The organism is Zunongwangia pacifica (assembly GCF_023499215.1).
In the GTDB taxonomy this organism is placed as follows: Bacteria; Bacteroidota; Bacteroidia; order Flavobacteriales; family Flavobacteriaceae; genus Zunongwangia; species Zunongwangia pacifica.
On record NZ_JAKHSK010000021.1, the window covers coordinates 1 to 57,671 of the forward strand.

At 37.2% G+C, this 57,671-nt stretch carries 42 protein-coding genes and 1 tRNA gene (1 of these 43 running past the window's edge); 24 read left to right on the forward strand and 19 right to left on the reverse strand.

What is annotated here, in order from left to right; all coding sequences use genetic code 11:
* Positions 1-565: 565 nt before the first annotated feature.
* Both rimM and L1967_RS14145 read right to left on the reverse strand, forming a co-directional pair.
* Positions 566-1,093, reverse strand: a complete 528-nt coding sequence (gene rimM, locus L1967_RS14140) for a ribosome maturation factor RimM (protein WP_249602155.1) — start codon at positions 1,091-1,093, stop codon at positions 566-568.
* A 14-nt stretch (positions 1,094-1,107) separates the two neighbouring features.
* Entirely contained in the window at positions 1,108-1,638 is a 531-nt protein-coding gene (locus tag L1967_RS14145) for a 30S ribosomal protein S16 (RefSeq protein ID WP_249602156.1), read from the reverse strand.
* Positions 1,639-1,912: 274 nt separating this feature from the next.
* Between L1967_RS14145 and L1967_RS14150 the strand changes: the two genes are divergently transcribed.
* Entirely contained in the window at positions 1,913-2,362 is a 450-nt protein-coding gene (locus tag L1967_RS14150; RefSeq protein ID WP_249602157.1) for a ferritin-like domain-containing protein, read from the forward strand.
* A gap of 129 nt (positions 2,363-2,491) precedes the next feature.
* On the opposite strand, the gene L1967_RS14155 is transcribed toward L1967_RS14150, so the two are convergent.
* Both L1967_RS14155 and L1967_RS14160 read right to left on the reverse strand, forming a co-directional pair.
* Positions 2,492-3,250, reverse strand: coding sequence for a LytR/AlgR family response regulator transcription factor (locus tag L1967_RS14155; protein WP_249602158.1), 759 nt, complete (start codon positions 3,248-3,250; stop codon positions 2,492-2,494).
* Positions 3,240-5,114: a sensor histidine kinase gene (locus tag L1967_RS14160; RefSeq protein WP_249602159.1), complete on the reverse strand. Its 1,875-nt coding sequence runs from the start codon at positions 5,112-5,114 to the stop codon at positions 3,240-3,242. The genes L1967_RS14155 and L1967_RS14160 overlap by 11 nt, the downstream gene beginning before the upstream one ends.
* A gap of 227 nt (positions 5,115-5,341) precedes the next feature.
* Between L1967_RS14160 and dnaE the strand changes: the two genes are divergently transcribed.
* The 7 genes from dnaE (at position 5,342) to L1967_RS14195 (ending at position 14,575) form a co-directional block, all read left to right on the forward strand.
* The gene (gene dnaE, locus L1967_RS14165; RefSeq protein WP_249602160.1) at positions 5,342-9,730 is read left to right on the forward strand and encodes a DNA polymerase III subunit alpha; all 4,389 of its coding nucleotides are present in this window, start codon (positions 5,342-5,344) and stop codon (positions 9,728-9,730) included.
* Between the two features lie 216 nt (positions 9,731-9,946).
* Positions 9,947-10,264 carry a thioredoxin gene (trxA, locus tag L1967_RS14170; protein WP_013073791.1) on the forward strand — a complete coding sequence of 106 codons (318 nt, stop codon included), beginning with the start codon at positions 9,947-9,949 and terminating at the stop codon, positions 10,262-10,264.
* Positions 10,265-10,975: 711 nt separating this feature from the next.
* Positions 10,976-11,905 (forward strand): DUF58 domain-containing protein, encoded by a 930-nt coding sequence (locus L1967_RS14175; RefSeq protein WP_249602161.1) that lies wholly within the window; start codon positions 10,976-10,978, stop codon positions 11,903-11,905.
* A gap of 86 nt (positions 11,906-11,991) precedes the next feature.
* Positions 11,992-12,065, forward strand: a tRNA-Asp gene (locus L1967_RS14180).
* A gap of 313 nt (positions 12,066-12,378) precedes the next feature.
* Positions 12,379-12,843 (forward strand): hypothetical protein, encoded by a 465-nt coding sequence (locus L1967_RS14185; RefSeq protein ID WP_249602162.1) that lies wholly within the window; start codon positions 12,379-12,381, stop codon positions 12,841-12,843.
* Between the two features lie 157 nt (positions 12,844-13,000).
* On the forward strand, positions 13,001-13,750 hold the full coding sequence (locus tag L1967_RS14190; RefSeq protein ID WP_249602163.1) for a hypothetical protein: 750 nt from the start codon (positions 13,001-13,003) through the stop codon (positions 13,748-13,750).
* A 159-nt stretch (positions 13,751-13,909) separates the two neighbouring features.
* Entirely contained in the window at positions 13,910-14,575 is a 666-nt protein-coding gene (locus tag L1967_RS14195) for a hypothetical protein (RefSeq protein WP_249602164.1), read from the forward strand.
* 235 nt (positions 14,576-14,810) lie between these two features.
* Here the strand turns inward: L1967_RS14195 and L1967_RS14200 are convergent, their stop codons facing one another.
* From L1967_RS14200 to L1967_RS14220, 5 genes are all read right to left on the reverse strand, one after another.
* On the reverse strand, positions 14,811-15,668 hold the full coding sequence (locus L1967_RS14200; RefSeq protein WP_249602165.1) for a fumarylacetoacetate hydrolase family protein: 858 nt from the start codon (positions 15,666-15,668) through the stop codon (positions 14,811-14,813).
* A gap of 18 nt (positions 15,669-15,686) precedes the next feature.
* Positions 15,687-16,463, reverse strand: a complete 777-nt coding sequence (locus tag L1967_RS14205; protein ID WP_249602166.1) for an SDR family NAD(P)-dependent oxidoreductase — start codon at positions 16,461-16,463, stop codon at positions 15,687-15,689.
* Between the two features lie 4 nt (positions 16,464-16,467).
* A complete protein-coding gene (locus L1967_RS14210) occupies positions 16,468-17,787 on the reverse strand; it encodes an L-fuconate dehydratase (protein WP_249602167.1) in 1,320 nt (439 codons plus the stop codon).
* Positions 17,788-17,890: 103 nt separating this feature from the next.
* Complete coding sequence (locus L1967_RS14215) at positions 17,891-18,760, reverse strand: AraC family transcriptional regulator (RefSeq protein WP_249602168.1); 870 nt, start codon at positions 18,758-18,760, stop codon at positions 17,891-17,893.
* A 14-nt stretch (positions 18,761-18,774) separates the two neighbouring features.
* Positions 18,775-19,641, reverse strand: coding sequence for a helix-turn-helix domain-containing protein (locus L1967_RS14220; protein WP_249602169.1), 867 nt, complete (start codon positions 19,639-19,641; stop codon positions 18,775-18,777).
* 524 nt (positions 19,642-20,165) lie between these two features.
* Here L1967_RS14220 and L1967_RS14225 point away from each other — a divergent pair.
* From L1967_RS14225 to L1967_RS14250, 6 genes are read left to right on the forward strand one after another with little or no spacing between them, the layout of a single operon-like run.
* Positions 20,166-21,806 (forward strand): alpha-L-fucosidase, encoded by a 1,641-nt coding sequence (locus L1967_RS14225; protein WP_249602170.1) that lies wholly within the window; start codon positions 20,166-20,168, stop codon positions 21,804-21,806.
* A 16-nt stretch (positions 21,807-21,822) separates the two neighbouring features.
* Positions 21,823-22,839: a zinc-binding alcohol dehydrogenase family protein gene (locus tag L1967_RS14230; protein ID WP_249602171.1), complete on the forward strand. Its 1,017-nt coding sequence runs from the start codon at positions 21,823-21,825 to the stop codon at positions 22,837-22,839.
* Between the two features lie 9 nt (positions 22,840-22,848).
* Positions 22,849-23,676, forward strand: a complete 828-nt coding sequence (locus tag L1967_RS14235) for an amidohydrolase family protein (protein WP_249602172.1) — start codon at positions 22,849-22,851, stop codon at positions 23,674-23,676.
* Between the two features lie 3 nt (positions 23,677-23,679).
* Positions 23,680-24,477 (forward strand): SDR family oxidoreductase, encoded by a 798-nt coding sequence (locus L1967_RS14240; protein WP_249602173.1) that lies wholly within the window; start codon positions 23,680-23,682, stop codon positions 24,475-24,477.
* A 3-nt stretch (positions 24,478-24,480) separates the two neighbouring features.
* Positions 24,481-25,812: an L-fucose:H+ symporter permease gene (gene fucP / locus L1967_RS14245; RefSeq protein WP_249602174.1), complete on the forward strand. Its 1,332-nt coding sequence runs from the start codon at positions 24,481-24,483 to the stop codon at positions 25,810-25,812.
* The gene (locus L1967_RS14250) at positions 25,809-26,144 is read left to right on the forward strand and encodes an L-rhamnose mutarotase (RefSeq protein WP_249602175.1); all 336 of its coding nucleotides are present in this window, start codon (positions 25,809-25,811) and stop codon (positions 26,142-26,144) included. The genes fucP and L1967_RS14250 overlap by 4 nt, the downstream gene beginning before the upstream one ends.
* Before the next feature lie 52 nt (positions 26,145-26,196).
* Here the strand turns inward: L1967_RS14250 and L1967_RS14255 are convergent, their stop codons facing one another.
* The 3 genes from L1967_RS14255 to L1967_RS14265 form a co-directional block, all read right to left on the reverse strand.
* Positions 26,197-27,093 (reverse strand): pirin family protein, encoded by an 897-nt coding sequence (locus L1967_RS14255; protein WP_249602176.1) that lies wholly within the window; start codon positions 27,091-27,093, stop codon positions 26,197-26,199.
* Positions 27,094-27,329: 236 nt separating this feature from the next.
* Positions 27,330-27,989, reverse strand: a complete 660-nt coding sequence (locus L1967_RS14260) for a nitroreductase family protein (protein ID WP_249602177.1) — start codon at positions 27,987-27,989, stop codon at positions 27,330-27,332.
* A 166-nt stretch (positions 27,990-28,155) separates the two neighbouring features.
* Positions 28,156-29,277 (reverse strand): 5-methyltetrahydropteroyltriglutamate--homocysteine S-methyltransferase, encoded by a 1,122-nt coding sequence (locus L1967_RS14265; RefSeq protein ID WP_249602178.1) that lies wholly within the window; start codon positions 29,275-29,277, stop codon positions 28,156-28,158.
* A gap of 159 nt (positions 29,278-29,436) precedes the next feature.
* On the opposite strand from L1967_RS14265, the gene L1967_RS14270 reads away from it, so the two are divergent.
* Positions 29,437-29,901 carry an Lrp/AsnC family transcriptional regulator gene (locus L1967_RS14270; protein ID WP_249602179.1) on the forward strand — a complete coding sequence of 155 codons (465 nt, stop codon included), beginning with the start codon at positions 29,437-29,439 and terminating at the stop codon, positions 29,899-29,901.
* Positions 29,902-29,933: 32 nt separating this feature from the next.
* Here L1967_RS14270 and L1967_RS14275 read toward each other — a convergent pair whose 3' ends face one another.
* The 5 genes from L1967_RS14275 to L1967_RS14295 form a co-directional block, all read right to left on the reverse strand.
* Complete coding sequence (locus tag L1967_RS14275; RefSeq protein ID WP_249602180.1) at positions 29,934-30,764, reverse strand: DUF4249 family protein; 831 nt, start codon at positions 30,762-30,764, stop codon at positions 29,934-29,936.
* A 63-nt stretch (positions 30,765-30,827) separates the two neighbouring features.
* Positions 30,828-33,440, reverse strand: a complete 2,613-nt coding sequence (locus L1967_RS14280; protein ID WP_249602181.1) for a TonB-dependent receptor — start codon at positions 33,438-33,440, stop codon at positions 30,828-30,830.
* Positions 33,437-34,306, reverse strand: a complete 870-nt coding sequence (locus L1967_RS14285) for a FecR family protein (protein ID WP_249602182.1) — start codon at positions 34,304-34,306, stop codon at positions 33,437-33,439. The genes L1967_RS14280 and L1967_RS14285 overlap by 4 nt, the downstream gene beginning before the upstream one ends.
* A complete protein-coding gene (locus L1967_RS14290; RefSeq protein ID WP_249602183.1) occupies positions 34,306-34,524 on the reverse strand; it encodes a hypothetical protein in 219 nt (72 codons plus the stop codon). Before L1967_RS14290 ends, L1967_RS14285 begins: the two co-directional genes overlap by 1 nt.
* 41 nt (positions 34,525-34,565) lie before the next feature.
* Positions 34,566-35,093 (reverse strand): RNA polymerase sigma factor, encoded by a 528-nt coding sequence (locus L1967_RS14295; protein ID WP_249602184.1) that lies wholly within the window; start codon positions 35,091-35,093, stop codon positions 34,566-34,568.
* A 688-nt stretch (positions 35,094-35,781) separates the two neighbouring features.
* Here L1967_RS14295 and L1967_RS14300 point away from each other — a divergent pair.
* The 3 genes from L1967_RS14300 (at position 35,782) to L1967_RS14310 (ending at position 41,757) form a co-directional block, all read left to right on the forward strand.
* Positions 35,782-36,936, forward strand: a complete 1,155-nt coding sequence (locus L1967_RS14300; RefSeq protein WP_249602185.1) for an efflux RND transporter periplasmic adaptor subunit — start codon at positions 35,782-35,784, stop codon at positions 36,934-36,936.
* A gap of 33 nt (positions 36,937-36,969) precedes the next feature.
* On the forward strand, positions 36,970-40,137 hold the full coding sequence (locus tag L1967_RS14305; RefSeq protein ID WP_249602186.1) for an efflux RND transporter permease subunit: 3,168 nt from the start codon (positions 36,970-36,972) through the stop codon (positions 40,135-40,137).
* A 72-nt stretch (positions 40,138-40,209) separates the two neighbouring features.
* The gene (locus L1967_RS14310; protein WP_249602187.1) at positions 40,210-41,757 is read left to right on the forward strand and encodes a TolC family protein; all 1,548 of its coding nucleotides are present in this window, start codon (positions 40,210-40,212) and stop codon (positions 41,755-41,757) included.
* 32 nt (positions 41,758-41,789) lie between these two features.
* On the opposite strand, the gene L1967_RS14315 is transcribed toward L1967_RS14310, so the two are convergent.
* Positions 41,790-45,767: a hybrid sensor histidine kinase/response regulator transcription factor gene (locus L1967_RS14315; RefSeq protein WP_249602188.1), complete on the reverse strand. Its 3,978-nt coding sequence runs from the start codon at positions 45,765-45,767 to the stop codon at positions 41,790-41,792.
* A 537-nt stretch (positions 45,768-46,304) separates the two neighbouring features.
* Here L1967_RS14315 and L1967_RS14320 point away from each other — a divergent pair.
* The 4 genes from L1967_RS14320 to L1967_RS14335 all read left to right on the forward strand — a co-directional run bounded on the left by L1967_RS14320 (position 46,305) and on the right by L1967_RS14335 (position 52,244).
* On the forward strand, positions 46,305-47,303 hold the full coding sequence (locus L1967_RS14320) for a glycoside hydrolase family 43 protein (protein WP_249602189.1): 999 nt from the start codon (positions 46,305-46,307) through the stop codon (positions 47,301-47,303).
* A 34-nt stretch (positions 47,304-47,337) separates the two neighbouring features.
* Positions 47,338-48,399 carry a cellulase family glycosylhydrolase gene (locus L1967_RS14325; RefSeq protein ID WP_249602190.1) on the forward strand — a complete coding sequence of 354 codons (1,062 nt, stop codon included), beginning with the start codon at positions 47,338-47,340 and terminating at the stop codon, positions 48,397-48,399.
* Between the two features lie 181 nt (positions 48,400-48,580).
* Complete coding sequence (locus tag L1967_RS14330; protein ID WP_249602191.1) at positions 48,581-49,786, forward strand: aldose epimerase family protein; 1,206 nt, start codon at positions 48,581-48,583, stop codon at positions 49,784-49,786.
* Positions 49,787-49,805: 19 nt separating this feature from the next.
* Positions 49,806-52,244, forward strand: a complete 2,439-nt coding sequence (locus L1967_RS14335) for a glutaminase family protein (RefSeq protein WP_249602192.1) — start codon at positions 49,806-49,808, stop codon at positions 52,242-52,244.
* Positions 52,245-52,457: 213 nt separating this feature from the next.
* Here L1967_RS14335 and L1967_RS14340 read toward each other — a convergent pair whose 3' ends face one another.
* Positions 52,458-54,086 carry a dihydroxyacetone kinase subunit DhaK gene (locus tag L1967_RS14340; RefSeq protein ID WP_249602193.1) on the reverse strand — a complete coding sequence of 543 codons (1,629 nt, stop codon included), beginning with the start codon at positions 54,084-54,086 and terminating at the stop codon, positions 52,458-52,460.
* Between the two features lie 172 nt (positions 54,087-54,258).
* On the opposite strand from L1967_RS14340, the gene L1967_RS14345 reads away from it, so the two are divergent.
* Positions 54,259-54,561, forward strand: coding sequence for a DUF6660 family protein (locus L1967_RS14345; RefSeq protein ID WP_249602194.1), 303 nt, complete (start codon positions 54,259-54,261; stop codon positions 54,559-54,561).
* A 315-nt stretch (positions 54,562-54,876) separates the two neighbouring features.
* Positions 54,877-57,671 carry the 5' portion of a CusA/CzcA family heavy metal efflux RND transporter gene (locus L1967_RS14350; protein WP_249602195.1) on the forward strand. It continues 1,546 nt past the right edge of the window, so only the first 2,795 of its 4,341 coding nucleotides appear in the window; the start codon lies at positions 54,877-54,879; its stop codon lies beyond the right edge, outside the window.

The following is a 57,671-nucleotide window of genomic DNA, read 5'->3' on the forward strand; positions in this document are numbered from 1 at the left end:
CAAACAAGTAGATAGGAGAAACTGCTTTGAACTTATCAATCCTTCTTACAGGCTCCAGGGCCTAATGAACTGTCCAAGTTTCAAGCAGATAGGGAAAGTAACCAGCATCTCGAACAGCCTTGTAAGACCAATGACAAAGCACGGTTTTTTTGCTTTCCCTTCTTCTATTGAAATCTAATCATTATTTCTCTTAAATCTACATGCAACAAACATAGGATGACAAAGCCCGGTTTTATTGCTTTCCCTTCTTCTATTGAAATCTACCATTCACAAGCATGGGATGATAAAATCATGGTTTAAAATAAAAAAACAAGCGTCATTTCGACTGGAGCGTAGCGTAACGGAGAAATCTCAATTTTCAAAAACAATTAATAAAAGATCTCTTCACTTCGACTTCCTGCCGGCGTGCAGGATAGAGATGACAATTTATCCAATTTCAAAATTCAATACTCCTTATGTTTCTTGACTCCTGACTCCTGACTCCTGATTCTTGACTCTTAAATCTTAAATCTCTTTTCTCTAATCTATGTTCTAACATCTAGCAGCGTAGCGGTCTAACTTCTAACTAGCCTAAATACAATTCAATAAGACCTTCAGGAGTGGTAAGATGGATAGTTTTATTGGGCTTGTCGATGTTTTCGATAAATTCATCATTCATGGGAATAAGAATTTCTTTATCATCTTTTTTGATTTCGAACAACGCCTGGGCAGTGCTATCGTTTATCGAGGTGATTTCACCGATATCGCCATGTTTAGTGTCGATCACTTTAAAGCCAATAATTTCGTGGTAATAAAACTGGTCGTCGTCCAGTTCAGGTAATAAGGTAAGTGGAAGATAAAGTTCACATCCAATCATGTCTTCGGCATCATCTTCAGTATCGATATCTTCGATTTTAGCACGTAGCAAAGTGCTTTTGTGCAGGGAAGTTTTTTCAAAGAAAAATGGAACCAGATTGTTGTTATATTCAACAAAAACCGATTCCATCTCTGTGTACAATTCAGGTTCGTCTGTATCTAATTTGATAAGTACTTCCCCTTTAAAGCTAAATTTACTAACGATTTTACCTAAGTAGAAACATTCTTCTTTAGTCATCGTTAGGTAATTTATTAAGCTTCTTTTTCTTCTGTAGCTTCGCCTTCAGGAGCTTCTGACTCTTCAGTAGCTTCTTCTGCAGCAGCAGCCTCAGCGGCTTCTTTAGCAGCAGCTTCACGCTTAGCATTTACTTCTTTCTCGGCAGCTAAAGCTTTATCTCTAGCTTCTTGTTCTGCTTTAGAAAGGTTTTCTTTTTTGTCGTTAATCTTGCCTTCTTTTTCCTCTAGCCAAGCCTGGAATTTCTTCTCAGCTTCTTCTTCGGTTAAAGCGCCTTTTTTAACTCCAACGGCAAGGTGTTTCTTTAATAAAGCACCTTTGTAAGAAAGAATAGCACGAGCAGTATCTGTTGGCTGTGCACCATTCTGTAACCATTTTACTGCACCGTCTACATCTAGGTCGATAGTAGCAGGATTAGTGTTTGGATTGTAGATTCCTAATTTGTCTAAGAATTTACCATCTCTCTTTGCACGCGCATCTGCGGCTACGATCCAATAAAAAGGTTTTCCTTTTTTACCGTGTCTTTGTAATCTGATTTTTACAGGCATAAAAATTAATTTATGGGGTTCCCGACCCCTATTATTAATAAGGCTGCAAAGATACTACATTTTTCTAATTTACAAGAGGTTGCCTAAAAAATATTGTGAAGCCTATAAAATGGATGATTCATCTTCTGCTTACTAAAAAAATGATAATAAAAATCGATAAATTTTAACCTATAAGTTAAAAGCAGTTAATTACTGCTAAACCCTGTTAAATAGGTTGTTGTGGCCAAAAATGCATTGTAATTTTATCATGGTTATGAACGAAAAAGAAAATGTTATGAAATATTCAGAAGAGGTTGCAAAGAAGCTGAATGAGTTGTTGGAAAAAAACTATGATGCTGAAAAAGGATATAAATCTGCTGCAGAGCATGTGAAGAATGAAAAATTGAAGGCGTTTTTTTCTGAGCGGGCCAAAGAACGCTATGATTTTGGACATCAATTAAAAGCTGAAATTCGAAATTTTGGCGAAACTCCCGAAAAAGGGAGCAGTCTTGAGGCTGATGCTCACCGTACATGGATGAATTTAAAAACCGCGCTATCAGGAAATAAAGAAGAAGTTGTTTTAGAAGAAGCGGTGAGAGGAGAAGAAATTGCAGTTGAAGAATACGAGAAAATCATTAAGGATACCAGTATTCCCCCTTCAACTCAAAATGTTTTATTAAAGCAAAAAAATGCGATTGTTGATTCTTTAAATGAAGTGAAATCTTTAGAGCTTCAATACGACTAATTAGAAAATTGCCTGGAAAAAGAAAAATAGATTAAGATGCGGATAGATGTTTGATTGAAGTAGTAGTTTTAATGTTCGTATCACAAGCCTCACGGGAAAGGAAGTATTCCTATTACCGTGAGGTTTTTTTTATGCATTTATCCAGTCTTTAATTTCTTTTTGGTATGATCTGCCACTAATAAGTTTTGTTCGGTTTTTATCTTCCAGAATAAACGCAAACCGACTATTAAAATAGCTATGTATTTCTTTAATATAATCTGAGTTTATTAGTATGGCCCTGTGTATTCTGCGGAAATTTTCTGGCAGGTTTTCCACAAGTTGCTGTAAACTTTGTTCGCAAAGCTGTTCTTCCCCGTTTTTCAGGAAAACACTAACATATTTATCCTTTGCCTTAAAAAATAGGATGTCGTTAAGTTTGAGGAAAATAATCTTCTTTCCAGTTTTTATGCTAAGGCTGGTAACTTTTGGTTTCGCCTCTTTTTTATCGATGGCATCCAGGAAATCTAAAATTTCAGATCTACTAAAATGAGGGGTGAATTTGTCTAATTTCGATATCGCTTTTGCCAGTCGTTCTTCTTTAATTGGTTTCAGCAAATAATCAATGCTATTGGTTTCAAAAGCTTGCAACGCATATTCATCGTAAGCGGTACAAAAGATGATCAGGGGGATTCGTTGTAATTTCGAAAGCATTTCGAAACCGTTCATTCCCGGCATCTGGATGTCCAAAAAGATAAGATCAGGTTTTAAGTCATTAATTTTTTTCAGTCCATTTTCTCCATTCTTCGCAGAGCCAATAATCTCAACTTTATCGGTATGGTTTTGCAAAAGCTTAGTGAGCCTTAGTCTTGCCGGTTCCTCGTCTTCAATAATTAAAGTTCTAAAGCTCATATTGTTCTTTTTTTAGGGCGGTTTTATCAATAGTGATCCAAACTCTTTTTTCGGGTGTATTTTCCCAGTTTAGTGAGGCCTTTTCGCTATAAGTAAATTTTAAAATATCGAATACACTTTGTAAACCATAGCCAGAAATACTTCCATCCTTAAAATCGGGGCCATTATCAAAAACTGCAATTTCAATGAGATCCTCATTTTGTGAAATTTTAAGCATAATTTTTCCTGAAACATTTAGTTTCGAAATTCCATGTTTTATGGCATTTTCTAATAAAGGCTGAATGATATTTCGCGGAATAAAATAATGATATAGCGATTCATCTATTTCGATATTAAACAGAAGCTGATCCCCAAAGCGTATTTGCTCGATGTCCATATAGGCGATTGTCGCGTCTATTTCTTCTTTTATGGTGGAGAAGGCTTCGTTTTTTCTATTTAAGTTATGCCGAAAAAGATCGGATAACGACAGCGCCATTTTCTCGGTTTTATCAGCGTCAATATGGGCCAACCCAGCAATGGAATTTAATGCATTGTAAAGAAAATGCGGATTGATACGAGCGTGTAGCGATGCCACTTCGGCCTCAGCCTTTAAAGCTGCTAAATTACTTAATTGAAGATCTTTTTCTAAAATCAAGTTTTCGTTTTTTTCTATGAAATAAAGAAATATACTTCTTAAAATACAAATAAAAAATAATGCAGTATAAAGACCGATTTGGAGTGCTAATGATAAAAAAACCGAATTTTTAGTTACGATTAAAATGGCAGTAAGGATCAAAATAATGGCTGCGAAATTTAAAATTCGGATTAGTGCACGGTAAAAAATATTGCCGAATTTGGAAAGAATGTAATAGTCTAAAATAAAAAGAAATAAAGAAAAAAATCCGGAAAGAATACTAATGCCACCCATTTGGATCCAAAAAAATGCCCAATCTATTTTTTCTATTGATCCTGTATGAATAATTTGATTATGCGGCTCAATTCTTAAATAACTATATAAAGAAATTAAAGCTACAATTATGGACGAAAGGATAATACCTTGCAAAATATAGTTTATAATTTGATACTTACTTCTTATACTCTTGATAAAACGGTGAAGCAATAACACTATACCAATTACAAGAAAAAGAAATGCAATTATTTTTAAGATTTGTAGTAGATCTTCATTAAATACAAAATTTAACCAGGTCCAATACCCATATTCCTTTATTATAAAGTTCTGTACCTGATCGTCAAGATCCTTGGCGTATAATTTTTTCAGGATAAACCTATCTAGAGAATTTAATTGAAAGTTTACAGTTTCTTCAAACAGCTGTAAGCTTTTTTTTAGGAATAAGCTTTTCTGTTGCAAATTAATTAAATGCTGATATCCAGAACGGCGATAAATTAATCCCACTAATGCAGTGTTCCTGATAATTTCTAAACGGCGATTTTCAGGTAATTCTAAATTATAATACAGCGAAACTATTTCATTGTTATAATATCCATTTTGATTACCGATTACAAAGTTGTTTAAATTGATATGTGGTATAGAATCATTTTCGGGTAAGGCTGCTAATTCGATTATAAAGTTGGCATCTTCCCTGTTCTTTGCGTAAAAAACCTGCTGGGGGATCAATGGGTTAACCTGATCGATAATGTTTTGTAGTAAAAGGCTGTCACGTTCTTGCGGGTTAACTATATAATAGGCTATTGGGTCATAAAACTTTGCAGGGTGCCTAAAATCACTTAATCCCTCAGGGAAAAATTTTTGAATAAGCAATTTCCAGGCCTCCTTCTCCTCTTCAGGAGAAAGGTTAAAATCTGTTTGAGATAAGCATTGCATCCAGCTTAATAGTCCTAGAAGCAGTAGTAGTAATTTTTTCATTAGTGTAAATATTAGAAAGTTAGGTTTATACCGCAAATAAACTTTTAGCTTTCGTGTTATGAAAAGCTTTTCAGACGAACTGCAAGACTGGAGCGTGAACTGCAAATCGATGGTTAATAACTGATGAAAATTAGACTTTTTCCCAGCTTAAATTATGCTTAGTTTTGCAAGATAAGATGTTGCTGAACTGCCCTTTTTCTTCAATACGGGGACAAAACTAAGAGCCGATGTATTTAATTTTTGATACCGAAACTACCGGATTACCAAAGCGTTGGGATGCGCCTTTAACCGATTCTGATAACTGGCCACGATGTATACAGATCGCATGGCAGTTACATGACGAGATGGGAAATCTGGTAGAACATCAGGATTATCTGGTTAAACCAGAAGGTTTTGATATTCCGTATGATGCCGAGCGGGTACATGGTATTTCGACCGATCTGGCCAGGGAAGAAGGGATTTCGTTAGAAGAAATGCTAGAGAAATTCAACGAAGCCTTGGGGAAAACCAAATTTATCGTTGGTCAAAATTTAGGTTTCGATGTCAACATTATGGGAGCCGAGCTGCATCGTGTCGGGATGGAGAGTCCGTTGCTAGAACTTCCGGTGTTGGATACCTGTACAGAAACAACGGCCGAAATGTGTAGAATTCCCGGTGGGCGTGGAGGTAAATTTAAGCTCCCAACGCTAACCGAATTACACGAATATCTTTTTGATGAGCCTTTTGGGGAAGCGCACAACGCAACTGCCGATGTTGAAGCAACCACCCGTTGTTTCCTGGAATTGGTTAGAAAAAGAACTTATTCTGCGGAAGAACTAAATGCCGCTCCTGGTTATTTTGAAGATTATGTTGAAGCCAATCCAGAGCCTTTTCAGCCTATTGGTTTAAAACATATCAATCTTAAAAAAGCTTCCGAAGAAATAAGAAAAAGGCTGGAGAAATTACAGCCAACAGATGAGATTACTACAGAAGAAATTGAGGAAAACCTAGAAAAGCTGGATGAGGTTCCTTTTGCCCATCTTCATAACCATTCTCAATTCTCTGTATTACAGTCGACCATTAGTATTGCCGATCTTGTAAATGCGGCTGGCGAGCAAAATATGCCGGCAGTGGCACTTACCGATCATGCCAATATGATGGGAGCGTTTCATTTTGTAAAAGAAGTTGGGGCTTATAATAAAAACGTTCAGGCTAAAAATGAAGAAGCCGAAGCAAATGGCGAACCTGCCGAGGCTAAAGAATTAAAAGCGATTGTAGGTTGTGAATTTTTTGTTTGTGAAAATCATACCGATAAATCCAGAAAAGATAACGGGTACCAGGTCGTGATGCTGGCCAAGAACAAAAAAGGCTATCATAATCTGGCCAAAATGTCTTCTAAGGCTTATACCGATGGGTTTTATTATGTGCCTCGAATCGACAAGGAAGTTGTAAAACAATATAAAGAAGATGTGATTGTGCTTACCGGTAACCTTTATGGTGAGGTGCCGAGTAAGATTTTGAATGTAGGTGAAAAGCAGGCTGAAGAAGCTTTGTTGTGGTGGAAAGAAGAGTTTGGTGAGGATCTTTATATCGAGATCATGCGACATAACCAGGAAGACGAAAATCGTGTAAATCAGGTGTTGATTGAGTTTTCCAAAAAACATGATATAAAATTAATTGCGACTAATAACACCTATTATTGGAGAAAAGACGATGCCAATGCGCACGATATTTTACTATGTGTAAAAGATGGTGAAAAGCAGGCAACGCCAATTGGTCGTGGTCGTGGATATCGTTACGGTTTACCAAACCAGGAATATTATTTTAAGACGGCTGAAGAGATGAAAAATCTCTTTAAAGATCTACCTGAAGCGATATCGAATATCAAAGAAATTGTAGATAAGATTGAGCCTTTCGAGCTTGCTCGAGATGTATTACTTCCCGCATTTACCATTCCTGATGAGTTTTTGGTTGAAGAAGATAAAATTGATGGCGGTAAACGAGGTGAAAATGCCTATTTAAAACATATCACTTTTAAAGGAGCAGAAGAGCGTTATGGCGAAATCACTGCGTCTATTAAAGAACGGCTGGACTTTGAGCTTTCGGTAATCGAAAATACCGGTTATCCAGGTTATTTCCTTATTGTGGAGGATTTTATCCGTGAAGCTCGGAATCTCGATGTATCAGTTGGGCCAGGTCGTGGTTCCGCTGCCGGTAGTGCCGTAGCCTATTGTTTGGGAATTACCAATATCGACCCGATTAAGTACGATCTGCTTTTTGAGCGTTTCTTAAATCCAGATCGTGTAAGTATGCCCGATATTGATATCGATTTTGATGATGAAGGCCGTAGCCGGGTGATGGATTATGTAATTGGAAAATACGGAGCCAATCAGGTAGCGCAGATTATCACCTACGGAACCATGGCCGCAAAATCTTCGATTCGGGATACGGCAAGGGTGTTGGATTTGCCATTGAGTGATGCCGATAGAATTGCCAAGCTGATCCCAAATACGAAGTTAGGGAAGATCTTCGGAATGGATGAAAAGGCCTTGAAGTCTAAATTCCGAAGTGAGGAAGTAGAAAGTATAAATGAGCTTTTAAATATTTCTGAAGGAGACGACCTTGAAGCACAAACCGTAAATCAGGCAAGAGTTTTAGAAGGATCGGTACGAAACACCGGAATCCATGCCTGTGGGGTAATTATTACGCCGAGTGATATCACCAATTATGTTCCGGTTTCGGTAGCTAAGGATTCCGATTTATACGTCACGCAGTTTGATAACTCGGTTGTGGAAAGTGCGGGACTACTAAAAATGGACTTCCTGGGGTTAAAAACATTAACCCTGATTAAAGATACTATTAAGATCGTAAAAGGGAAACACGGCATTGATCTGGTGCCGGATGATTTCCCATTAGATGACGAAGAAACCTATAAACTCTTCCAGCGTGGGGAAACGGTAGGGATATTTCAGTACGAATCTCCCGGGATGCAGAAACACATGCAGGCGCTAAAACCAACGGTTTTTGACGATTTAATTGCCATGAACGCATTGTATCGTCCAGGGCCTATGGAATATATCCCAAGCTTTATTGCCAGAAAACACGGTGACGAAGAGATTAGCTATGACCTTCCGGACATGGAAGAGTATCTTAAGGAAACCTACGGAATTACGGTGTACCAGGAGCAGGTGATGTTGCTCTCGCAAAAACTGGCTGGTTTTACCAAAGGTGAAGCCGATATGCTTCGTAAAGCGATGGGGAAAAAATTAGTAGCCCTTTTAGCGCAATTAAAACCGAAATTTATTGGAGGTGGGGAAGCCAAAGGACATCCTACCGAGGTTTTAGAAAAGATTTGGAAAGACTGGGAAGCTTTTGCTTCTTATGCATTTAATAAATCACATTCTACCTGTTATGCATGGATTGCGTACCAAACGGCCTATTTAAAAGCGCATTATCCTGCTGAATATATGGCGGCGGTATTATCCAATAACATGAACGACATTAAGCAGGTGACCTTCTTTATGGAAGAATGTAAGCGAATGAAGCTTAATGTACTTGGCCCAGATGTAAACGAATCGTATTATAAATTCTCGGTAAACAAAGACAACGCGGTGAGATTTGGGATGGGAGCGATTAAAGGCGTTGGTGCAGGTGCGGTAGCTACCATCGTAGAAAACCGAAAAGGGGAAGCCGGGGCATACCGTTCAATATTCGATATGGCAAAACGTATCGATTTACGAGCAGCGAATAAAAAAGCTTTTGAAAACCTTGCCCTTGCAGGAGGCTTTGATTGTTTTAAAGAAACTCACCGAGCACAATATTTTCATGATGAAGGAGACGGGATGAGCTTTCTGGAGAAAGTGGTAAAATTTGCGGCTAAATTTCAGGAAAATGAGAATTCATCCCAGGTAAGTTTATTTGGTGAAGCCAGTGAAGTCCAAATTCCGGAGCCTAGTGTGCCACCTTGTGAAGAATGGGGGACGATGGAGAAATTACGCCGCGAAAAAGAAGTGGTGGGGATTTATATTTCCGGGCATCCGTTAGATGACTTTAAGAAAGAGATTCAGTATTTCTGCAACGGTAGTTTATCTGATTTTAGAACGCTTGAAAAAGTAGTGAATCGCGAGATCTCTTTTGGCGGGGTTATTAGTGATGTGCAGCATAGAACGTCTAAAATGGGGAAAGGCTGGGCAATGTTTACAGTTGAAGATTATAACGAGTCTTACGAATTTAGAATGTTTGGGGAGGAGTATCTTAAAAACCGACATTTTTTGGTGCCAAATTCATTTGTGCATATAAGAGCTTTTATAAAAGAAGGCTGGACCAATAAGGATACCGGCAAAAAAGGAGAACCAAGAATTCAGTTTAATAGTTTCCAGCTGCTGCATGATATTATGGATACGTATGCAAAGAAACTTACGATTCAGTTAGATATCAATGAGCTTAAAGAGGAGAAAATCGATATTTTAAAAGATATTTTTAGAAGTTATCGAGGAGATCATAAACTGAATTTTGTGGTGTATGAAATGAAAGAGCAATTAAAGTTGCATATGCCCAGTAAGCGCCAAAAAGTAAAGATTTGTCCGGAATTATTGGAGAGTCTGGAAGCGCAACAGGTGGTTTATAAATTAAATTAATGTTGATTAGGAATAAAATCGGGCAGGGATTGCAGCAAGCTACCGTGTAGCGCGTAAAGCCCGGTCTTTCCCAAAGATGCAATCGAAGGGAAAGCGCCCGCCAGATAATTATTGACAATCAGTGTATAACGAAATCCAATATTGTGGATGTAAGGTTTCCGAAAATAAATGACTACTTTTACGTATTGATTTTAAATTACTAGAAAAATAACGATTATGGCTATTGAAATAACAGACGCAAACTTTGAAGAAACAGTTTTAAAAAGTGATAAACCTGTAATGGTAGATTTTTGGGCAGCATGGTGCGGGCCTTGTAGAATGGTAGGACCGGTAATCGAAGAGCTTAGCGGTGAATATGAAGGAAAAGCAGTGGTAGGAAAGCTTGATGTTGATGCCAACCAGGAATTTGCTGCTAAATACGGAGTTAGAAATATCCCGACTGTACTTATTTTCCAAAATGGGGAAGTGGTAGGACGCCAGGTTGGTGTTGCTCCTAAAAACACTTATGCTGATGCTTTAAATGAGCTTTTATAAATCACTACGATTTTTAAATAATATTGAGCCCGGTTTTTGCCGGGCTTTTTTGTTTTTTGAAGTGAAGTAGTTAGAGTTGAGATCGCTGCGCTGTTAGATATTAGACTATAGAAAATAGAATTTGAAGATGCGTTAATTTAATAATGTGTTAATGCTCTTCATAGAAAACTTATTGTCACTTCGAGTGATTTCGAGTCCCGATAACAATCGTGAGGAGAAATGGTATTGAGAAGTGCTTAGGAGTTAGAGCTTAGAACACTACTTTTTAGATAATAGAAAATAGACTCAAGAAACAAGACAAGCAAGGAGAGAATCAGGATTCAAGAGTCAAGAACCAGGAAGCAGGACAAAATGTTGAATGCTGAATTGTCGTCATTTCGACCCTGCCTCGCCGGCAGGCAGGTGTAGCGTATCGAAATGGAGAAATCTTTTTTGAGCTGAGGGCTAATAGTTTAGAATTATTCTTTTTTGAAGACTGTATACTGTAAAACGTATATTGAAATAGACTTTTTTATTTCATTTAGGACAAATCTGGAATGCTATAGAGTGTGATTTCTCTACTTCACTTCTTTACGTCTGTCTGCCTGAGAGGCAAGCTCAAAAATGAATGGCAAAATTTAGCCTTAAGCTAAAACTATGAGCTGATAGCTTAAGGCTGACGGCTAATAGCTAAAACTAATTTTGTATATTCCAATAACAAATCACCATATTTTGAAATTACAGCTACAGGTACATCAAACGGAAGGTTTTTTAAATCTTGAAATTCTGGCGCGTCAAATCGTAGAAGGCTATATTTCGGGCATGCATAAGAGTCCGTTTCACGGTTTTTCTGCGGAATTTGCCGAACATAAAATTTATAATCAGGGAGAGAGTACCAAACATATCGATTGGAAGCTTTTTGCAAAAACCGATAAATTATATACTAAACGCTACGAGGAAGAAACCAATTTAAGGTGTCATTTAATCATCGATAATTCGGCCTCCATGCATTATCCTATTCTTAAGCAACAAAGTCTCTCAACATTAAATAAAATCGGTTTTTCTGCTATTGCATCAGCCTGTATCATGAATATGCTAAAGCGCCAGCGCGATGCTGTGGGTTTGAGTGTGTATAGTGATGCATTTGAATTTTACGCGCCGGAAAAAGCAGGAGAACGACATCACCATTTATTACTAAATACATTAGAAAATACATTAACCTCTGGTGCAACAAGAAAAGGAACACAGACATATACTTATTTGCATCAGATTGCAGAAAAATTAAAACGTCGGTCTTTAGTGTTTTTATTTACCGATATGTTCCAGAGTGATAAAGAGGAAGCTGAGCTTTTTGAAGCGCTTCGACATTTAAAATATAATAAGCATGAAGTGGTTTTATTTCATGTTTTAGATAGTGAAAAGGAGTTGGGTTTCCGTTTTGATAATACGCCAAAACGATTTTTTGATGTAGAAACCGGAGATGAAATCGATTTGTATTCAGAAAATATTCAGGAAAACTATAAAAAAGCGATAGAAAATTACTTTAAAAATCTGGAGTTGGAATGTGCGAAGTACCGGATTAGTTATGTTCCGGTAGATATCAATAAAAATTTTATTAAAATTTTGCAGACCTATTTTATTGAAAGACAAAAGCTTGCTTAGTGACGGAAAAAAAGATTAAAAAAAATGAGAAAAAAAGTTTGTGTGATTGGAAAAGTGCAGTATATTTGCCCTCGCAATAACGCAACGGTCTGGTAGTTCAGTTGGTTAGAATACCTGCCTGTCACGCAGGGGGTCGCGAGTTCGAGTCTCGTCCAGACCGCAAGATTGCAAAAAGCCTTTCAGAAATGAAAGGCTTTTTTTATGGGATAATTTTTTTTCAATTCTGGGGCAGGTAGGGATCAAGGATCAAGTCTAAAATCTGGGTTTTTACGGATCAATCCCAATTGTTGTGTTTACGTAAAAATTGTGGTTAATATATAGAAAGATCCATAAGAACTATTGAGAATTATACGCCTGTTGCTACAAATACTTTTACAACATTAAAAAATGGGGTAGATTAGTGCTTTAACTAAAGTGGGTGTAACACAACTTGTTATGTTAACATACGTTTGGCACAAGCTAAAATGATAATTATGGCACTATATTTTCCTCCATTATTCTGTGGAAAAGGAACTAAATTAAGATCTCTTAAAAATTTTGAAGTTGGTTTTGAAGATGAAGAAAACTTAAATGTTTTAGCAGCTGATCAGCTCGTTGTTGACGAAATAATAGGATATGGTTTTAATATTAGAAAAGACTTTTCAAAAAAAATTTTCAGAATAATGAATAGTAATATGTCGGAATATTTCGATATAATTGAAAAGGTTGAGCCGGAAATCGACTTGAAAGTGGTTGAAAAAAGGAATAAAAAGGGCAAAATGATTTGTTTAGCAAAGAATTTTGAAATAAAGAATGTCATTAAATTTCCAAAAGGAAGAGAATTTCTGCATATCGAGGAAACTAAAACTCTAAAAAAATTTCACGAACTGTTCTCAAAGGATGGAAAAAATATAATATTAAGAATGACCGGTAAAGAGTTTGAAGAATATTTTATGTAAATAGCCAGCGCCTAACAGCGGTTCATATCAAATTCCGGGTAATTGTAGAAAAAGTGTAATTTTAGTAACCAAGAAACGAACCAGTAAGCCGACAAATCCGCATACCTCACTATGCTAAATGATTATAAACGAGTTAGGTGGCGCGAGTTATTAAAGAATGAGAAAACAAATAATAATCATATTCAGTCTGATAAGTACAATTAATATTTTCGGACAGAATTCAAAGAATGACACACTTGATCTTGCTAAAATAAATTTATGCGTATTCACATTGCAAGATTTAAAAAAACAGGATCCTAGCATAGAAAAGGTAGCTGTGACTGAGATGGATTTATGTTCTGATGGATTCGTTCAAGATGCCAGATTCGAAAACAGAATTGGATATAAAAGTAAAGAATACATAGGAATACTCTTCCAAAAGGATAATTATTCAGATGCGATTGCCAAACTCAGGCTAACCAAAGATTTTAAAGGAAAATTGCCAGACGGAACTTATATTGACGTTTCCACTTTATCAGCAAAAAATATAATTGAAAAATATCCTGAATTAGATACTTGGAATTCCAGAGGATGTTCAGAATTCTGGAGTTTAACTGATGAACATTACTATTTTTATGTTCAAATTGATAAAGAAAAAGAGCCAAGATATCCGATAGATAAAAATTACTATTTGACCAAGCCGATTGAAGGAATTGATATTATTTTAAACCGTTCTGAATACTGTTCAAAAATAAATCCTGCAGATCCACTTATCATTTTGGATGGTAAAGAAGTTAAGAAAGAGGATATAGAAAATCTAACCCCTGAAAATGTAGAATCAATTACAGTTTTAAAAGAAAGTGCAATTGAAGAATATGGCGAAAAAGGTAAAAATGGAGTTATTGTTATTAAAACAAAATCTAACTAAATAACGTGTGCCAGGTTCATCGCAAATAACGGGTGTTGTCAAAAAAGTATAATTTTAGAAACCAAGTAAATAAAGATTAAACCGAAAAATATGTATGCCTACTACCATAACTGTCAATACTTTAAACAGTTGTGAGACATTGAATCACTTATGCACGGAATGACTATTAAGAAAATTACAACCTTACAAAATTGGATTGGTGGTTTATCAGCAATTTGGTTATTATTTTATCCCAAATTTTATGCTGTACTAATAAATATTCTGATTCCAATCGTTGGTATTTTGTTTGCTTTTAAACACCAGGGGAAAGTTGGAATTGATTCCAGAAAATGGGGGAATACACCGATTCCTAAAATTGATTCTGCAATTTTATTTCCATCATTTGCACTAATTTTAACAGCATTAATTGATATTAAAATAATTGGATTCAAAAATATTTTAATCTATGCGCTAATTTTTAGTGTTCCATTAATAATTATATTATTTTACGGAACAAAAGAATATTTGGTAGGGAATAAAATATTTAATGGGATAATTTGGAGTGTTATGTTCATATTTACTTTTGGTTGCGGGACAGCAATGTGGACTAATGCATTATTAGACAATTCTGCACCTGAATTTTATAAAACCAAAATTATAAATAAAGAAATTGAGAAAGGAAAAAGGACAGCTTACAGAATTGACTTTGAGCCTTGGGGACCAATCACGAAAAATGATTTAATGAGGATTTCTAAAAAAGAGTTCGACAAAATTAATGTGAATGATTCTATTGTATTGGAACTACGAAAAGGCTTTTTAAAAACACAATGGGTTCTAAAAAAATAAAGTTGCACAACAATTTATAACCGCAAAAATTTCAATGAATCAATCCCAAAAGTTGTGTTTACGCAAAAATGGTAGTTAATCTATATAAGAAGAATTCAACATTTTTCACTCCTTTAAACTGTGCCTTAAACGCTTTTATTTTCGTATTTAAATAAATAATCCTCAAGTATTTTTTTAATTTCAACCTGAGGATTATTTATATCTTGGGTTCATAGTTTACACCATGTACTAAAAATTAACCATTATAGGCTCTTGCAGTTTGTTTGGAAGTTCCAAGACCTTCAATACCTAATTCGACCTCATCACCAGGTTTTAAATAGCGTGCAGGCTTAAAGCCCATCCCCACTCCAAATGGTGTACCGGTTGAAATAATATCACCGGGTAATAAGCTCATAAACTGGCTAATGTAACTTACCACCTGCTGCACATTAAATACAAAGTCTGAAGTATTGCTGTTTTGCAATTCCTCTCCATTCAGTTTTAGCCAGAGGTTAAGGTTATTGGGGTCTTTAATTTCATCTTTGGTAGCAATAAAGGGGCCTAACGGAGCAAAAGTGTCGCAGCTTTTTCCTTTAACCCATTGTCCCGCACGCTCGATTTGAAAGGCACGCTCGCTATAATCATTATGCAAGGTGTAACCGGCTACATAATCCAGAGCTTCTTCTTCACTCACATAAGAGGCTTTTTTGCCGATGACCACAGCGAGTTCTACTTCCCAGTCGGTTTTTTCACTGCCTTTTGGAATGATCACATCATCGTTTGGTCCAACTATCGCAGAGGTTGCTTTGAAAAAGAGAATAGGTTCTTTAGGTACTTCCATCCCGGTTTCTTTGGCATGCGAAACGTAGTTAAGGCCTATGCAAACTATTTTAGAAGGTCTTACAAGAGGCGCCCCCAGGCGTATTTCCGAAGAAATTTCAGGACAGTTGCCCTCTTCTTTTTCTAACCAGGCTTTAAGTCGGTCAAGACCGTCTGTTTCGAAGAAAGCTTCAGTATAATCTTCCCCAAAAGTTGATATATCTATGCGTTTGCCGGAATCTAACTGTACTCCCGGTTTTTCTTTTCCGGCTTCGCCGAAACGTATTAATTTCATGATCTTCTATTTAAAAAGTTATCCATTTAGTTTTATAAATCCACCGTCAATGGGGAAATCAGTCCCGGTAATGAAAGAAGCTTCGTTCGAGGCCAGATATAGAGCGAGGTGGGCAATTTCAATTGGCTTACCCATACGTCCCAAAGGCTGGGTTTTTGACAATTTTTCAAACATCTCGTCCTGATTGTCGGGATAATTTTTGGCGATAAAGCCGTCTACAAACGGCGTATGCACCCGTGCAGGAGAAATGCTGTTACAGCGAATCCCTTCATTTACATAATCTTTAGCAATCGAGTAGGTCATTGTAAGTACAGCGCCTTTGGACATGGAATAGGCAAAACGATCTGAAATCCCTACCGATGAGGCAATGGATGCCATATTAATAATCACGCCGTTTTTACCTTTCATGTGTTTGATAACCGCTTTAGCGCAGTTGTAAACGCCTTTTATATTGATGGAGTAGATTCGGTCCAGATCTGCTTCAGTGGTGTTTTTTATATTTCCCACGTGTGCTACACCGGCGTTGTTTACCAAAATATTGATCTCATGATTTTCGGCAATCTCATTAATAATTTGCTGAACTTCTTCTGATTTAGAAACGTCGCATATTTTATATTGAAGTTCTAAATTTTCAACTTTAAATGCTTCAACAACTTCTTTGGCTTGTGTTTCGTTAAAATCCAAAATGTACACGCGAGCACCGTTTTTGGCAAAAACTTCAGCAATGGCGCGGCCAATTCCACTGGCACCTCCAGTGACTAAAGCTGTTTTTCCGGATAATTGAAATGGTGTCATAATCTTAATGGTTTTGAGCAATTTCCTGCCAGATTTTACCTTCAGGAAATTGATATTCATTTAAGGATTTAGGTTTCATTGTAATACTATAGCCAGGCATTTTTGGTGGCATATAGGCCCCATTTTTAATCACAACCGGATCAAAGAAATGTTCGTGCAGGTGATCTACATATTCAATGATTCGATTTTCAAGTGAGCCACTTATGGCAATAAAATCAATCATAGACAAATGCTGTACATATTCGCATAGTCCTACGCCACCGGCATGTGGACAGACAGGAATCTTAAATTTGGCAGCCATAAGCAGTACCGCCAGTACTTCATTTACACCAGCCAGTCTACAGCTATCTATCTGGCAAATCTCGATAGCGCCTGCCTGCATTAATTGTTTAAAGATCACTCGGTTCTGGCAATGTTCTCCTGTGGCCACTTTAATGGGAGCAACGGCTTTTGCAATGGCTGCATGACCTAAAACATCATCGGGGCTGGTAGGTTCTTCAATCCACCAGGGATTAAATTTTTTGAGTTCAGCCATATTTTCGATGGCTTCGGTTACATCCCATTTCTGGTTGGCATCCATCATCAATTTAAGGTCGTCGCCTATTTCTTCACGAATAATTTGTGCACGGCGCATATCATCTTTGAGGTCTTTACCTACTTTGATCTTCATGTGCTTAAAGCCTTCGGTTTTTGCTTCCCGGCACAATTTGCGCATTTTCTCATCGCTGTAGCCCAACCAACCGGCAGAAGTGGTGTATGCAGGATAGCCATTTTGAAGCAGATGGTCTATGCGTCCTTGCTTGGTGGCTTCCAGCTTTTTTAGCATTGTTGTTGCTTCGTCTGGAGTTATTGCATCGGTGATATAGGTAAAATCTACGCAAGAGACCAATTCTTCAGGACTCATATCGGCTAGCAGTTTCCACAATGGTTTACCTTCTGCTTTAGCAAATAAATCCCAAACTGCGTTAACCACAGCTCCCGTTGCCAGATGAATTACTCCTTTTTCTGGGCCTAACCAGCGTAGTTGACTATCGCCAGTAATCATCTTCCAAAATGCCCCCATATTTTCGGTAAAAGAAGCTAGCGATTTATTGAGGATAAGTGGCATTATAGAGTCGATAGCCGCAACGCAAAGCTCGTTGCCACGCCCGATTGTAAATGTGAGTCCATGACCTTCTAGATCATCTTTGGAAGTTTTTAAAATAACATACGCGGCAGAATAGTCAGGGTCGGGATTCATAGCGTCTGAGCCGTCCAGAAACTGACTGGTTGGGAATCTTACGTCTACAACCTCATAGCCGGTAATAAGCAAATCAGTGTTCATTAGAATGTATTAAATGATAGTTGTCTCAAATTTAGCGATCCAATAGAATCCCAACTGCGCTTTTTTTTACAGAGACTCGTACTTTTTTTGCAATTAAGCATGATTATGATTTAGAAGAGTGATAATTTGCATATTCAGAGGGAGTTTTCCCGGTAATGATTTTAAACTGTTTATTAAAATTAGAAAGACTGTTGAACCCACTTTCAAAACAGATGATATTTATAGGGTAGTATTTTTCCATTAACATTTTACAGGCATATCCTATACGTATTTCGTTGAGATAACGGGTAAAACTTTTCTTATGAACTTTACTGAAAAACCGACTGAATGCAGAAAGATTCATAGGGATTAACGCAGCAACATCTTCCAGGTTTATTTGGTTTTTAAAATTCTTGAAAATATATTCGTATACTTTGTTTAGTTCTTGATTTTTAGAATGTTGAGTGTTTTTTAAGTAGGCATTGCTTGAAATTTGAGAAAAGCTATTATCTGATAATTCATTTAAGATTTCCAAAAACTTAAGAGTTCTTTCGAAGGAAGAAAAACGGTCTAAACCTTTAATGCGATTTATAAGTTCCTGAGATATATTTTGAAACTTTAGGCCAAGTTCTGCCTGTTTAAGGAGTTGGTTGATTTTTTGAAATTCAGGTTTGTTAAAAAATTCCTGTCCTAAAAAGTCTTTTGTAAAGTGAATTGCAATTGCGTTGGCTTTTAAAGAACTATCCTCTTTAAAATATTCCTGATCATTTAGCCACATATGCGGAAGATCTGCCCCCAAAAGGATTATTTCACCCGCAGAAAATTTTGAAACCGAATCCCCTATAAAACGGGTACCTGTACTTTCTAAAATTAAAACCAACTCTAATTCTGGGTGAAAGTGCCATATTTTTAAAAAATGCGTAGCATCTTCGACTTTATTTATGCTAAACGAACTGTCTTGGTAACTTTTACGATCTATTTTAAATAATTTCATTTAGGAGTTACTTTTTAGGTGATCTGAAGACTTTGTTTTCTATAAGCACCAGGCGTCTTATTTACTTTTTTCTTGAAAATTTTAGTGAAATGAGGTAAATTGTTAAAGCCGGTTTCGATAGCAATATCAAGAAGCGTTTTATTCGTCGTTACAATAAGATATTGAGCTCTTTCAATTCGTTTTTCATGAATAAAACTAAGGGGCCTTTGACCGGTATGCTCTAAAAACTGCCTCGAAAAATAATCCCGGTTTTGATTGGCATTTTTAGCAAGGTCATTTATTGTAATGGAGTTGCCAAGATTGAGCTGTATATAATTTATGGCCTCTAAAACGACAGAAGGGATTTTAGCTATTTTTAATGATTTAAAACGTATGGATTCTATAAATCTTGATAGTAATATTAGAATGATGCCTTGATTCTCAAATTGCACTGAAGTTTTTATATCCTTATTTAACGCTTTGTGTTCTTTATAGTAAGCTTCTTTTTCATAAACTTCGGGATCATCAGATCTATTAATTCCCCTTCCGGGATTAATTTTCAGAAGTCTGTTGAAAATAGAGATATCAGTATCGGTCGCTTTAATTTCCATAATGCTTCTATTGTCTTTAAACAAAGAGATTCCATCTGGGGATTCCTCGAAAAATTGTAAAAAATACTGACTCATAAAATCATCGCACTCAAGATTGCATAGTGTGAAACTTGGAATTAGGTACAAATATCCCGGTCTTAAAATTAATTTTTTAGTAGGGCTTGAAATTTTTCCTTCCCCACCATCAATGTAATACAATCTGTAATATGGACTAATCACATTTTTATAATTCCAACGATTATTAAGCTGAACATGATCTACATTTAAAAGAGAGAAAGAATTGGCAAGCATTTTTTGATCAGGATCTATGTTTTAAAAATCATATTTAGTTAAATAAATCTTAATTGAATAAAAATAAGTCGTTTTTATATAATAATCGATTTGCTTCATAGGAATATATTTGGAATGTTGGTTAAAATCAATTTTATAACGAAATCGATTTAGATTACTTTAATTTTTTATTTAAATAAAAAAATATTAATAAATATATACAAAAACTGGAGAAGTATGTGATGGGAAATAACTCATTTAAATAGTTATCTCGATATTAATTCTGAGATTTTTTGTGAAAGAGCGTAAATATATAATATAGTATTCTAGAATAAACTGACGAAAAATATGATGTACGTGATAGGACATACACAGTAAATCCAATAAGTTATTATAGTTACACATAAGTGGGAGAAATTAGCCATTAAATTGGGGGTGACCTTATTTTTGAGGTGTTCTCAGGAATAAGGTGCAAAGCCGCTAATCCAGGACTTATTATATTGGAATTTTGATGTTTAAAGTGCTCTCCATTATAGAAAAACAATATGAAACGCAGAAATGCATTAAAAATAGGAACTCTAGGTGTTGCAGGTTTATATTTAAGTCAATTAAAGGCACGCACATATTTTTTCAATGCTGCTAATCAGGGTCCTTTTTTGCCCACTTGGGATTCCCTTTCTAAATATCAGGTTCCAGATTGGTTTAGGGATGCCAAGTTTGGAATGTGGGCGCATTGGGGACCACAATGTGAGCCCGAGTCTGGCGACTGGTATGCCCGAGGGATGTATCGGGAAGATTCATGGCAATATAATTACCATGTTAAAAAGTATGGACATCCTTCTAAATTTGGTTTTAAGGATGTGATCAATGTATGGAAAGCAGATAAGTGGGATCCTGAAGAACTGGTAAACCTCTATAAAAATGCCGGAGCTAAATATTTTATGGCCATGGCTAATCACCATGATAATCTCGATTTATGGGACAGCACCTACCAACCGAAATGGAATTCGGTTAAAATGGGACCCAAAAAGGATATTATAATGGGGTGGGAGCGCGCCGCCCGTAAAGCAAATCTCCCTTTTGCAATAAGTGTGCATGCTGCACACGCCTGGAGTTGGTATGAACCATCGCAACGAGCAGATAAAAATGGGGCATTAGCCGGTGTTCCTTATGATGGTAATCTTAAAGCAAAAGATGGTAAAGGTACTTGGTGGGAAGGTTTAGATCCGCAGGAATTGTATGCTCAAAACCATCCGCTTAGCGAAGACAGCTATGATAATGGTAAAATTCATAGTCAGTGGAATTGGGGTAATGGTGTGACACCTCCTTCTAAAGAATACTGCCAGAAATTTTACAATCGAACAATTGAGTTGATTGATAAATTTAATCCCGATTTACTCTATTTTGATGATACCGCTTTACCCCTATGGCCTGTAAGTAATGTTGGGCTTGAAATTGCAGCCTATATGTATAACAAGAGCCTGGAGCGTAATGATAGGTTGCAAGCTGTAATCACCGGTAAAATTCTTGATGAAGAACAACGCAAAGCATTGGTATGGGATATTGAAAAAGGCCAAAGTAACGAAATTGAGCCTTTGCCCTGGCAAACAGATACGTGTATAGGCAGCTGGCACTATGATCGCGGAGTGTATAGAGATAAGCGTTATAAGTCTGCAAAAACCGTAATACACAGCCTTATTGATGTGGTGAGTAAAAATGGCAATTTAATGCTTAATATCCCGGTGAGAGGTGATGGAAGCATTGACGAACTAGAGCGCGCGATTGTAGAAGAAATAGGAGAGTGGATGCGCTTAAATGGAGAAAGTATATACGGCACTAGACCCTGGAAAATTTTTGGGGAAGGACCTCAGCAGGAAAGTGCAGCCGCTTTAACCGCTCAAGGATTTAATGAAGGTAAGGGTAAGCCTTATACTTCTGCCGATTTTAGATTCGTCACTAAAGGAGATAAGCTTTACGCTACAGCAATGAGCTGGCCTGAAACCGGAAAAGTGCTTATTAAGAGCCTTAAGTTAGGTTCTCCATACTATAGATCCAAAATTAAAAAAGTAAAACTGGTAAGTACAGGGACAAAACTAAAGTTCAGGCAAACCCCTCAAGGATTGGAAGTGTATTTTCCGCAGGAAAAAACAAAAATATCGTATGCAAATGCTTTAGAAATAACTTAAATTTAGAAAAAATAGTATGAACTATATCGTTTGTCAGGAACCCGGTACCTTTTTATTAAAAACGCAGGATATTCCGCAGCCTAAAGCTGGAGAATCGCTGTTGCGTATACGTAAAATAGGTATTTGTGGAACCGATATTCACGCTTTTGGAGGCACGCAGCCTTATTTTAATTATCCTCGTGTTTTAGGTCACGAGCTGGCTGCAGAATATGTGTCTGGAGAAGCAAAAGGATTCAAAGAAGGAGATGTTGTGAGTTTTATTCCCTATTTCAATTGCGGAAGCTGTGTAGCCTGTCGCAACGGTTTAACTAATTGTTGTACCTCTATAAAGGTTTTTGGTGTACATATTGATGGTGGTATGGCCGAATATGTGGTGGTGCCAGATGCCTATTTACTACATGGTGAAGGTCTAGATTTTGATGAACTTGCACTTGTAGAACCTTTGGCCATTGCTGCTCACGGCATACGCCGAGCCGGAGTGCGTGAAGGAGAGGCTGTTTTGGTGATGGGAGCAGGACCTATAGGTATTGGCTTGATTCAGTTTGCACAACAAGTAGGGGCACAAATTATCGTAATTGATGTGAATGAGCATCGTCTTGATTTTTGTAAGACCGAACTTGGTGTATGGAAAACCTTAAATCCATTAAATAACGATGTTATGGAAAGTCTGGTAGAAATGACCAATGGTGATATGCCTACGGTGGTTATCGATGCTACGGGTAACCGAAATGTAATGAATAACGCTTTTCAATACCTCGCACATGGCGGTCGCTATGTGTTGGTAGGCTTACAAAAAGGGGAGCTTTCATTTAGTCATCCTGAATTTCATAAGCGGGAATCAACCCTTATGAGCAGTCGGAATGCAACTCGGGACGATTTTGAATATGTGATCGAAAGCATTAAAAGCGGAAAAATAAGTCCGAAAAAATACATCACACACCGCATTGATTTTAAAGAATTGCCAGCAGACTTTGAGGCTTTAATGGCACCAGAAAATAATGTGATCAAAGCTCTGGTTGAGATTAATGACTAATCTGATAGGATGATTATAGATACGCATCAACATTTTTGGCAGTATAATCCCGTGAAGCATGATTGGATTGATGACGAGATGGCCTTGATACGCCGTGATTTTTTACCTCAAGATCTAAAGCCGATTTATAAAGAACACGGTATTGCAGGCTGCATCGCGGTACAGGCCGATCATACCTTGACTGAAAATACATTTTTACTTAATTTGGCGTCAGAGTATGATTTTATAAAAGGGATTATTGGCTGGATAGATTTTAAAAGTGATGCAGTGCAAGCCGATATCGATTATTATTCGGAAATGCCGTTAATGAAAGGATATCGCCACGTGGTACAAGGGGAAACTGATAATTCGTTTTTGTTACGAAAACCTTTTCTTAACGGGATTTCAAAACTGAAGTATACCAAAGCCGTATACGAGATTTTGGTTTTCTCGCACCAACTTCCGGCGGTACTGGAGTTTGTAAAACTATTTCCTGAGCAGCAATTTGTCATTGATCATATAGCCAAACCTTATATCAAAGAAGGATATATAGACTCCTGGGCTTTATTGATGTGTGCCATCGCAAAGCATGAAAATGTAAGTTGCAAAATATCAGGTATGATTACCGAGGCCGATTATAAGACCTGGAAAACGAAGGATTTAATGCCGTACATCGATGTGGTGCTGGAAGCTTTTGGTCCGCAACGAATTGTGTATGGTTCAGACTGGCCGGTATGTCTGGTCGCGGGGAGCTATGCTCAGGTTCTTAATGTAGCCAGAGAATTTTCCGGACAGCTTTCCGAAGAGGAAAGTGAACTATTTTTCTATAAAAATGCTCAACGCATTTATAATATTTAATCTATGAATTTAAACTTAAAAGATAAAATTGTTTTAGTAACAGGTTCAGCAGGAATGCCCGGAAGTATAGGTCATAATATTGTTTTTGCCTTAGCAGAAGAAGGAGCTATTCCTGTTTTGTTAGACCGAAATGCACGCGGTTTTGAATATGAAACCCAATTGCGTGAAAAGGGATTGGATAGTACATTCTATCAAACCGATCTTTCTGACTCAGAGCAAATTAAAAATTCAATAGAGCAACTTTCGGCAAAATATGGGCGTATAGATGCCATAATCAATAATGTAGGGGTCAACGACGGAGTTTCGCTCGAAGGTTCACTTGAGGATTTTATGTATTCGCTTAAGCTCAATCTGGTGAGTTTTTATGCCACTGTTAAATATGCTTTACCGTTATTGAAAAAAAGTAAAGGGAATATTTTAAATGTAGGTTCTAAAGTAGCGATAACTGGGCAGGGCGGAACCTCAGGATATGCTGCTGCTAAAGGTGGTGTGCTGGGATTAACCCGTGAATGGGCCGTAGATTTAATTAAATACGGTATTCGTAGCAATGCACTTATTATTGCAGAAAGTTATACACCAGCTTACGAAAACTGGATTGAAACCCTGGATAACGGAGCCGAAAAACTTGAGGCTATAAAGAAAACCATTCCCCTGGAAAACCGTATGACCAGCACTCAGGAATTGGCAGATACCGCTTTATTTACCATTTCTGAAAAATCCTCTCATACCACCGGTCAGTTTATTTTTGTTGACGGCGGCTATGTGCATCTGGATCGCGCTTTGCTTCCGGTTAAAAATTAATTTATGGGAAAACATTCAAAAACACCTGTGGTAGCAAAATCGGTACTGTTGCCTTTTGTTCTTATAACTTCTTTATTTGCGCTGTGGGGTTTCGCAAACGATATCACCAACCCAATGGTTTCAGCATTTAAAAAAGTACTGGAGCTTGATAATTTTCAGGCTTCGCTGGTACAACTTGCTTTTTATGGAGGTTATTTTACCATGGCACTACCAGCAGCAATTTTTGTAAACCGTTTTTCCTATAAAAAAGGAGTGTTATTGGGGCTTGGTCTTTATGCTGTAGGGGCATTACTCTTTTATCCTGCTGCAGCCTATGAAGAGTTTGGCTTTTTTCTCGCGGCACTCTATATTTTAACTTTCGGACTTGCATTTTTAGAAACAACAGCAAATCCTTACATCCTGTCTATGGGAGCCGAAAAAACAGCGACACAACGTCTTAATCTTGCTCAGGCTTTTAATCCTATGGGCGCGTTATTGGGGTTGATTGTGGCACAGAAGTTTATTTTAGCTTCGTTACAATCAGATGATCTGTTACCAGATGGGACTACTGTTTATTCTACCCTAGGAGATGAGGCTAAGGCTGTGGTTCGTACAGCTGATCTGGCCGTGATACGTGATCCTTATGTTTTATTAGGGATTGTGGTAATAGGCTTTTTATTGGTAATCAGTCTTGTGAATATGCCGCAAAATGCACATCAGGAAACCAAGGTAAAGATAGGTGGTTCAATTAAACGTCTTTTTAAATCCCGAAAATTTACAGGAGGTGTGATCGCTCAGGCGTTTTATGTAGGTGCGCAGATTATGTGCTGGACCTATTTATATCAATATGCCGAATCTTTTGGAATAGATAATACCCAGGCTGTCAACTACGGGATAGCCGCTCTTGTCGTTTTTCTTATTGGTAGATGGGTGGGTACAGGCTTGCTAAAATATATAGATTCTGGTAAACTACTATTGTTTTTTGCGTTAGGGGCCTCTATTGCAACATTGATTACGATCTTCGTGCCTGGAATGGTGGGGTTAATTGCTTTAGTGTGTATCTCTTTCTTTATGTCTATTATGTTTCCCACTATTTATGGGATAGCGCTTGAAGGGCAGGGGGAAGATGCTAAATTTGGTGCCGCTTTTCTGGTGATGGCTATTGTGGGAGGTGCTTTAATGCCTACGCTTCAGGGATTAATTCTTGATCTGGGTGGTTCAGGCTATACCGATATTCAGATTTTAGGTGTGCCCGAAGTCAATTTTTCATTCATTCTGCCGCTGGTTTGCTTTATAATTATTGGTATTTACGGAAGGGATGTTTATAAAAAATATAATATAGAAACGACCTCATGAAATTAAATAGACATTGTTATGCCTGCGACCTTATTGATGATGCGGATCTTATTGAAGAGTACGACACTTATCATAAAAGGATTTGGCCAGAAATCGAAAAGAGCATCGTTGAGGCAGGGATTGCGGATATGGAAATTTACCGTTGTGGGAACCGCCTTTTTATGATTACCGAAACCACTTCAGCGTATGATTCAGAACGAAAAAAGCAGATGGATTTAGATAATCCTAAAGTGCAGGAGTGGGAAAATTTAATGTGGAACTATCAGCAAGCGATCCCTTTTGCTAAAAAAGGAGAGAAATGGATTCCTATGGAGCGAATTTTTAAGCTTTAGAAATGATTTTTAATCGAAAGTAAATCACCCCATGGACTTGCCCTGAGGTGATTTATTTAAATTTAGGTTCAGGTAAAGGCACATATTCTTTATCGTCATTTGAGATTTTAGGAAAAGCCTTAAGGTTTTGAGTTTTCCAATTTTGTTTTGCCTGTTCTAAAATCGATTTGTCTGAATTTACAAAATTCCAAAACATAAAGCGTTCTTCTTCAAAAGCTTGTCCTCCAAAAAGATATAAGGTGGTTTCTCCATGAGTTTCAAACTCACATAAGCGGGCATTTTTAGCGATCAATAACTGTTTGGTGCCAAAATCATTATTTTCAATTTTTACCTTGCCATCTAGCACGTACATACCAACTTCTCCAAAAAGTTTATCCCCAATGTTGATCTTTTGTGGTTTTTTTGTTTTTATTTCGATGAAATAAAGAGGGCTGTGCACGGGAACCGGGGATTGTTTTCCTTTTATTTTACCTGCGATTAGTTTATAGGTCACGCCATTTTCTTCCCAAGTAGGAATTTCATCTTTACTGATATGGAAAAACGAAGCCTCAGATTGCTCTAACTCTTTGGGAAGACCAATCCAAATTTGAAGGCCGTGTAAAAACTTATCTTCTTTTCGTAAATATTCGGGAGTTCTTTCAGAATGCACTACACCTTTACCGGCGGTCATCCAGTTCACTTCTCCAGGTTTTATTTCTATAGCATTTCCTAAACTATCTCTATGGAAAATCGCACCATCGAAAAGATAAGTGAGTGTAGAAAGCCCAATATGTGGATGTGGAGGCACATCTAAATTTTGGTGTTCTTTTAAACATGCCGGTCCCATGTGATCGATAAACAAGAATGGACCAACAGCTCTTTTTTGCCGGAAGGGTAGCAGCCTGCCAACCATAAAGTTTCCTATATTGGCTGCTTTTTCTTCTAAAATAAGACCTACGTTAGATTGCATTTTTAGTAGTTTTTGTTTTTAAAGCTTAGGAGTTAATTTATAAAAAACATCACTATTTTCGCTGATTTTTATAGGATGAAATTAGGTGTTTTTTATCATATAAATGTGGGGTAATTTTATTTATATGCTGTTATGCCCATGCTTAATTAGTTTGGGATATTTATCTAGTACCAAACCAAAAAATCCCATCAATTTCTTGACGGGATCTTAAAAATTGGGGATTTCCAGATTTAATTTTAAGCTTCGGTAGATCTTAGGTCTTCTAAGCTCACTTCAGTAATAAAATCCTCTTTAGGGGTTCTTACTTTTTTCATGTTTACCAACCAGTCATTCTCATTTTCACGATACCCTAAAGGTAACATCAAGGTACTTTTATATCCAGTGCCTTCTAGTTGTAAAAGTTCATCGAGCTTATCATTTAAGAAACCTTCCATAGGTGTGGCATCCACTTTTTGTTCGGCTGCTGCCGCAATAGCCATGGCAAAAGCAATATAACTTTGCTTAGAAGCATGGTGCGCCTGCCATTGTGCACCTAAAGGTTCGTAAAGGCTAAGAATATTAGCTTTGTAATCGTCCATAGTGCTGTGGGGAAGTTCTCTTTGATCCATGGTGTAATTAAAAACTTCAGAAATTCGCTCGTTACTATAGCTATCCCATGCAGCAAAAACTAAAAGGTGAGAACAGTCGATAACCTGATGTTGGTTCCAGGCAATGTCTTTTATCTTTTCTAATAAGGCTTTATCTGAGATCACAATAATCTTATAAGGTTGAAGTCCAGATGAAGATGGTGCTAATCTGGCTGCCTCTAAAATATAATCTACTTTTTCTTGCGGCACTTTAGTCCCGTTCATCTTTTTAGTGGCATAGCGCCATTTTAAATCGTCAATTAAACTCATTGTTTATAATTTATTTGTCTTATCTATATGGTCTCCATTTTTATAAAAAACTAACACTAACATTTAGGTTAGTGGTGATGTTTTTTGTTTTCAGATATTTTTCTGAATAAAAAAAGCCCCGCTAGAAATACTAACGAGGCTTTGATCTTATAATACTTCAGAAGAGTTATGCCCAGACTTCCTGAGTAATCTCGTTAATTAATTTTATTTTTTTCCATTGGTCTTCTTCCGTTAAGATATTGCCTTCTTCGGTGGATGCAAAACCGCATTGCGGACTCAAACTTAAGCGTTCTAGGTCTACATATTCAGCTGCTTCTTTTATTCGGTTTATGATGAGCTCCTTATTCTCTAAAGTGGCATTTTTACTGGTAAGTAAGCCTAAAACCACTTTTTTATCCTTGGGAATAAACCGTAATGGCTTAAAATTCCCTGAACGTTCATCATCAAATTCCAAATAAAAGTTTTCTACATTTTCTTTGGCGAAAAGCGTCTGGGCTACCGGCTCATATCCGCCTGAAGCTGCCCAGGTAGAATGATAATTCCCCCTGCAAACATGGGTTGATAATCGAAGATCTTCAGGTAAATTCTCTAAGGCCAGATTGTTTAATTTTAGATAGGTTTCTTTAAGTTCATCACGATTAAAACCTTCCCCTGCCATCGTTTTCCAGAAATCAGCATCGCACAACATAGCCCATGTACAATCGTCAAATTTTAGATCACGGCAGCCCAGATCGTATAATTTTAAAATGGTTTGGCGATAAGCTGCTGCAATATCCTTAAATAATTCTTCCCTGTCTGGATAAAATTTATTTACATAATCTTCATTATCACCCCTCACCAGTTCGGCATAGAGTTGCGCAGGAGCGGGAATGCTTTGCCTGGCGATTTGATCTTCACCAGTATGGTTTTTCAAGAAAGAAAAGCTTTCAAATACTGGATGTTCAGGATTAAATTTTAGTTTTCCCGATAATCTGGCTGAATCTTTTCTGGTTTCTTCCCCTTGAAATAAATAGCCCTGATCTTTTAGAAAATGTTCTACGCCCTGAAATCCCCAGAAGAAATCGAGATGCCAGTAACTTTGTCTAAATTCCCCATCAGATAAAGCATTAAGCCCAACTTCTTTTTGTTTTTCGATTAATTTGATGATCTCTTCGTCTTCGACTTTTTTTAGTTCACTCGCTGTAATTTCTTTTTTAGCAAATTCTTCTCTGGCTTTTTTTAAACGCTCGGGGCGTAAAAAACTACCTACAATATCGGTTTTGTTTTGGATGGTTGAATGGATGCACATAATAATTTTGTTAGGTTTTATAATGGTCAAAGTTAGCTTTTAAGGTTTTTTTGTCTAAACTGTAATTAAAATTCAGTTTTAATTTCTAATTAAAGTTTTTTATAAGGAATATTGTACTTTTGAGTTGCAGTTTTAGATCCTTAAAAAGAATAATATCCCATGGAAAATTTAGATGAGGTAGACCTTAAGCTTTTAAAAATACTCCACGAGAACTCAAATTTTACCGTAAAAGAGCTGGCAAAGCAGGTAAACCTTTCTGCTTCTCCCGTTTTTGAGCGATTAAAAAGACTTGAAAAAAATGGCTATATAAAAAAGTATATCGCCATCTTAGATGCAGAGAAGTTGCATCAGGGCTTTATTGTTTTTTGTAATATCAAGCTGAAAAAACATGATAGAACTATCGGAAATCAATTTGTGGATGATATTATGGAAATCGACGAGATTGTAGAGTGCTATAACATTTCTGGAGATTTTGATTTTCTATTGAAGGTATACGCCAGGAATATGAAGCATTACCAGGACTTTGTATTCAATAAACTAGGGGGCGTAAAAAGTATTGGCAGTACACACAGTACATTTGTTATGACCGAAATTAAAAATACCTACGGAATAGGCATCATTTAGCTAAAAATTACCCCTGATTTTATCTAAAATCGTTATTGAATAGTATATTGGAAGCGTACACCTTGCGATAACCTGAAGTAACCAAAAGCAAAGTGATCTGGATTAGTTTGGTTTATAAGATTTCCACGAACGTTTGCCGGCGGTGTTCCAAACGGATTGGCAATGGCGCTTTCCAGAATAAGTTCCATATAATCATGAAACTGTTTAGAAATAGCCCGAAAAGTAATGTCTATTTCACTGCCAGTTTCAAGATCTTCGTGAGAGAAATTCTGGTACATTTCATTACCATTAAAGAAATCATCGCTAGAAAGATCGTATTCCGGGAAATTAAGTACATCACTTTTAAAGTCGGCCAGATAAAAGTTGGTTTCATCTTCAGGGTCGTTGTAATAAAACCTTACTTCTTTATCTTCGCCTAAAAAACCGCCATCTTCATATTGTTCTATTCGGGTAATTTCAGGGGACGCAATTAATGTTTCCGTAGCCCTGTATTCTTCACCTTCAACAATTACATGAAGCGTAAATTCTTCTTCGATTGTTGGTTGAAAGTTAGTACAAATATAAGTTCCCGGAACTTCGGTCTCGTTAAAATAAAAGACTGCCCCGGCTTCATTCTCAATAGTTACTTTTGCATCAGAAACACGGGTGATTTCAGTGTTGTAATAATCTGTAAGCCTAGAAATATAGATGGTTTGATATTCTCCTAATGTTCCCGAGCGCCAAAGAATTTCGGCATCTATAACAAGACGAGCATCTCCCTGCTCTAAATCTACATCGATGACATCTTCACAGGAAGTTGTCCCCATTATTAAAAATAGAGCGATGATATATAAAATGCTGTTTTTTGAAAATAGATAGTTCACACGAATAAGTTTAGGTTGCACATTTTGTTTGTCGTCTTAAATCCCGCAATCATAGTTTTAAGGTTAAAACTTAAAATTATAAGAAACACTGGGTAAAAAGCCGAAAATCGATAATCTACGTGCTTCATTTATTCCGGTGTCATCGTTGGTTGTAAATCGTATAGATGAAGCATTCCTTCTATTATAAACATTATAAATGCTAAATACCCAATAGCTTTCCCAACTTTTATTCTTTTTGGGTTTAGGGGTGAGGGTTGCGGCAAGGTCTAAATGATGATACAGCGGTAAGCGATTTTCGTTTCGTAAAGAATAATTAGGTACGGGAATTCCTCCAAATTCATAATAGCCATTAGGATAGGTTACCGGCTGTCCCGATTGTAGCGAGAAGTTTGCGCTAAAAGACCATTTTTTACTATACTCGTAATTACCGGTAATGCTTAGATTGTGCAATTTGTCGTAAGGGGATAAATACCAGTTTCCGTTTGCAATACCGGGTTCTTCAGGAGTTCTTCCAGGGTTTTTTTGTTCAGCTCGCGATAAGGTATAAGAGATCCAGCCGGTTAAATCACCGCTGTTTTTTCTAAATAACACTTCTAATCCATAAGCTCTTGCCTGCCCATTAAGTAACACTTGTTCGATATCGTTATTCGCAATAAGGTCGGCACCATCTACATAGTCGATTCTGTTATCAATAGCTTTATAGAATGCTTCCGTTTCCAGGCTGTACCTGTTATTATCAAAATTCCTGAAATAACCTATAGCATATTGATCTAAGATCTGCGGTTCGATAAATGGCCCGCTGGGTGTCCAAATGTTCACCGGAGTTGGTGACTGGCTATTGGAAACAATATGTAAGTATTGTGCCATCCGGTTATAACTCGCTTTAATCGAGGATTCATCATTTAGGATATAGGATAATGCCGCTCGTGGTTCAAAATTATCAAAGCTTGAAATCACTTCGCCAGAATCATAAAATTTGGTGCCTATGGGCGTGGCTTCCTGATAGATATTATAAACAGGATTATAGTTTACCGGGCTGTTAGCGTAGATATTAACCTTTTGTTTTCCGTATCTATAAAAAGTACTGTATCTAAGGCCATATCTTATTTCTAAATGATCTCCAATTTTCTGATTGATATCTAGATATACTGAAGGTTCTAAAGCATATTTACGATCTAATTCCCTGTAATTTACAGTAGATTCAGGGCTGTTAGGGATTAATATACCAGGATTAAAATCGTAATACGTTGCATCTACACCATAATTTAATTGGATATCGTCTGAAATATAGTGCTGCCACGCGTATTTAAGTCCGTAACTTTCTATACCACTGTCCCAGTTAAAACTTAGCGTGTTTAAGGTGAGTCCAAATTGATAATCACTGTAGAAAATCGATAAATCGGTATCGATATTTTTATGAAAACGATGCTTCCAATTTAGCTTTCCCATCGTGTTACCATATTTGCTGGAAAAACTATCGTTAATATCAAAAACATCTTTTCCTAAATAGCCTGAAAAATGCAGACTATTATTTTCGTTGATCTTATAATTCAGTTTACTATTAAGATCATAAAATTTAGCTGAGTTTTCGTTATCTGCAAGTTTTAAGAACAGGTGAGCATAAGACGTCCTGCCGGCTAGCATAAAGGAAGCTTTTTGTTTTTTTAAAGGTCCTTCTACTTTCAGTTTACTGGAAATTAAACCAACACCACCTTCAAATTTAAAATCTTTATAATCACCATTATGCTGTTTAATATCTAAGACTGAAGAAACCCTGCCACCGTATTTAGAAGGAATTCCACCCTTATAAAGATCAAGGGAATTCACTGCATCGGCGTTAAAAACCGAGAAAAAACCAAAAAGGTGAGAGTCGCTGTAAATAGGTACATTATCCAATAAAATTAAATTTTGATCTGCCGCACCACCACGAACATTAAAGCCGGATGAGCCTTCACCGGCATTGGTGACACCAGGCAACGTAAGCAAAGATTTTAAAGGATCGGGTTCACCTAAAGCTACCGGGATTTGTTTAATCTCTTTCATGCTAAGGCTGTTTATACTCATCTGTGGTTTTTTAATGTTGGTAGCCTTATTGTTTTGTTCAATCACTACTTCTTCCAGGATTTCGTCACCGGTTTCCATTTTTAAGGTCCAGTTAATATCCCGGTCTAGTACCAGGTTTTGTGTTATTGTGCTATATCCCAGAAAACTAATATGAATTTCATAACTTCCCTGTGGAAGCTGTATCGAGAATTTGCCTTCACTATTGGTACTGGTTCCTTTTTGAAGTTTTGGGATCGTAATACTGGCTCCTAAAAGCGGTTGGTCATATTCATCGTAAATAGTGCCTGAAAGGGTATAGTTCTCCTGGGCATTTAACTTGCTTTCCCTGGGTTTTACCGTAATGTTATTTCCCAACACTTTAAAATCATGGGGTAGTCTATTGTTTAATTGTTCAATTAAACGGGGAACACTAATGCTCTGGTAATTAATTTCGGTATTAAAAGTGATTTGTGAGCTAATTTCTTCATCGTAAGCCAGTTTATAGTCCGATTGTTTTTCAATTTGTTCTTTAAGTGTATTGATGGTATTTCCTTTTTCAATCTTTATAACCATATTTTGGCCGGTAAGACTAAAGCCGTAAAAGAATAGTAAAGCGATAAAAAAGTATCTCATTTTTCAATGGGGATATTGGTTGGTATGGCGGAGTGTTGTTTTAAGGTGGCTTTCCTATTAAAACGATCTATGCTATAGTTAAGATTGTATAGTTCTGCGATAATTTTTAGAGGGATTTCAATGTTTTCTTCTTTCTTTATTCGCAGGGTGATTTGTTTATTTAAAAAAGCTTCGGGAACACTTATTTTAAAGGCATATTCTTTTTCCAGAAAGTTAATAATGGTTTTAATGCTTTCTTTTTCAAAATCGATGTAATTTTTAAAGTGCTGAACCTTTACATTGCCAGAATCAAGAAAAAATTCTTCTCCAGGCAACAAAATCCATGTTTCAGATCGCCCTCTGATAGTCATTTTTACTTTGCCTTCATGTAATTTCACACGGGTCTGGGTTTCATTTTCAGCAATAGTAAACGACGTTCCTAAAACCGTAGTTATGGTTTTGTTATTAATCACTTTAAAAGGATGATTTTGGTCTTTTTCAACTTTAAAAAAAGCATTTCCCTGCAAAGTGACCTCACGATTATTTTTGTAATCTTTAGAATAAGTGATTTTTGATGTTGGTTGAAGCCTAATTTCACTACTATCGGGTAAAAAAAAGAATTTAAGTTTATTTCCCGGATTTTCAATAGTGATCAGGGAGGCAATTTCTTGTTGTGACTTATTGATGGTATAAAACCCAGTACCCAAAATCACCAATATTGTAATTACTATAGCATATTTTATGAAATTTGAGGTTTTATTATGCGGTTTTTCTAAGTTATTGTGATAAAATTTTCCCCAGGCTATTTCTTTCTCTACGGAAGATATTTTGGGCGAATCTTCTTTCCAGTATTCATCGAATTTCTTGTCGGTTTCACATTTCTTCATCAAGAAGCTTTAAGTAGTTCGCAATTGAAGCCTTCGCTTTTAACACTGCTTACAAAGTTGTCTTTTATTTCGGTTTTAGAAGACACCAGTATTAAAATTTGATTGTCTAAAGTAAAAGGATGAATTTCACAATCAGAAAAATTGAACGCCAGTACCTTTAGAAGATACACTAACCGCTCCTGTTCGATAATATCTAGTTTATAAATCTCGAAAATCATGTTTAGCATTTTAGACAATACAATCGAGATTGTAAAAGTTCCTAAGCCTTTTTAATATTTTTTCGAATAAAATTATTGGCCAGGTAAATATGATTGGCGATCGTTTTTGGTGAAAGCTGGGTAAGGTTGGCAATTTCACGGTAAGAATAGTTGTCGATTTTGTGTAATTTGAAGATCTTTTTTTGCTGTACCGGAAGTTCTTCTATTAATTTATAAAGGTTTTCTTTTCTGAAGTTCGTATCATATTCCAGATCGTCCTGTAATAATTCATCTTTAAGAAAACCGGTTTGAAGTGGAATTATTTTTTTCTCTCGGTTAAGATGATTAAAAATGAGGTTTTTGCAAATCACTATTATTTGTGCTTCCAGCGGCACGTCTTCTTTTAATTGATGCCTGTTTTTATGGATTTTTAAAAAAACTTCCTGAATTAAATCCTGCGGAGTTAATACCATAAGGTTGAATTTTTTACAGATGTGAAAAAGTTTATCATAATAAAGAAAATAGATTTCCTTAAAGGTGGCCGTTTTACCTTTTTTTAAATCCCGGATGATCTTTTGATTACTTTTCATTGATGATTAGACGCGGTTTTTTATAAAACGTTAATAGCTATAAATTAATTATATCTAAATTCATCAATTGTAGACGATTTGCTTAATTTAAAATTAGATTGTAGATTTGCCAGCCCTTTTTTAAATTGTTATATTTAATTGAGATTTTTAAGAAGGGATAGTAGGAAATAAATTTTTCCAAAATAGGGAAAATCAAAAATATAAGTGGTTTTTAGAAGCCATTATAGATTTAAAAAATCACACTGTATTTTTTTGAATCTTAAAATTTAGTTGTGTTGTTTGTTCCAAGAAATTGGAACTTGTAGGTAAACCTTTTTAGGCTATTTTTAGCCTTTGGGTTACCAATGAGAAGCTTTTTTCCGTTGATTCGGGAAGAGGCTTTTTTGTTTTTAAGGGGGATTTTGGGTTTGATTTCTAGATCCTACGAAATTGTAAAAATATATTTTCATTCATGTTCCCAGACTTGTAGTAGGCTTTTTGATTTTTTTCAGGATTTTCTATTTCACTAAAATGTCTTTTTAAACCTTATTAGGTTTTGAACTGTGGCATTAATCAACAGATTGTGTGGTGAACAGAAGTGTAGAATACCACATTATTTCATAAAAAAGTATTAAAAATCATACCCGAGAACGTTTGAAATCAAAAGGTATGTAAATTGCTACATTCTAAGCAGAAATAATCTGTACATATGGACAAGAAATATAAATTCTCGATGTTAAACAAATTTGCAATACTTTTCATTTCATGCACTCTTTTAAGCCTTGCTTCATGTAAGGAAGAGGAAAAGGTTAATGAAGGATTACCTTTACCGGTGGTATCCCTTAAAGAGCAAAATGCCTCTAAAGGGTTTGAATATATCGGTTCTATAGAAGGAGTTGAAACGGTTGAAATTCGTCCTCAGGTAGATGGTATTTTAGAAGAAATCTATGTTGACGAAGGTGATTTTGTTGAAAAAGGGCAACCATTATTTAAAGTAAATAGTCAGCCTTATATGGAGGATTATAAAAATGCCATGGCCAATGTAGCCTTAGAAAGAGCAAAAGTTGAAAAGGCAAAAAGTGATTTAGACCGTTTGCAACCACTAATTGATAACGAGGTGATTTCTGAAGTGAGAAAGAAATCTGTAGAAGCCGATTATCAGGTGGCTTTATCTTCTTTAGAAAGAGCGCAGGCACAGGCAGCCAATATGAGAATCAATCTTAATTTTACTACAATTAAAGCTCCCGTAAGCGGGTTTATGGGGAGAATTCCTAAATCTCCGGGTAACGTTGTTAAACAGACCGATGAAAAACCACTAACTATATTATCTAAAGTAGATGATATTTACGTGTATTTCTCGATGAGTGAATCTGATTATTTGTATTATGAAAGAGCAAAAAACGATACCCTTTACAATAAAATGAACAATAAGGTGAAGTTGGTTTTAGCTGACGGATCTGTTTATGAACATACCGGGAAAGTAGATGCTAATTCCGGGCAAATCGATCGTAATACCGGTTCTATTACCTTAAGAGCCAGATTCCAAAATCCAGATACCCTTTTGAGATCGGGGAATACGGGTAAAATTTTGATGGAAGAAATTTATCCAAAAGCTATTTTAGTACCTCAAAGTGCCACAACATTTATTCAGGACAAAAAATTCGTTTTCGTTTTAGACGAAAATAATATAGCGCAGCGTAAAGAGATTATTACAGAAGGGAGATCTGGCGATAATTATATCGTAAGTTCTAAAAGTTTATCCCCAAAAGATCGTATCGTACTTTCAGGATTAGATAAACTAGCCAACGGAATTAAAGTAAAACCTATCGAAAGAGGCCGATTGTTATCTCAGGTTCAGGAATAGACTCGCTTTAATTACTCAATCAAAAAAAATTACATGTTTAAGAAAATAATAAAAAGGCCAGTCCTTACACTGGTCATCACCATCATATTGGTTTTAGCCGGGGCCGCAAGTATAACCTCTTTACCGGTAGAACGTTTTCCAGAAATTGCTCCACCAAGTGTTAGTGTACAGGTATATTATCCAGGAGGTAACGCAGAAACTGTTGCAAAATCGGTTTTATTACCTATCGAAGAAGCCATTAACGGTACAGAAAATATGTCTTATGCCAACTCTACCGCAACAAACTCGGGTAGAGGACGTGTAACCGTTTATTTTAAACCCGGTACAGATCCAGATCTGGCCGCTGTAGATATTCAAAACCGAATTTCTACCATTACTTCCATGATCCCACCAGAAGTTTCTGAAGCAGGTATTTCAGTTACAAAAAGGATGAAGGGGAGTATCATGACGATCAATATTTATAGTGATGATCCAACTTACGACGAAACTTTCTTAAACGCATTTACCAGAATTAATATTCGTAGGGAATTAAAACGTGTAGATGGACTTGCTGAAGCTTCTATTTTAAGACAGCGTGATTACGCGATGAGAATTTGGTTGAACCCGCAGAAAATGGCTTCGTACCAATTAACACCACGTGATGTTTATAATCAGATTAAAGATCAAAACTTCGAGGCGGCTCCTGGTAAATTTGGAGAAAATTCAGAAGAGCTTTTTGAAATTATCATGAAGCACGATGGGCGATTTAGCCAGCCTGAAGATTACGAAAATCTGGTTATTAAAACTAAAGACGAAACCTCTTTACATTTAAGGGATATCGCACGAGTAGAATTTGGTGCTTCTAACTATACCAGTGAAAATAGATTAAACGGAAAACCATCGGTAACCATAGATATCGTACAGCAAAACGGAGCCAACGCGATGGAAATTGATGGTCGGATTCGTGAAATTTTGGAAGAGCAGTCACGATTATTTCCAGAAGATGTTCATTACGAAATCACCTATAGTGTGAGAAACCAGATTGACGAATCGATGAGCCAGGTAGAGCACACTCTTGTCGAAGCATTTATTTTGGTCTTCCTGGTGGTTTTTATTTTCCTTCAGGATTTTAGGGCCACCTTAATTACGGCCATATCGATCCCAGCCTCTTTATTAGGTACTTTCTTTTTCTTAAATATTATAGGCGCTTCGATGAACGTTTTAAGTATGTTCTCCCTAGTGCTGGCTATTGGTATTGTGGTAGATGATGCCATTGTGGTGATGGAGGCCATACACGAAAAAATGACGCATCATAAGATGCCGGTTAAAGAAGCCGTAAGTTCTGCCATGGACGAAATTACCGGAGCCATTATTTCGATTACCGTAGTCATAGCAGCCGTGTTTGTTCCGGTTGGATTTTTAAGTGGTCCCGTAGGTGTGTTTTATCAGGAATTTGCTTACACGATTATATTCGCCGTATTAATTTCAGCAATTAATGCGCTTACTTTAACACCGGTTCTAAGTAAGATTTTCTTCGGAAAAAAAGATAGGAAAAAGGATAAAAGAGGTATCGCAAAAGCAATTTCTAATTATAGACAGTTTAGAAAAGCTAAAGTGCTACGTAGAAAAGGATTTAGGAAATTCGACAATTTCTTCGATCGTTTTACTCAAAAATATTTAAATGCCGTTCGTTGGATCTTAAATAGAAAATGGGTTGGTTTAGGAGCTTTGGCAGTGATTATTGGCCTAACCGTATTTTTATCGAAGATTACGCCTAGCGGATTTATTCCTACAGAAGATGATAACTTCCTGATTTTATCCATGAAAATGCCTGAGGGTTCTTCGTTGCACCGTACAAACGTTGCTTTAAGAAAAGCCGATTCGATTTTACAACAGCAACCCGCGGTGAAAGGAGTAAATACCGTTTCTGGTTTTAATGTGGTAGATAATGCCAATAGTCCTTCTTCTGGTTTAGCTTATGTACAGTTAAATCCGGCTCATGATCGTGGTGAAATCCAGGAAATCCAGGCAGTGATTAAAGACCTATTATCAAAATTGGATGAAATACCTGAAACCGATTTTAATATGTACCCAAGGCCTACAGTACAGGGATTTGGTAATTTCGACGGAGTTCAGTTTATGCTTCAGGATAGAGCCGATGGAGATTTAGGGGATTTTGGGCAAATTGTAAATGAATTTATGAACACCCTGAATAACCAGAAAGAAGTTGAAAAGGCCTTTACATCATTCAACCCCAATTTCCCACAATACCGTTTGGATATCGATTACGAAAAGGCAAAAAACATGGGAGTGAGCGTAAAAGATATGATGTTTACTATCCAGTCTTATTTTGGTAGGGTTCAGCCCGGAGATTTTAACAGGTTTAGCAGGCAGTACGGGGTTTACATGCAATCTGATATTCAGTTTAGGGAATCACCAGAATCCTTCAATAGTATTTTTGTGAAAAATGATGAGGGAGAAATGGTGCCGGTAAATACTATTGTAAAACTTAAACAAACTTACGGGCCAGAGGTGGTTAACCGTTACAACCTTTATAATGCAGCAAAAATAAATGTGACTCCCGCAAAAGGATATAGTACCGGAGATGTAATGAATATGATCGAAGATCTTACGGCCGAAAAACTTCCTGCTACGTTAAGCTACGAGTGGACCAGCATGAGTTTGGAAGAAAAGAATTCTGGCGGGGATACAATTATCGTGTTTATCATCATCATCTTGCTGGTCTATTTTATCCTGGCTTCGCAGTACGAAAGTTTCTTGTTGCCATTAGCCGTAATGCTATCATTGCCGGTAGGGATTTTTGGGGTCTTTACAGCTATTAATATCGCAGGGATCGATAATAATATTTATGTACAAATTGGGATTATCATGCTTATTGGTTTACTGGCTAAAAACTCAATTTTGATTGTAGAGTTTGTCGCTCAAAAACGAAGGGCAGGATTTACAGCTTTCGATGCGGTTATCGAAGCCAGTGCATTAAGGATTAGACCTATTATTATGACCTCTTTGGCATTTACGGTGGGATTAGTGCCGTTAATGTTTGCCGAAGGATCATCGGCGCAGGGAAATCACTCGGTAAGTATTGGTACTGCGGGAGGAATGATAAGCGGAATTGTTTTGGGTATTTTTATAATTCCTGTGCTGGCTTATGTATTTCAGGTACTTCATGATAAAATGAATCTGGAACGTTATGCCGAGTAGGCTACCTAAGGCAAGCCCAGGAGCATTTAATCTCGATGATCGAGTTAACCAAAATCAATTAAAAAATCGAAGATGAAAACGAGTTTTCTTTCAACTATAAAATCAAACAAAAAATCAAAACCTTCAGCGGGATTGGCAAAGGCTGCTTTAGCGGCTTTTGCAATGGTCTGTGTGGTAAGTTGTAAAGTAGGAGAAGAGTATACACGCCCGGATTTTGGTGATGATATTTCTTCAGAATTTTATACGGGAGAAGAGAAAGGACAAAATATGGCGGTAGATTCAACAAATTCTGTTGAAGTGAATACTGATACCATCCCAATGTCTGAAATTCCGTGGAAAGATTATATTACCGATAAGACGTTACAAACCCTAATCGATACGGCTTTAGTAAACAATATCGATTTGCAAAAAGCCATGAAAAACATGGAAATAGGGATGGAAGAGCTTGCACAGTCTAAAGCAAATTTTTTTCCTTCTTTAAACGCGAGACCGGCAGAATATCGTAGAGAATATTATTCTGAAAATTATAATAACTATGGCTCTAATCGGGCCAGAAGAAACCATGGTGAAAATCCGCCGGAAAGTTTTTATACCGAGCGTTTAGAATATGCCTCTGCTTTACAGGCCAACTGGGAAATTGATGTTTGGGGGAAATTGCGTTGGCAAAAAGAAGCAGCCCGAGCGCAGTTTATGAAGAGCAAAGAGTTTAAAAAAGCAGTGCAAACTTCACTAATTTCAGAAGTTGCTGCAACCTATTTTAATCTGGTGAGGCTTAAATCGCAAATTGAAGTTGCCCAGAAAAACTATGCCTTAAGCGATAGTACCCTAAATATTGTACAATTGCAATACGATGCAGGAGAATCTACTTCGCTGGCCATTCAGCAAACAAAATCCCAAAAGTTAAAGGCTAAAACCTTGATCCCTCAGCTAGAGCGCCAATATGTGATTATGGAAAATAAGCTTAACCGCTTGTTGGGAAGATCGCCAAGACCAATACAAATTGAAATCGATTTTGAGGATATAGAATTTCAGGAGAGATACACCTCTGGGGTGCCTTTAGAATTAATTAAAAACCGTCCAGATGTTGCCATGTCTGAATATGAACTTATTACGGCCAATGCCGATGCCGGTGTTGCCAATGCACTACGATATCCTTCATTAAGCATTGGAGCTTCAGCGGGTTTAAATTCGTTTAAATTAGATGAATTTTTAGATCCGGTAAGTTCTGGGTTTGCTATTTTAAACGGAGCTATTTTTCAGCCCATATTTAACAATAGAAAACTAAAAACCAATTATAATGTCGCGTTATCTAAAAAAGAAATCGCGCAATTAGATTTTAAAGATGATCTTATTACAGCGATTGCAGATGTTTCTAATTCTCTGGCAAAAATGGAGAAATTAAAGGAAGAATATGCTATCGCACAAGAGCGTATAGAAGTGACCCAAAAGGGCTTAAAAGATGCTGGGATGCTTTTTAAAGGTGGTTATGCCAATTATCTGGAAGTAATTTCAGCACAAAGCGATGCTTTAGAAAGTGAACTTAATTTAATCAATATCAAAAACCAGTTATTAATCGCCAATGTAGAATTATACCGTAGTCTTGGCGGTGGCTGGCAATAAAATAACCATTCAAGAACTATTTACAAAACAGCCTATTCTTCAATAGGCTGTTTTCCGTTCATATATTCGCTAGGCGTCATTTTAAACTGTTTCTGGAAATTTCGGCCAAAGCTTGTTTGTGATTTATAACCTACAATTTCAGAAATTTCATAGATCTTATATTCCCCAGATTGTAATAATTCGGCAGCCTTTTTTAAACGGGCAATGTTAATCAGTTCATTAGGACTTAAATTCGAAAGGTCTTTTATCTTTCGGTATAAAGTAGAACGGCTCATATTCATAATATCAGCAAGGTTGTCTACACTCAGGTTTTGATCTGAGAGATTGTCGTAAATCAACTTTTCTAGTTTATTAATAAACTTCTCGTCGGTTTTAGTATGGGCAATACTCTTAATGTGCGAAAGTGGCGAGCTAGAGTAAAATTCCATAATATGCCTTCGGTTTTCAATAAGATTGCTCACCTGTACTTTTAAGTATTCTAAAGAGAAGGGTTTTTCGATATACGCATCGGCACCGGCTTCTAATCCCTGGATCTTCGATTGCATGGCATTTTTGGCGGTAAGCAGGATTACAGGAATGTGACTGGTTTCTAAATTGGTTTTTACGTATTCGCAAAATTCAAATCCATTCATTCCATTCATCATTACATCGCTGATAATTAAATAAATGTTCTCTTTTTTAAGAATCTGGATAGCCGTTTCAGCATTTGTAGATTTAAAAACGGGATACTCTTCTTTAAAATCTTCAGCAATAAATTTTAGCAGTTCCCTGTTGTCTTCTACGATTAATATTCCTGAATTTTCGGCAGGATCATTTATTATTTCTTCCTGCGGAATTTCCTCCTGCTGAGGTTCGATAATTTTAGGCTTCTTTTTATAAGAGCTAAATTCCATCTTCTGCCGAAGCGGTAAGGTTAAAATAAAGGTGTTTAAATGGTTGTCTTCATTGGCTAAAATGAGTTTTCCACTGTGTAATTCGGTTAAACTATAGGCCAGGCTTAAACCAATGCCGGTACCAGTTTGGTTAGAAACTTCATTAGTTCTAAAAAAAGGTTCGAAAATACGCTTTTTGAGGTGCTGCGGTATCAAACTTCCGTCGTTTTGAATTTTTAAAATAAATTCAGCATTGGTTACTTCCAGTTTTAAGATCACTTCATTTTTGGCATATTTTATCGCGTTGTTAAACAGGTTGCTCATAATTTTTTTGATGGCTTCTTCATCTACATAAGCCATCACATCTTCCTGCGGAAGCTTCATCCTAAAATCGACTGCTTTTTCCTGAATGAGTTCGCTAAACCTGGTATAGGTATTTCTAAGGGTTTCAGAAATATTAATTTCAACAAAGGTTAGTTTTATATTTTCAATCTCGGTCTTTCTAAAGTCTAATAGTTCATTTACCAGATTAATTAGCCTTTCGGTATTTTTTTCCATAATCGAAAGGCTTTTTTGCATTAGCGGCTGGTCTTTGGTTTGGCCAATGAGCTTTTCTAAAGGGGTTTTAATAAGGGTTAGCGGGGTACGTATTTCGTGAGCTACATTGGTGAAAAACTCGATTTTAGACTGGTAAATTTCTTTTTCTTTTTCATCCTGAAATGCTTTGATTTTTCTGTTGTTTTTGCGTTGTACCCGGTAATGATAGTATCTAAGGGAAAGCACAAACAATATGATAAACACGAGCATGTATAAGAAAATGGCCAGTTTGCTGAAGTAAAAGGGGGGGAGGACTTCAATTTCTAAAGCGGCAATTTCTTTATTTTCTACGCCGGTGCTGTTGGTGCTTTTTACCTGAAAGATATAATTGCCCGAAGGTAGCTCTGTAAAATTTACGCTATGCTTCGTTTTTAGCGGTATCCATTTGTCATTAAGACCAATAAGACGATAGGAATATTCAGTCATTTCTGGTGCAGTAAAGCTGAGTGATGCAAAATCCAGACTAAAAGTAGATTGATCTGATGTTAAGGTGATTTTTGAGGTTTCCGTGATCGATTTTTCTAGCGGAGAATTTTCAGCTCCTACTTTAATGGCTTCATTATTTATACTAATATTGGTGATATAAACAGGAGGATCGTAAGTGTTTTTGATAAATTCATCGGGATTAAAACTAACCAAACCCTTTACGCTCCCAAAGAACATGCGCCCTTCATCATTTTTATAAGCTGAGCTATAATTGAATTGGTCACTTAATAGTCCATTTGCTTTAGTATAGGTTTTAAAGCTTTCTTCAGTAGGGTCAAAATGAACAAGTCCGTTTGAAGTGCTAATCCATAAACTTGCATCATCATCTTCTAAAATAGAGTAGCTTACATTGCTGGGAAGCCCATCCCGGGTATTGTAATTTTTAAAATCATTAGAATTGGGTTGGTAAAGATTTAGTCCATTTTCTGAAGTGATCCAAATATTTCCTTTAGAATCCTGAAAAATGCCGTTGATCACATTACTGCTAATGCTGGTGGAATCTTGCGCATCGTATCTAAAATAACCTTTTTTGCGTGTTTTTGGATGGTAATAATAAAGACCATCCCAATATGTTGCCGCCCATAAAGTGCCGTCTTTATCTTCTAAGAAAACGGAGTAATGAAAGTCCTGTGGGAAACCTTGTAGAGGGATAAAATGATCTTTTTCACGATTGTAGGTATAGATACCCAGGGAAGTCATGATATAAACGCTGTCGTTTTTACCTTTATAAATATCCAGAATAAAGTTATTCCCAAGACTATAAGGATTATCCTCTACCTGTTCGTAATGTCTTATGATTTTATTCGTGTTGATGTCGAATACATCTAATCCATGCTCAAATGTACCCACCCAAAGTTCGTTCTCCAGTGGTAGTATTCCATGAATATTGTAATGGGCGATATTGGAGTTTTTAGGGGTAAAATTTTGAAATTGCCCTGTTTTAGCGTTTAATTTGTTTAACCCGGCATCTTCTGTTCCTATCCAGTAATCTCCGTTTTTATCCTGATGAATTTCTCTTACGGCATTTCCGTTTATACTATTTTCCCCTTCTTTTGGGAAATATTTTTTAAAAGGGGTGAATTCTTTTGGTAGATAATTAACGCCTCCAAAATAACTGCCTATCCACGTGCCGCCCTCTTTATCTGTAGTCATCGTATAAAGTGCATTATCGGTAAGTGAATAAGGATCGTTATAGTTTTTTTTGAAATTGGTGTAGTTCTTAGATTTCGTATCGTAGATGATAAGTCCACTTTCTGTAGCCAGCCAGATATTCCCGTTTGCTTTTTCTACGATATCCCTTACGTAGAGTTGTTCGCTGTAATTTTTGATTAGTGATTTTGTCGTCTTTTTTTGAATGTCATAAACAAATGCACCATGATGCCGGGTGCCAATAATCATTTGTGATTTACTTATACCTTTTAAAGCAGTGATAATTACAGGAAGATCTTCTGTGGAGTCAATAGCTAAATTTATTGGCTTGAAAGATCTGTTTTCCTCAGAGTATTGATAGACATTTTCACTTGAAGCGGCCCAGATGTTTTTATTGCTATCTTTTGATAGCAGAATTGCGTAAAAATCATCGTAGGATTTTAGATTAAGGCTGGATAATGTACCTTGTTTTTTGAAATATAAAGTACCACCTGCGATAAACCATAAATTATTGTTCTTATCTGCTTCAATATCCAATATGGGTTTAGTAATGGCAGGCGATAATGCACAAAAACTTTCTTTTTGATTATCGTAGCGAAAAAGACCATTATCGGTACCCACCCATAAATAGTTTCTGCCTTCGTAAAGAGATCTAATATAGTTACTACCAATACTTTTATCGTCTTTGTTATTTTGATGAAATAATTTAAAGTTGTAGCCATCAAAACGATTGAGTCCGTCTTTGGTGCCAAACCACAAAAAGCCTCTTTTATCCTGTATCATGGTGATCACCGAATTATGACTCAATCCATTTTCTACCTGATAGTGTTTAAAATAAAGTTCCTGCGCAGTGGCCAAATTGGTCAAAAAAAGACTGCAAATTATGCCGAATAAAATCTTCTTCATTAAAACCATTCAATTTTGAGGAAATTAAGAATTATCATTCAACTATTTGTCTCAAATAGCTTCATATCGTCTCAAATTCGATGTAATTCTGATGAAATCTTAAAGTTTGAACAATTTAGATGAAATAATGAAACGGAATAGCATATAAAATCTTTTAAAAAATAATCTACTTTGAATATCTCAAAAAATACATCTTTAATTTGTCAAATATTAAATATGAATAGGTGATAATTAAATAATGAATTGTTTTTATCCTTAAATTTAGATAAGCCAGGAATCGTGGGACTCAAGAAAAAAGCATCCAGACGGGAGACACCATTTTCTTTCCTTTAAATAGGATAAAATAATCATGGTTATGTTTTGCACCAGTTGGGACCAAGAGCCTATTAGTGGAAGCCCTTATTATTAACACCAATTGTAAAATTAGAATTATAATCTCCATGTTAACCTCAGGAAGCTTCCGGAACTAGTTTAATCGATTTGGACTTCCTTTTCTAAATATCCAAAATGATAAGAAGTTTAAAAATCATTGTTCTTATGTGTTTAATATTTGTTTGTGGACTAAGTTTCGCACAGCAAAAAACATTTACCAATCCACTTTTAACCTCTGGTGCCGATCCCTACAGCACTTACCATGAGGGTTACTATTATTACATCCATACACAACAAGACCGATTAGTGCTTTGGAAGACTAAAAATCTGGCCGATCTAAAAACGGCAGAAAAAACCACGATTTGGACACCTCCTGAAAATACCATGTATTCGAAAGAATTATGGGCGCCAGAAGTGCACATGATCGATGGTAACTGGTATGTGTATTTCGCAGCAGACGATGGTGATAACAATAACCATAGAATGTACGTGCTAGAAAATACTTCAGGAAACCCAATGAACGATCGTTGGAAATTTAAAGGGAAGTTGTCTACACCTTCCGATAAATGGGCAATTGATGGTAATGTATTTAAACACCAAGGGCAGTTATATATGACCTGGTCGGGTTGGGAAGGTGATGAAAATGGCCGTCAGGATTTGTTCATTGCAAAAATGAAAAATCCAACCACGATGGAAGGAAAAAGACAAAAGATCTCAACACCTACTTACGATTGGGAAACGCGCTGGGAAGGTGGCCCTGACGTATTGGTAAACGAAGGGCCTCAATATTTATCGAACGGAGAAGAAGTTTTTATTGTATTCTCCGGTAGTGGTTGTTGGACCGATTATTATACGCTGGGATTATTGCAGCTCACAGGAGAGGATCTTATGAACCCTGAAAATTGGCAAAAACATAACACACCCATTTTTGCCTGGTCTAAGGAAAATGGGGTTTATGCTCCCGGTCATAATTCCTTTTTTAAATCGCCAGACGGGAAAGAGGATTGGATCCTGTATCACGCCAATGATAATTCAGGAGATGGCTGTGGCGGAAAAAGATCTCCCAGAATGCAGAAAATCAGTTGGAATAAAGATGGAACGCCAAATTTAGGAACTCCGGTTTCAACGAAGACTATATTGGCAATTCCTTCCGAAGAAAAATAATTCAAAAGCACACAGCAACTAAAAAATATAGTAAATGAAAAAAATAATTTTATTAATCAGTTTTCTTATTGGTATCAACAGTTTTGCTCAACAGGAAGATATTGTATTAAAGAATAGGTGGTCACGGGAAAAAGCGTCCGAGTGGTATAAAAAGCATGATTGGATATCTGGGGCTAATTTTATTCCAAGTACCGCCATTAATCAGTTAGAGATGTGGCAGGCAGAAACCTTTGATCCTGAAACCATCGATAGGGAACTTGGATATGCTGAGGGCATTGGATTTAACACCATGCGCGTTTACCTACATAGCTTAGCGTATAAAGCCGATAAAGAGGGATTTAAAGATCGTGTAGATGAGTATCTGACTATTGCCGATAAGCATAACATCAAGACGATATTGGTGATTTTTGACGACGTTTGGGGAGCAGATCCAAAAATGGGCAAACAACCAGAACCCAAAACAGGAACACATAATTCAGGTTGGGTGCAGGATCCCGGTTATCCGGCTTCCAAAAATGCAGCTAATTTTGCCGAATTAGAAGGGTATGTAAAAGATATCATTAAAACCTTCGCAAACGATGATCGTATCTTGTTGTGGGATTTATATAACGAACCCGGAAATAGCGATAAAGGAAACGAATCTTTACCCCTGTTAAAAAAAGTATTTACATGGGCAAAAGAGATTAACCCTTCACAACCGGTATCTGCAGGATTATGGAGCTGGGGTTTAAAAGATTTAAATGCCTATCAGGCACTACATTCAGACATAATCACTTATCATGATTATGAAGCACCCGAATGGCACCGAAGGGTTATCGAACTTTTAAAATCGCATGGTCGCCCAATGATTTGCACCGAATATATGGCGAGAACCAGAAACAGCCGATTTTCGAATACGCTACCTATGCTGAAAAACGAAAATATTGGTGCGATTAACTGGGGACTGGTAAACGGCAAGACCAATACCATATTCGCCTGGGATACTCCAATAGAAAAAGGAGAGCCAATCGAATGGTTTCATGATGTGTTCAGAAAAGACGGTACCCCTTATCGCCAGGACGAAGTAGATCTGATTAAAAAATTGAATAAAGATTAGGTTTCATCGTCGGGACTTTTGTGAAAAACTAAATAGATTTAGCTGTTGTAGAATATTGTTTATAATTTTATAAAATAAATAGAAACTTTTATTTCAATAAAGCCCGATCCCGCCCCGATAGCATCGGGATTGTGATGGCACAAGAGCCTTTAGGCTCTTATCGAGTAAATATGATGTAATCATGAGAAATTTTAAAAATATATTTTTAGCGATCCTATTAATTTTACTGGTTTTGGCTTGTAAAGAAAAGAATACTGAAACCGAAAAGGATAATACCAAATTTAAAGATTATCGAGAGGCTTCTTACGGTCTAGAAAAGGAAAAATTCGATACGATCATTGATGGCAAAGAAGTAAAACTATACTGGATAAAAAATGCTGATATAGAAGTTGCTTTTACCAATTATGGAGGTAGGATCGTAGGTCTTTGGGTTCCAGATAAAAATGCGAAGATGACCGATGTCGTGGTAGGGATGAACAGTGTCTCTTGTTTTGCCAATGCCACCGAACCTTATTTTGGAGCAACCATAGGTCGTGTAGGAAATCGTATAGCCAAAGGTAAATTTACCTTAAACGATGAAGAATATACTATTCCAACCAATAATAACGGCAATACCCTGCATGGCGGCAACAAAGGATTTCAATATGTAGTTTGGGATGCCCGGCAGCCAGATGATAAAACCTTGATATTAACTTATACTTCTCCAGATATGGAAGAAGGTTTCCCCGGGAATTTAGAGGTAAAGGTTACTTATTCGGTTACAGACGCTCAAACTATAAAAATGGAGTATCAAGCAACTACAGATAAAGCAACACCGGTAAATTTGACCAACCATGCATTTTTTAATTTAAACGGTGAAGGTAGCGGTCGTATTTTAGATCATAAGGTACAGATTTTTGCCAAGCAGTTTACGCCGGTAGATGAGGGTTTGATCCCTACAGGAGAATTAAAGGATGTCAAAGGAACTCCGTTCGATTTTACACAATCGCATAGCATAGGCGAACGAATTGATACAGAAAACGATCAGCTTAAAAATGGGGGTGGTTACGATCATAATTTTGTACTGAATAAGCCTGCAAATTCGACGGGAAGTTCGAATGGAAATAATGATATGAAGCATGCTGCAACTTTTACCGGCGACCAATCGGGAATTGTGATGGACGTGTACACCCAAGAACCCGGAGTGCAGTTTTATAGTGGCAACTTTATGCAAAGTAAAAACACGTTTAAATCTGGCGCAAAAGACGCTTATAGAACAGCTTTTGCTTTAGAAACCCAGCATTTCCCAGATGCACCAAATCAGGAGAATTTCCCTTCGATTATTTTAGAGCCAGGCGACACCTATCACACCATATCCGAGTATCATTTTTCCACCACAAATAATTAAAAGAATCAAAATCCTAACGATGCCACAAAAACTTTTATTCGCTTTTACCTTCTTGGTTAGTGGTTTTTTAACCGCTCAGCAACGACAAGCACCAGCCTATCCCTTAATTGCGCACGATCCTAATTTTAGCATCTGGTCTTTTGGCGATAAAATTAATGAATCGACAACCGTTCACTGGACGGGCAGCGAGCAGAGCCTGGTTGGACTTATAAAAGTAGATGGTACAACCTACCGTTTTCTAGGCAGCGAGACCAGAAACTATGAAGAGGTGTTACCTGCGGCGAACAATACATTCTATACTGTAAAGATCACCGAATCTAATCCCGGATCTGGGTGGGAAAAACCAGATTTTAACGATAAAAATTGGAATTCTAAAAAAGCCCCTTTTGGTGATAATGGTAAATATGAAACAAAATGGACAAGTGACGATCTCTGGTACCGTAGAGCATTCGATCTAAAATCGACCAAATTCGATGAATTATACCTAAAACTTCATCACGACGATAATGTCGTAGTGTATTTAAACGGGGAACAGATCTTTAAAAAAGAAGGGTGGAATCACGAATTTGACTATATAAAAATCGACAAAGCTGTTCAGCAAAAATTGAAGAAAAAGGGCAATGTTTTGGCTATTCATATAAAAAATACTGCCGGCGGGCGCTTCCTTGATGCCGGCTTGGTTGAAGTTAAGGGTACTAAAGCTAAGGTTTTAGTTGCAGAACAAACAGGATTGGATCTTAGAGCTACCCAAACCGAATATATGCTTAAAGCCGGTGGTGTAGCTATAAATCTTACTTTTACTTCGCCTTTATTAATGGACGATTTAGATCTTATGGCGCGTCCGGTTTCGTATATTTCAGTAAAAACCAGGCCTAATGATGGAAAACCCCATAAAGTCCAGGTGTATCTGGGAGCAGCTTCAGCAATTGCTGTAAACGAATCCAGCCAGGAAGTAATTTCAGAAAAAGGAAGTACCAAAAGTTTAGATTTCTTAAAAGCCGGGACGGTAGCGCAGCCAATATTAGAGAAAAAAGGCGATAATTTAAGGATCGACTGGGGCTACATGTATTTCGCAGTGCCAAAATCTGCAAACGCCAGTCAGTCGGTTACCGCAGCTTCAGAGGTTACCGCAAGCTTTGCTTCAGGAAAACGTATAAAATCAAAATCACAAGGCACTAATTTAATGCTGAATACTGTTTTTGCTGAAGAGACGATTTCCGAAGAAAAAGAATACATGCTCATGTTAGGTTACGATGATATTTATTCAATTAATTACTTCGGAAAAAAACTACGCCCCTGGTGGAATATCGATGGAAAGAATACGATTGAAGCCGAATTGGAAAAAGCCTATACCCAATACGATGACATTTTAGACGATTGCAAAGAGTTTAATAAAGCCCTTTATGAAGATGGTGTAGAAGCAGGGGGCGAAAAATATGCTGAAGTTTTAGAGATCGCCTATCGCCAGGCCATTGCCGCACATAAATTAACCAAAAGCCCTGATGGGGAGATTCTTTTCCTTTCTAAAGAAAACTTTAGTAATGGCTCCATAAACACGGTAGATGTGACCTATCCATCGGCGCCGCTATTTTTAATTTACAATCCAGAGCTATTAAAAGGAATGCTTAATGGGATTTTCTATTATTCCGAAAGCGGAAAGTGGAAAAAACCGTTCCCGGCGCACGATTTAGGAACGTATCCAATTGCCACCGGGCAAACGTATGGCGAAGATATGCCCGTAGAAGAATCTGGGAATATGGTGGTGTTAACCGCAGCAATCGTTATGGCTGAAGGCAATGCCGATTATGCGAAAAAACATTGGGAAAGCCTAACCGAGTGGACAGCGTATTTAACCGAAGCCGGTTTAGATCCGGCCAACCAATTGTCTACCGATGATTTTTCCGGTCACCTGGCACGTAATGCCAATCTTGCGGTAAAAGCAATTATGGGAGTAGGCAGTTACGCTTATATGGCCGATAAATTAGGGAAGAAAGAGGTCGCCAAAGAATATACCGCCAAAGCCCGAGATATGGCCAAAGCGTGGATGCAACTTGCAGATGCAGGGGATCACTATGCCTTAACCTATGATGATAAAAGTACGTGGAGCCAAAAGTATAACCTGATTTGGGATAAGGTCATGGATCTGGAAATTTTCCCACAGAAAGTTTTTGATACTGAACTGGCTTATTATAAAAAGAAACAAAACAAATACGGACTTCCTTTAGACAACCGAGCAGATTATACAAAATCAGATTGGGTGTACTGGACGGCAAGTTTGGGAGACGATGCAACTTTTAAATATTTTGGAGATCCAATTTATAAGTTCGCTGTAGAAACTAAAAACCGGGTACCTATGAGTGACTGGCATTATACCAGTAGCGGGGACCAGAGAGGTTTCCAGGCACGTAGTGTAGTGGGCGGTTATTATATCAAACTATTAAAAGATAAATGGGAATAGGCTATTGTATGCTATTGATGATACATTAGTAAACTTAGTTTTTTTGTTGATGCTTGTACCTGGTTGGTTTTGGATATTATTAGAGCCCAGGTGCAGTATTTTTAGTAGAAAATGGCATCAAATTAATTTTTGATGCCATTTTATTTGATAATCGAGATGAAATATCTCATGGGTAAGCCCTGAGATCATTTACTTAGATTTTTTATTCCGATTTTAAACAATATCAACAAGTTTTTCGAATACGCGTGCTACCATTTCAGCGCCGGGATCTGGAATTCCTTCAAGACTGGATTCAGATAAATAAGAACTACGCCCTGCACTGGTATTAGTGATATTGGCGGTTTCATCGGCTCCTTTTCTGGCAGCTTCCGCGGCCTCTTTAACCGATTTTCCATCGCTTAAGGCTTCAAAAGCAGGTTGCATAGCATCGATCATGGTACGATCGCCCTGTTCGGCACCACCATAAGATTTCATCTTTTCTAATCCGCTTAATAAAGCCTTTCCGATATTTTCATCATCTTCAAGGCTGCTTCCGGCCTTGGTAAATAGCATTGATAATAATACACCACTAGAACCACCGGTTTCTCTCGCTAAAACACGGCCAATGGTGGTAAATAATTTGTGTAGCGAAGCATAAGGCAATTCCGAAGAAATCTTTTTAAACTTTTTACCCGCAGCAGCAAAAGTAGATCCTGCATCGCCATCACCAACTTTCTCGTCAAGATCGTTCATTTCCTTTTCCATCTCGATAAGGTAATCAGCGATGCTCTCTACAATTTTTTGATGTTTTTTATTTTCAGAAGGTTCAAATTGCATGGTTTTTGGCAATTCGGGACTTTTAGTACTGCTTGGTTTGGCATAAGCTCTAATTCGCCATTCTGGAGTATCGGTTTTTTCTAAAAGCGCTTTTTCGATTTCTTCATCTAATTTGAGTAACGTTATAGAGAAACCGTTCATATTTAAAGAAGTGGTCATTGCCGTTGGACCAACCATATATTTTACTTTGCCGGAAATATCGGTTTTATCAAAGCTGTGTACCAGTAAATTCATTTCGAGGGGGGTAACACTTCCCAGATTATTAAAAAGCAATACATAATCTTTTTTTTCATCGGGAAGATATTCTTCTAGTTTATCAACGGCCTTTTTTACCAGCGCATCGGCTTCGTCCATTTTTATCACATCTACTCCCGGTTCCCCATGAATCCCCAAACCTAATTCGGCTTCAGATTTATCCAATCTTGATTCTTCAGGATTGTTGAATTTTTGACCTTCAGAAAGTGAAAGTCCGATAGAGATTGCGCTTTTAGCCACTTTTTTTGCTGCTTTGGTTACTTCCTCTAAAGATTTTCCTTCTTCGGCCAGTTGTCCTGCAACTTTATGAACCAGTAAGGTGCCGGCAAGACCGCGTTGTTGCGTATCTTCTCCTAGCGCAATATCATCGCCAACAATTACGGTTTCTACTTTATGACCCAGTGCTCTGGCCTGTTCAGCCGCGAGGCCAAAGTTTAATCGGTCTCCGGTATAATTTTTTATCACCAGCAAACATCCCTTTTCCCCACTAACGGCAAGTATAGCAGCCAAAACAGCATCTACAGATGGGGAAGCGAAAATATCTCCACAAACCGCGGCAGTAAGCATTCCTTTAGCCACAAAACCGGCATGCATGGGCTCGTGACCAGAACCCCCGCCAGAAATAATGGCCACTTTAGATTTGTCGATCTCTTTTCTGGTCACCACCCTAACTTCAGGAAAAGTATCTAGTTTGGTAAGTTTAGGATCGGTAAGTAATCCTTCTATAGATTCGTTTACTACATTATCGGGTTTATTGATAAAAAATTTCATAGTTAGGTTTTCTTTTAAAGATAAAAAAATTAAAAGCCTTTACATAGCAATGTTTACGAGGCTTAAGGAATTTATCAAAACTTTAAGGGGTTTTGGGAAGTGAGGCCTCAAATTATTATTCCTTTCGATTTATTGCAATAGCATTGCATAAGAATGTCGTTATATTTGTAAAGTGAAAATTATAGCAATCATATTATCTGTACTTTTTTTATCATTAAGCGTTATGCCTTGCGCCGATGCGGCTACCGATTTTGAGGATGGTGATCTTATTGTACAGCAACATAATGATCATAATGCTTCAGCAGATTTATGTTCTCCTTTTTGCCAATGCCAGTGCTGCCATAATCATATTATGGTGTATAGTAATCCGGTTTTAGAGCAGTCGGTTTCCATCGCTATAAACGCCGTTTTTATTTATCTGGATAAGGAAACTTCGCAGTTTACCACCAAATATATCCCGCCTCCACAAGCTTAATTCAGATTTATGGATTTTTAGATCCATTTTTAAAGAATGCTAACTTAAATTTTAATAAATGACTCATGGGCTTGCCCTGAGTTAGTTTGCTATTTTGATTATCCGTGATTTGTAATAGTTCGTTTTTTTCGTCATTCCGTTCCGATAGCTATCGGAATTGATCCGGAATCTCAAACTGTATTAAAAATCAAGCTATTGTGATGAGACCCTGAATCAAGCCCGCCTGCCGGAGGGGCAGGTTCAGGGTGACAAACTTCATTATGATCTATTGCGGATATTCAATTGCTATTTCTAAATTTAAAAATATATCATCTGATGATTAATAAAATCATTGACTTTTCTGTCAATAATAAATTTATCGTCGGGCTGCTAACACTGGTTCTTATTGCCGGCGGTTTGTGGAGCATGCAGGAAGTTCCTGTAGATGCGCAACCCGATATTACCAATAATCAAATACAGGTCATTACCCAGGCACCGAGTTTAGGGGTAGAAGATATCGAAGAGTTTGTGACGTATCCTGTAGAAGTCGCCATGGGAAACCTCCCTGAAGTAAAAGAAATCCGCTCGGTGTCCAGATTCGGACTTTCAGTGGTTACCATTGTTTTTAATGATGATGCCGGTACTTATTTACCGCGGCAGCTCGTCGCAGAGCAACTTTCTAAAGTAAAAAAAGAAATACCGGAAGGATTTGGAGAGCCATTTATGGGACCCATTTCTACTGGTTTGGGCGAAATTTATCAATACACTCTGGAAGTCGATCCCCGGTTTAAAGATCAATATTCGGTTACCCGTTTACGCAGCATCCAGGATTGGATTGTAAAACGCCAGTTTGCCATGGTTCCCGGAGTTGTAGAGGTGAATAGTATTGGTGGTAAAATAAAGCAATATGAAGTGGCTATAGATCCCGATCATTTGCGATCGATGGATGTTACCATTGCTGAAGTTTTTAATGCGCTACAATCTAATAATCAAAACACTGGAGGTGCCTATATCGAAAAAAATCACCGTGCCAATTTTATTAGAGGTGAAGGCCTGGTGACCTCGATAAGCGATATCGAGAATATTGTGATTAAAAATGAGAAATTCCCAATAACCGTTGGCGATGTGGCCAGGGTGCAAATGGGAAATGCCATTAGGTATGGAGCGCTTACAAAAAACGGAAATGGTGAAGCTGTGGGCGGAAGTATTTTGATGCTAAAAGGAGCAAACTCTAATGTAGTGGTCAAAAATGTAAAAGACCGTATTGCACAAATCGAAAAATCCCTTCCAGAAGGGGTTCATATTAAACCCTTTTTAGATCGTAGTGAATTAATAGCGAATACCACCGCTACCGTAAAAAATAATTTACTGGAAGGTGGACTTATCGTGATCTTTATTTTGGTGGTTTTACTGGGGAATTTTAGAGGGGGGCTTATCGTAGCTTCTACCATTCCGCTTTCCTTGTTTTTTGCATTTATCCTGATGAATATTTTTGATGTTTGGGCCAATTTAATGAGCCTGGGAGCTATTGATTTTGGGATTATTGTAGATGGCGCGGTTATCATCGTAGAGAGTACCGTTTTTATCTTTAGCCAAAAATCTTTAAAACAAAAACTCGATCAAAATCAGAAAAATAAACTGGTGAGCAAATCCTCCAAAAAAATGATGAATTCTGCCTTTTTTGGTCAGGCCATCATTTTAATTGTTTTTCTACCCATTTTGGCTTTAGAAGGGGTGGAAGGGAAAATGTTTAAACCAATGGCACTTACCTTCATCTTTGCCATGCTTGGGGCCATGATCCTTTGTCTTACCTATGTGCCGATGATTTCGGCATTGTTCCTTAAAAATAGAAAGTCCGATAAAAAAGGATGGGGAGATCGATTCATAGTATGGCTTCAGGAAAAATACGAGCCTTTACTTCAAAAAGCATTAAAAGGATCGAAAGTGATCGTAGCTTGCGCAATATTATTACTGGTTTTTGCAGGCTATCTTTTTAGCCGAATGGGCGGGGAGTTTATTCCGCAGTTAGATGAAGGCGATCTTGCATTTCACGTGATCTTAAAACCGGGAAGTTCGCTTAATGAAGGGATTGCCACTTCCACAAAAATCGAAAATTTACTGCTAGATAATTTTCCTGAAGTAAAGCAGGTCGTGACGCGATTTGGAGTTTCTGAAGTCCCAACCGATCCCATGCCCATGGATATAGGCGATAGTTTTGTGATTTTAAAATCGAAATCTGAATGGACCTCGGCAGATAGTAAAGATGAGCTTATTGAAAAAATGAAGCATACGATAAGTGAAATTCCCGGGGTAAGCTACGAATTTACCCAGCCTGTAGAAATGCGTTTTAATGAGTTGCTTACCGGAATTAGAGAAGATATTGCCGTAAAACTGTACGGTGAAGATCTGGACGTTCTCGCCGCAAAAGCACAGGAAATGGGGAGTGTAATTGCCGGCGTAGATGGCGTTGCCGATATGAAAGTAGAGGCCACTGCCGGATTACCACAAATTACTATAGCGTATGATCGTGCCCAAATGGCTCGCTATGGAATAAATATCGAAAAGGTAAATGAAATGGTAAAAACGGCTTTTGCCGGGGCTAAAGCCGGAGTTGTTTTTGAGGGCGAACGAAAATTTGATCTGGTGCTCCGTTTGGAGGAAGAAAACCGTAAGGATTTATCAGATATTGAAGCATTGTATATCAACTTACCAGATGGTAGCAGTGTTCCTTTACAGGAACTGGCCAGTATTAGCTATAAGCCGGGACCAATGCAAATTAGCCGGGATAACACCAATCGCAGAACCTATGTTGGGATTAATATCAGAGACCGGGATGTAAAATCTGTAGTTCATGATATTCAGCAAGAGTTAGATGCTAATTTCGATCTTCCGCCGGGATATTTTATAAGGTACGGTGGTGCTTTCGAGAATTTAGAGCGGGCAAGCCAGCGATTGCAAATTGTAGTTCCTATTGCGTTATTGCTTATTTTTATTCTTATCTACTTTGCTTTAAAGTCCTTTAGGCAAACTTTAATGATTTATATGGCGATACCGCTGGCGGCCATTGGCGGGATCATCTCTCTTTGGCTACGTGGGATGCCATTTAGCATATCGGCCGGGGTTGGTTTTAT

What these genes read in the sequence shown, in the direction of transcription:
- rimM (WP_249602155.1), bottom strand. Translation starts at nt 1,093, where the DNA reads ATGACTAAAGAAGAATGTTTCTACTTAGGTAAAATCGTTAGTAAATTT.
- L1967_RS14145 (WP_249602156.1), bottom strand. Translation starts at nt 1,638, where the DNA reads ATGCCTGTAAAAATCAGATTACAAAGACACGGTAAAAAAGGAAAACCT.
- L1967_RS14150 (WP_249602157.1), top strand. Translation starts at nt 1,913, where the DNA reads ATGAAATATTCAGAAGAGGTTGCAAAGAAGCTGAATGAGTTGTTGGAA.
- L1967_RS14155 (WP_249602158.1), bottom strand. Translation starts at nt 3,250, where the DNA reads ATGAGCTTTAGAACTTTAATTATTGAAGACGAGGAACCGGCAAGACTA.
- L1967_RS14160 (WP_249602159.1), bottom strand. Translation starts at nt 5,114, where the DNA reads ATGAAAAAATTACTACTACTGCTTCTAGGACTATTAAGCTGGATGCAA.
- dnaE (WP_249602160.1), top strand. Translation starts at nt 5,342, where the DNA reads ATGTATTTAATTTTTGATACCGAAACTACCGGATTACCAAAGCGTTGG.
- trxA (WP_013073791.1), top strand. Translation starts at nt 9,947, where the DNA reads ATGGCTATTGAAATAACAGACGCAAACTTTGAAGAAACAGTTTTAAAA.
- L1967_RS14185 (WP_249602162.1), top strand. Translation starts at nt 12,379, where the DNA reads ATGGCACTATATTTTCCTCCATTATTCTGTGGAAAAGGAACTAAATTA.
- L1967_RS14190 (WP_249602163.1), top strand. Translation starts at nt 13,001, where the DNA reads ATGAGAAAACAAATAATAATCATATTCAGTCTGATAAGTACAATTAAT.
- L1967_RS14195 (WP_249602164.1), top strand. Translation starts at nt 13,910, where the DNA reads ATGACTATTAAGAAAATTACAACCTTACAAAATTGGATTGGTGGTTTA.
- L1967_RS14200 (WP_249602165.1), bottom strand. Translation starts at nt 15,668, where the DNA reads ATGAAATTAATACGTTTCGGCGAAGCCGGAAAAGAAAAACCGGGAGTA.
- L1967_RS14205 (WP_249602166.1), bottom strand. Translation starts at nt 16,463, where the DNA reads ATGACACCATTTCAATTATCCGGAAAAACAGCTTTAGTCACTGGAGGT.
- L1967_RS14210 (WP_249602167.1), bottom strand. Translation starts at nt 17,787, where the DNA reads ATGAACACTGATTTGCTTATTACCGGCTATGAGGTTGTAGACGTAAGA.
- L1967_RS14215 (WP_249602168.1), bottom strand. Translation starts at nt 18,760, where the DNA reads ATGAAATTATTTAAAATAGATCGTAAAAGTTACCAAGACAGTTCGTTT.
- L1967_RS14220 (WP_249602169.1), bottom strand. Translation starts at nt 19,641, where the DNA reads ATGCTTGCCAATTCTTTCTCTCTTTTAAATGTAGATCATGTTCAGCTT.
- L1967_RS14225 (WP_249602170.1), top strand. Translation starts at nt 20,166, where the DNA reads ATGAAACGCAGAAATGCATTAAAAATAGGAACTCTAGGTGTTGCAGGT.
- L1967_RS14230 (WP_249602171.1), top strand. Translation starts at nt 21,823, where the DNA reads ATGAACTATATCGTTTGTCAGGAACCCGGTACCTTTTTATTAAAAACG.
- L1967_RS14235 (WP_249602172.1), top strand. Translation starts at nt 22,849, where the DNA reads ATGATTATAGATACGCATCAACATTTTTGGCAGTATAATCCCGTGAAG.
- L1967_RS14240 (WP_249602173.1), top strand. Translation starts at nt 23,680, where the DNA reads ATGAATTTAAACTTAAAAGATAAAATTGTTTTAGTAACAGGTTCAGCA.
- fucP (WP_249602174.1), top strand. Translation starts at nt 24,481, where the DNA reads ATGGGAAAACATTCAAAAACACCTGTGGTAGCAAAATCGGTACTGTTG.
- L1967_RS14250 (WP_249602175.1), top strand. Translation starts at nt 25,809, where the DNA reads ATGAAATTAAATAGACATTGTTATGCCTGCGACCTTATTGATGATGCG.
- L1967_RS14255 (WP_249602176.1), bottom strand. Translation starts at nt 27,093, where the DNA reads ATGCAATCTAACGTAGGTCTTATTTTAGAAGAAAAAGCAGCCAATATA.
- L1967_RS14260 (WP_249602177.1), bottom strand. Translation starts at nt 27,989, where the DNA reads ATGAGTTTAATTGACGATTTAAAATGGCGCTATGCCACTAAAAAGATG.
- L1967_RS14265 (WP_249602178.1), bottom strand. Translation starts at nt 29,277, where the DNA reads ATGTGCATCCATTCAACCATCCAAAACAAAACCGATATTGTAGGTAGT.
- L1967_RS14270 (WP_249602179.1), top strand. Translation starts at nt 29,437, where the DNA reads ATGGAAAATTTAGATGAGGTAGACCTTAAGCTTTTAAAAATACTCCAC.
- L1967_RS14280 (WP_249602181.1), bottom strand. Translation starts at nt 33,440, where the DNA reads ATGAGATACTTTTTTATCGCTTTACTATTCTTTTACGGCTTTAGTCTT.
- L1967_RS14285 (WP_249602182.1), bottom strand. Translation starts at nt 34,306, where the DNA reads ATGAAGAAATGTGAAACCGACAAGAAATTCGATGAATACTGGAAAGAA.
- L1967_RS14290 (WP_249602183.1), bottom strand. Translation starts at nt 34,524, where the DNA reads ATGATTTTCGAGATTTATAAACTAGATATTATCGAACAGGAGCGGTTA.
- L1967_RS14295 (WP_249602184.1), bottom strand. Translation starts at nt 35,093, where the DNA reads ATGAAAAGTAATCAAAAGATCATCCGGGATTTAAAAAAAGGTAAAACG.
- L1967_RS14300 (WP_249602185.1), top strand. Translation starts at nt 35,782, where the DNA reads ATGGACAAGAAATATAAATTCTCGATGTTAAACAAATTTGCAATACTT.
- L1967_RS14305 (WP_249602186.1), top strand. Translation starts at nt 36,970, where the DNA reads ATGTTTAAGAAAATAATAAAAAGGCCAGTCCTTACACTGGTCATCACC.
- L1967_RS14310 (WP_249602187.1), top strand. Translation starts at nt 40,210, where the DNA reads ATGAAAACGAGTTTTCTTTCAACTATAAAATCAAACAAAAAATCAAAA.
- L1967_RS14315 (WP_249602188.1), bottom strand. Translation starts at nt 45,767, where the DNA reads ATGAAGAAGATTTTATTCGGCATAATTTGCAGTCTTTTTTTGACCAAT.
- L1967_RS14320 (WP_249602189.1), top strand. Translation starts at nt 46,305, where the DNA reads ATGTGTTTAATATTTGTTTGTGGACTAAGTTTCGCACAGCAAAAAACA.
- L1967_RS14325 (WP_249602190.1), top strand. Translation starts at nt 47,338, where the DNA reads ATGAAAAAAATAATTTTATTAATCAGTTTTCTTATTGGTATCAACAGT.
- L1967_RS14330 (WP_249602191.1), top strand. Translation starts at nt 48,581, where the DNA reads ATGAGAAATTTTAAAAATATATTTTTAGCGATCCTATTAATTTTACTG.
- L1967_RS14335 (WP_249602192.1), top strand. Translation starts at nt 49,806, where the DNA reads ATGCCACAAAAACTTTTATTCGCTTTTACCTTCTTGGTTAGTGGTTTT.
- L1967_RS14340 (WP_249602193.1), bottom strand. Translation starts at nt 54,086, where the DNA reads ATGAAATTTTTTATCAATAAACCCGATAATGTAGTAAACGAATCTATA.